The organism is Clostridium chromiireducens, from assembly GCF_003575225.1.
GTDB lineage: Bacteria > Bacillota > Clostridia > Clostridiales > Clostridiaceae > Clostridium > Clostridium chromiireducens.
Map to the genome: position 1 here is coordinate 57,672 of NZ_QXDJ01000008.1, position 43,799 is coordinate 101,470.

Here is a 43,799-nt window from a genome sequence, read left to right on the forward strand (position 1 = left end):
ATACTACTAAAATAGTTGGGGTGTATGAAGACTCACAGAACTTTGGTTTTGTTGTTTCTGAGGATCCTAGAATATCTAAAGATATATTTATTTCCAAAAAAGATAGAAATGGAGCTAAAGATGGCGATGTAGTTACTGTTAAGATAACCAAATGGCCAGAAGGAAATAGAAAGGCAGAAGGTGTTGTTACAGAAGTTTTAGGTAGAAAAGGTGATAGAGGAATTGACATCTTAATGATCATCAAAAAACTTGGACTTCCAGAAGAATTTAGTGAAAAAGTATTGAAGTTTGCTGAAGGTGTATCAGAAGAAATTGATGAGCAAGAATACAAAGGAAGACGAGATTTAAGAGATTTAAGAATGGTTACAATCGATGGAGAGGATGCAAAGGATTTAGATGACGCTGTTTCTATTGAAAAATTGGGTAATGGGAATTATAAATTAGGAGTTCACATTGCTGATGTAACTCATTATGTAAGAGAAAATAATCCTTTGGATAAAGAAGCATTAAAAAGAGCCACTTCAGTATATCTAATAGATAGAGTTGTACCAATGTTACCTAGAAAATTATCTAATGGAATATGCTCTTTAAATCCAAGAGTAGATAGATTAACCCTAACATGCTTCATGGAAATAGATCGAAAAGGAAATGTTGTAAATCATGAAATAGTAGAATCTGTAATAAAGACTGATGAAAGAATGACTTATACAGATGTTACAAAGATTTTAAGAGATCATGATGAAGAGTTGATTAAGAGATATGATTATCTTTATGAAGATTTTAAAATGATGGAAGAACTTTGTAATATCTTGAGAAAGAAGAGAACAAGAAGAGGAGCAATTGATTTCGAAATAGCTGAAGCTAAGATAACTTTAAACGAACTTGGGAAACCAATAGAAATCAAACCTTATGAACGTGAAATAGCTAATAGAATGATAGAGGAATTCATGTTAGCGGCTAATGAAACAGTAGCGGAGCATATGTTTGGAACTCACTTACCATTTGTATATAGAATACATGAGAGTCCAGATGAAGAAAAGTTAGCTAAGTTTAAGGAGTTTATTTATAATTTAGGGTATACTGTTCAATGGACAGAAGAAATACAGCCGAAAAGTTTTCAAGAGATATTGGATAAAGTTAAAGGGAAAAATGAGGAAACAGTTGTAAGTACTTTATTGTTACGTTCAATGATGCAGGCAAGGTATGCTCCGGAATGCAGTGGTCACTTTGGGCTTGCAGCACAGTATTATTGTCACTTTACTTCGCCAATAAGAAGATATCCGGATTTGCAGATTCATAGAATCATAAAAGAATATTTACACAAGGAAATAGATGCAAATAGAATAAATAGGTTGAAAAATATAGTAGGTTATGCATCAAAACAATCATCAGAAATGGAAAGAAAAGCACAAGATGCCGAAAGAGAAGTTGATGATCTTAAGAAAGCTGAATATATGCAAGAGAGGATTGGCCAAGAGTTTGAAGGAATTATATCTTCGGTTACATCTTTTGGAGTCTTCGTTGAACTTCCAAATACAGTTGAAGGCTTAGTTCATATTACTGATTTAGATGATGATTATTATATATTTAATGAATCAAATCTCAGCCTAATTGGTGAGAGAACCAAGAAGTTATATAAACTTGGTGATAAAGTTAAGGTGGAATGTGTTCATGTGGATATTACAAATAGAGAAGTATTCTTTAAAATTACACAAGAACCTAAAAGAGAGGAATCAGAAACATCTTTTGTACCAGAAGAAAACACTCAGGAAGTGAAAAAAGAATTACTTGAGGTATAAATAGACGTTATCTATACAGATGATTAATCAAGTGATACCATAATATATAATACTTACATTAAGGTATCACTATATTTAAGTATTGAAAATAAGTTGCTTTACAAAGATTGGTATAATATAATTTTAATAGAAATATAACCATAGCAGGTGATTATAATGGCAAGAAAAAGAAATGAAAATTCATTAGCGGAAAATAGAAAAGCAAGACATGATTATTTTGTAGAAGAAGCAATGGAGGCTGGATTAGTTCTAGTTGGAACTGAAGTAAAGTCAATAAGAAATGGGAGAGTCAATCTTAAGGATTGCTATGCCGATATATATAATGGTGAAATATTTATAAAAAATATGCATATTTCTCCTTATGAACAAGGAAATATATTTAACGTAGATCCATTAAGAGAAAGAAAGTTACTCCTTCACAGAGATCAAATAAGAAGACTTGATGGTTTAGTATCTCAAGACGGATATACGTTAGTACCACTATCATTATATCTAAAAGAGGGTAAAGTTAAGGTTGCACTTGGGGTATGCAGAGGTAAGAAGAATTATGATAAAAGAGACTCTATGCTAGAAAAAGCTCATAAGAGAGATATGGATAGGGCGATAAAAGAAAGAAGTAAATATTAATAAATTAAGCTACCAAAAATATAGATGAAATATTTTTGGTAGCTTTTTAATTAGTCTAAATTTAATAATATTATATAATTTATTTTTAATGAAAATTCAAATTTGATAAATAATAAACATATAGTATTACAAAATTCAATGGTATATAATTTGACTTCAGGTAATATATGTAAAATGAGTTGTAATTAGGGGAGGGTAATTGTTTTGAAAAAAATATTTAAAATTAAAAAGATTGTATCAATTTTGACAAGTTTATTTTTCACAATCACTTTATTTACAGGGGTCTCCGTAAAAGGTTATGCAACAGAAAATGATAAAACTTTTGATGTTGTTGAAATAACTGATTTTCATGGAGCATTAAATGACGCATCAGGAAAGCCTGTTGCAGGAGTCTTAGCAGATAGAATAAATAAAATAAAAACTTCTAATCCAGATAGAACTCTAATTTTAGGCGGTGGAGATTTATATCAGGGATCTGCAATTTCAAATATTATGAAAGGGGTTCCAGTTCAAGAAGTTATGTCAAAAATAGGTCTGGAAGTGACAACCCTTGGAAATCATGAATTTGATTGGGGACTAGATACACTTTTAAATGAAACTATGAAGGGAGCATCATACTCAATAATTTGTAGCAATCTTTATAGTAAGTCAACAGGAAAAAGGATATTTGATCCTTATAAAATCGTTACTAAGGATGGAATAAAGATTGCAGTAATAGGAGGAATAACTCCAGAAACATCAACAATTGTATCACCTAAGTATGTGAAAGATTATGAATTTAAAGATTTAGCAAATGAAGTTAATTCCATAGCAGGAGAATTGAAGCAGAATAATTCTGCAGACATAATATTAGCATTAATACATGAAGGAGATAACGGAGATAATGCAACTGGAGCTATATTTAACATAGCAGACAAACTTAAAAATATAGATGCGGTTTTTGGTGGCCACAGCCATACTAAAACTTCAGCAATTGCTAAAGTCACAAATATTCCAGTTTTTATTGGAAATTCTGCAGGTAAAGGATTTATAGATGCTAAGTTTAAGATAACTGGTGATAAAAAAGTGAAGTTTGATACGCCAACAATAGAATCTTCTTATATAGCATTGGATAATGATAAGGGATATAAAGCCGAAAATCCAGAAACAGATAGATATATTAATGAGATGGTGGATAATGCTAATAATGAAATAAAATCAACTACTAATGAGGTTATCGGGTACAATAATGAAAAAGAACTTACAAGAAAAATAAATATTTCTCCATATGGTTCATCGGTCTTGGGAAATTGGGCTACAGATGTCACAAGAAATGCAGTTAACGCAGATGTAGGAATTCAAAATAATGGAGGGCTAAGAATAGATATACCACAAGGTGATATGACAGTAGGTACTATGTGGCAATTTATGCCTTTTGATAACACCATTTACAAACTAAGTATGACAAAAGCTCAATTAAAAGAAGCTTTAGAACAAGGAGTTGCAGATAATAGCAAGGGAATGCAAGTATCAGGAATTAAGTTTACCTATAACTCAAATCTTCCATCTGGAGAAAGAATTAAGGATATAACAAGAGAAGATGGAAGCGCAATTAAGGATTCTGAAAACTTATCTGTAGCATTGCCGGACTTTGTTGCTCAGGGTGGAGATTCATTTACAGCATTTAAAAAATATGGTGGATTAAATGTAGCTAATGATACTCATATTTTAGTAAGAGATGCATTTATTGATTGGTGCAAAGATAATAAAGATAAGAATGGCAAAAATACAATTCCTAACAAGGAAATAGAAAGAATGATAAACTTATCGAGTTCAATAATATTATTAGCAACAACTGATGTACATGGAACAGTATTAGATTATGATTACGCAATGGGAAAGGCAACGGAGAAAGGTCAAGGGCTAGCAAGAGTCTCAACATATGTTAAAAATGTTAGACAAAATAATAAAAATGTTATGTTAATTGACAATGGAGATACTATTCAAGGAACGCCTTTATCGTATTATTATGATGTAATGGATAAAAATTTAGAGTATCCTATGGCGAAAGTAATGGGGGCTATGAAATATGATTCATGGACTTTAGGTAACCATGAATTTAATTATGGTTTAGAGGTATTAAATAGAGTTATTAAGGATTACCAAAGTGAAGGAATATCAGTCCTTGCTGCTAATGTATATAAAGGAGATAATTCAAATTTTGTTCAACCTTATATTATAAAAAGCTTCAATGTAAATGGTAAAGAAGTTAAGCTTGCAGTAATAGGTTTAGAAAATAAATGTGTACCAAGTTGGGAAGACAAATCGCACTATGAAGGGCTTGAGTTTAATGATCTTGTAGATGAAGCAAAAAAATGGGTTAAAGAGGTTAAGGCTAAAGGGGCAGATATTGTTGTAGTTTCAGCTCATAGTGGGGAAGAAACAGAAGCAGATGTTTTGCCAGAAAATCAGATTAACGAAATTGCAACGCAAGTAAGCGGAATTGATGCAATTGTTGCAGGTCATACTCATCTAAAAGTCAATGACTTAACTAAGAAAAATCCAGAAGGAAAAGTCGTGCCAATAGTGGAATCAACAAAAGGAGCAACAGGGATTGCTCAATTTGAAATGAATATTGATTCAAATGGAAAACTTTCAGGGATTTCAACTAAGAATGTTGTTATTGATAAGAATATAGGAGAGGATTCTGAGATAGTAACTCTAATTAAACCATATCAAGATGCAACTTTGAAGTATGTAGATACAAAAATAGGAACTTCAAGTGGAGAGTTCACTGGGCAAGGACAAACAAATCAGCCTACAGCAATTATGGAGCTAATTAATAAGGTTCAAAAAGAATCTGCTGGAACTAAGCTTTCAATTGCTGCACCTTTAAGTTCATCAGCATTCATACCAAAAGGCGATATTACAATAAAAGATATGATGGCGGTTTATACATTTGAGAATTTCTTATATGGTATAAAGATGAATGGTAAGCAGCTTAAAGATTGGATGGAGTATTCTGTTAGATATTATGCTCAAACTAATAGCAGTAATCATGTAGTTGCTAAGGACTCGGCATTAAACATTCCAGATTATAATTTAGATCAACTATATGGAGCAACCTATGATATAGATTTAACAGAGCCTTCATGTATAGTGGATAAAACAACTGGAAGAGTAATTTCTGGAAATAGAATAAAAAATTTAAAAGTAAATGATGTGGCAGTAAAAGATAGTGATGAATTTACTGTTGCCATAAACAATTATAGATATAATGGTGGCGGCGGTTTTATGAAAGCAGCTGGATTGAGTAATACTGATGCAAGTATTGTAAATTATGATTCGGGTAAAGTTCTTGGAGATGACGGTCAAGTGAGAAGCTTGATGACAAATTATATTAAAGAACATGGACAAATATCTCCACAATGCTCAAATAACTGGAATATTACAACAAATGGTTCTACTCAGAAAAAAGCAGCTTAATTATCTTATTGATAATAAAACTATAATATTATTTTAAAATTTATATGTAAATATTAAAAAGTTCTTGCAATATGTTAATCTACTATATATAATGATAGTAATCCGAGCATAATACTTTGGATTAAATGGATTCAATGGTTATTATTTAGAGATTGACAAATGAAAAAAAAATTTATATAATCATTTCAGTAACTAAATTAAATAATCTGATATCTTATCAAGAGTGGTGGAGGGACTGGCCCTGAGAAACCCGGCAACCTAAATATTGTATAAAAGTCGATATTTATATGGTGCTAATTCCAGCAGCATTAGCTGATAGATGAGAGGATAAATTTGAATGGTGTTTTATGCGCTAGAGATTTATTCTCTGGCGCTTTTGTTTTGAGGTATTAATTAAATAATCTGAAAAGTTACTTAAATTACTACCTTAGTTATCCGGAAACTAACAAAACAAAGTCAAAGGAGGAAAATGTGTTTTGATAGAAATTAGAAATGTAGTCAAGAATTTTGGGGAAACACAAGTTATAAAAGACGTATCAATAAGTATTAAAGAGGGCGAAATTTATGGAATAATAGGACATAGTGGGGCAGGAAAATCGACATTACTTAGATGCATAAATGGACTTGAAACTTATGATGGAGGATCAGTAAAAGTAATGGGGAAAGAGGTTTCTTCATTAGCAGGGACTAGCCTTAGAGAATTTAGAAAAGATTTGGGGATGATTTTTCAAAATTTCAACCTTATGCAAAGAAAGAATGTTTTTGATAATGTAGCACTTCCACTTGAAGTGTGGGGATATAGTAAAAATGAAATTCAAAACAAAGTACTAAGATTATTAGATTTAGTTGGATTAAAAGATAAAAAATTAAGCAAACCATCAGAACTTAGTGGTGGTCAGAAGCAAAGAGTAGCAATAGCAAGAGCATTAGCACTAGATCCTAAAGTATTGCTTTGTGATGAAGCAACGTCAGCATTAGATCCTAAAATTACAAAAGATATTTTAGCGTTACTTTCTAAAATTAATAAAGAATTGGGAATAACAATAGTAATAGTTACTCATCAAATGGAAGTAATAAAAGAAGTATGCGAAAAGGTTGCGTTAATTGATGGAGGAAAGATAGAGGCTGAAGGAAAATCAGAGGACCTGTTCTTAAAACCAGGAAAATCTTTAAGAAAATTCTTAGGTGAAGAAGATGAAAATGGAATATTGCCAGAAGATGGAGTTAATATTAAGTTGTTCTTCCCAAGTGATTCTTCTGAAAATGCTCTTATTACAAAAATGGCTAGGGATTTAGAAATAGATTTTTCTATAGTTTGGGGAAAACTTGAAAAATTTAGAAGTGAAATATTAGGTGGGCTTGTAATAAATATTAAAGAGGAAGATAAAGATAAGGTTATAAAATATCTTGAAAATAAAGATATTTTATTGGAGGTGATTGAATAATGAATGAGGTAATAGTAAAAGCTTTAATAGAGACATTAGAAATGGTTTTTGCGTCAACTATTGGTTCACTTATTTTAGGATTTATACCTGCAATAATATTAACAGTTACTGCGAAGGATGGATTAAAACCAAATAAAGTTATTTATACTATTCTAGATTTAATTATTAATGTATTAAGAAGTTTTCCGGTTATTATATTGATGGTAGCAATTATACCTTTAACTAGATTCATTGCTGGTAAATCTATAGGTACAGAAGCGGCGATAGTTCCACTTACAATTGCAGCAGCTCCTTTTGTAGCAAGAATTATAGAATCATCATTAAGAGAAGTTGATAAGGGAATAATTGAAGCGGCAAAATCTTTTGGAGCATCAAATACTCAGATTATATTTAAGGTTATGCTTAAAGAGGCCATTCCTTCAATAGCATCAGGGATCACGCTTACAATAATAAGTATTGTTGGATATTCTGCTATGGCAGGAACCATTGGAGGAGGAGGTCTTGGTCAAGTAGCTATAAGTTATGGATACCAAAGATTCCAAACAGATTATATGGTAGTAACATGTATTGTTTTAATTATAGTAGTACAAGGACTACAAGTTCTAGGAAATTATTTTTACAATAAATTATCAAAATAGGGGGAAAAAATATGAAAAAGAAATCAATTTTATCAGTAGTTTTAGCAGGAGTAGTAGCATTTGGATTAGTAGGATGTGGGGGCACAGCTACTTCAGGAAGTAAAGATTCAAAAAATGATAAGGTAATAAAAATTGGTGTAACACCAAAACCACATAAAGAAATAGTGGATATAGCTAAGCCGTTACTTGAAAAAGAAGGGTATACTGTAGAAATAACAGAATTTAATGATTATGTTCAACCAAATACTGCAGTATCTGAAGGATCATTAGATGCAAACTTCTTCCAACACATGCCTTATTTAAAAGAACAAAATGAATCAAAAGGCTTTAAGTTAGTATCTGTAGGTGCTGTACATTTAGAACCAATGGGATTATATTCTCATAAGGTTAAGAGTTTAGATGAACTTAAGAGCGGGGCAACAATTGCTGTTCCTAATGATCCATCAAATGAAGCTAGAGCACTAAAGTTATTAGCAGGAAAAGGATTAATAAAAATTAAAGATGGTGAATTAGTTACACCAAAGGATATCACAGAAAATCCTAAAAACTTAAAGTTCAATGAATTAGAAGCAGCAGCAGTTCCAAGAGCTATAGATGATGTTGATGCAGCTGTAATAAACGGAAATTATGCAATTGAAGCTAAATTCAATCCAGCAAATGATGCAATTATTATTGAAGATAAAAATTCAGAAGCTGCTAAGCCTTATGCAAACATAGTTGTTGTAAAAGAAGGTAACGAAAATCAAGAAAAAATTAAAGCTTTAGTAAAGGCAATGACTTCACCAGAAGTTAAGGCATTTATAGAAAAAGAATACAATGGATCAGTAATTCCAGTATTCTAAGATAGAATAGTAATAGCTACTTAAATTGCCTAGAGATATTCTATAAATAGAGAGAGCATACATGTTGTGTAGAATTAGGATAATTCCGAATATGCAAACATATATGCCTCTCTTTTTTAGTGTGATAATATTAATAATATCCTCAAAGCCTGCCTTTAATAATTGATTGGAATATTGTATACTTTTAAGTATGTTTAGGAAAAATTAACCTAAAATTAATAAAGAGATTATTAAAGGGGGATGATGTATGGATATATCGGGGGTTAAGGTTAAACTATTAGGGAGTGATATATTAAGTATCATAAATGAATTTATTAAGATTGAAGGCCTGAGTATAAAAAATGTATCTATAGATGATGGAATAATATTGGAAGGAAACTTAAAAAAGGGATTAAACATAGAATTTTTTGTTAAGATTCAATTAATAGAATGTATAAATAATAAAATCGTTGCTAGAATAGTTAAAGTGAAGATTCTAAACTTAGGTATGTTTAGGATATTAAGAAGTTTTGCATTAAATCAACTATCTAAAATGTTTAAAAAATATGGAATAAGCAATGATAAAGATAAAGTAATAATTGATATAAATACAATACTTAAGGATATATCCTTTGTTGATTTAAATATAAATGAAATATATATGAAAAAATCAGAAGTATGGGTAGAAGCTAGTAGCATTAGAATTTCATTAGCGGGAAATTTAATAAAGAGTATTGAAACGAAAGAAACTTTAGAAAATGAAGAAGAAAACCTATCAGAATTAGAAAGTGTTAATAAAGTGCATGATAATTATTCAGAGGGAAGAAAGATCTTAGAGAATAAGTTGCCGGAAAAATCTAAAAAGTATAAAGAGTATATTTTTATGTTACCTGATATAGCTTCTTTAGTTTATAGGTTACTTAAGGATAAAAGAGTACCTATAAAAACCAAACTGGTTATGTCAATAGCAATTACATATATTACAGTACCAATCAATATAATACCCAATAATATACCTTTTATAGGAGTAATTGATGATGTAGGAGTTGCATTTTTTGCAGTGAATAAAATTATTAAAGATGTTCCATTACCAATAATTGTGGAGAATTGGCAGGGAGAAAATGATTTACTTTTGGTATTAAAAAAAGGAATTGAGTATTTAATTAATTTCACAGGGGCAAAGAATGTTGAAAAGTTATATGGAGTGATAGAGGATTTATCGACTTTATAAAATAAGAGTTTATATTTTATAGAATAAAAAAGTGAAATGCAGTTAAAGGAGAAAGTATAAAATTTATGGCAAAGAAAATTTATGCAATACAATCGGGATTTGATTTTAATAATAATAGAAGTATAGAAAATATTATGGTAGATACATGGGCAGAGTGCTTGACTTATGTAAAAGGTGTTAAAGGTGCTAAATATAAGAGTTTTGAAAGTATAGATGAGGCTAAAGCTTACTTAAATGAGGGTAACAGAATGTTAAAGAAAAGTGATGAGAAATATCCTAAGGACTGTATTCATGCTTATGTTGATGGTAGTTATAATTCTTCTGATGGAAGATACTCTTATGGCGTAGTTTGTGTTAACAACAATGTGGTAGAGTATATAGAGAGTAATGCTGAGAAAAATTTATCAGGAGGAAGAGACATAAGACAAATAGCAGGTGAATTAAAGGGTGCTGTTAAAGCTGTTGAGTATGCTATAGAGAATGGACAAAAAAAGATTGTTGTATTTCATGATTATGAAGGCATAGCTCATCATGCAACTGGAGCATGGGGGAGAAAAGAAGAGTCATCTATTGAGTATTATAATAAGATGCAGGAGCTAATGAAATCTGGAATTGAAATTATTTTTGTAAAAGTTGACAGTCATACGGGGGATTTATTTAATGAGCTTGTAGATGAAAAATGTAAAGAATGTTTAGGAATAAATTCGGATAAAGTTATCGAAAAATGGTTAAGTAAAAATACAATAAGGGTTTCTAATAATGATGTGAAATCTAAAATTTTAAGTTTAGCACCTAATTTTGCTGAGAATATAATTTTAAGCGATGAAAATTCTGACGCTAGCATAAATAATACAGTAATTAAAGAACATGAACTTACTAATACTATTAAGTTTGAGGAGATTATAAGTTTATATAGAAGCAACTATAAAGAGGGCAAAAAAATTATCTCCAAATTATTAAGTAAAGAAAAAGAAGAGTTTATTTTATACTTGTTAGATAATATAAATTAGAATAAATAGAAAAAATTAACTTGGATAACTTTTTAATTAATACATAACCTATTTGTATAAAATTAAATAAATATTAAAGAGGTGTTATTGATTATGGAAAGATTTTCAAAGGGAATGGTAGCAGGAATTTTAGTAGGAGTAGCTGTTGAAATGGCTATGATGCCACACTATAACAGAAGGACTCAAAGAACAATGAAAAGAGCTGGAAGAAGAATGAAAGATGTGGCTGAGTCTACTTATCATGGAATTCAAGATTGGATGAGATAATGATTTGAGTCGCCTATAAAAATATCAACATAAATGATATTATTTTAAATAAAAAGGTATGAGTAAATTTCATGCCTTTTTATTTTTGTTTATTTTCTTTATAATTTTATCCATAAAAATGGATAATAAAATTAAATTATATAATATTTGGGGTAGATTTATATTTTTATGCAGTTTTTTATGAATTTATGTTATAATTAAGAAAATTATATTAAATGAATTAAATAATTTGTTGAATAGAAAAGGATTGAAAAGATGGAAATTCTATCATTAGGAGAAAAAATAAAAAGAAGAAGAAAGCAACTAAATATGACCTTAAAGGATTTGGCTAGAGACAGAATAACTCCGGGACAAATAAGTTTAGTTGAATCGGGACGTTCAAATCCATCAGTAGATTTGTTAGAATATTTAGCAGAGGCATTAAACACAACTGTCGAATATTTGATGGAATCAGAGGAAAGTCAAGCAGAAAAAATAAGTCTTTATTATGAGCAGGTAGGAGAATCGTGTATCTTTCAGGGAGATTATGAAAAAGGTCAAAGATATATAGATAATGCATTATATTATTGTGACAAATATAACCTAGAATATAGAAAAGCAATGATATATTTCATAACAGCGAAATCATATATGTATAAAAAAGATTTCCCTATGGCTCAAAAGTTTTTTTTATCAGCCAACGTAATCTTCGTAAAGAATACCAATCATGAACAAATAATAAAAACTTTTCTAAATTTAGCCAACATAGCTTTGGAATTGAAGGCGTATCATTCTTCAAGCAGCTACTTAAAACAAGCTGAAAAAGTTTATTTAGATAATAAAATTGTAGATGAATTTTTAATGGGTGAGATTCATTATAATATGGCTAGAACATATTATGATATTGAAGAATTGGATTTAGCACTACAGTACTCGTATTCAGCTAAAAAAAGATTTGAACAGATATACAATGATGAAGATTATGCGAAAAATCTATTCTCTCTTGCCGAAGATTTTAATAAAAAAGGTGATTTATTAAATGCTATAAAATACTCAAAGAAAACATTAGAAGTTTATAAAAAGATACAATATAACAGGAGCATAGTTAATATAGAGCATAATTTAGGTAAGTTATTCTATGAATTGGGGGATTTAGATGAATCACTCAAGCATTATGAGATATCTAAGAATGTTAGTGTACAAAATCGTGTTGGGTGTTTAAATGATATATTACTTGATATTTGTAAAAATTATTTAAAACTAAAAAATACTGAACAGTGTGGTAAAATACTAAAAAATATTGAAAATAGTATTGGCGAAAACGATATTGATAGAAGAATTGAATGTAAACTTATTAAATATACAATGTTTAATATTGATGATAAGTTAGAACAAGCCGAAAGTGTATTAATTGATACATATGTACTAGCCAAGAATAGTGGAAGACTAATAAAAGCAGCAGAATTAGCCATGAGGGTTGGAAAATATTTCATGGATAAAAAGGAAGAGGAAGAAGCTTCTTATTATTTGAATCAAGGAATAAAGTTATATAACAAGGCAGAAAATTTTAAAAACTAAAAAATGAGTAAATGGGTGATATATTTGGAAATACTGTCTATAGGTGAAAAGATAAAAAGGGCTAGAATATTCAAAGGCATTACATTAAAAGAACTATGTGAAAATAAAATATCAATAGCGAAGATGAGTTGCATAGAAAATGGAAAAATTAAAGCAGATAAAGAATTATTAAAATTTATATCAGAAAAGATTGAAATTGATTTAGACTATTTGGTAGAAGATGTTTACGAGCAGATATTGAATAATCTAAAGATGATTAAAAAAAATATTTCATGTGATAAAGAGTCTGAGAATAAGTTAAAAGATAATTTGAGTTACGCACTTAAGTATAAATACTATGATTTAGCTTTCGAATTGATACACATCTTATTTTCTTATTATGTGGAAGAGAATAAGGCTGAAAATATCCAATTGATAGTTTCTCAGTATTATGACCTCTACCAAAGAAATAATAATGAAGAAAATACAGTTATATATTTTAAAGATATGGCTAGGTATCTTTCTCAGAATGGAGAATACATAGAAGCTATTTCTTACTATAGTAAGTTAAGAGAAATGTTCCAACAAAAAAAGGATGGCTTTGATGGTATAGAATATTGTTTAGTAGGTTATAATGAGGCGTTATGTTATCAGAATATAAGAAAATCAGAAGAAGCTTATAGTATATTATCAGAAATCATAGGTTATGTTGAGAATCTTAAAACTGATGAAAGTAAAGGTAAAATATATCATATCTATGCAGCTGTATGTATTAAACTAAATAAGGATAGTGTTGATGAATATAAAAATAAAGCTTTTGAATATCAAAAGTATAATCCTATTTCGTTAGCGTTATCACATGGAAACTATGGAAAATATTATTTTGAAATAGGAGAGAAAGATAAAGCAATTGCAGAAATACAAGAAGGAATAAAAATATTTCCTACAGATAATATAGAAAAAAACGTAGAATTTTTAAATTATTGCACTAAAATACTTATCGATAATTTAGAATATGAAATATCTTATAAAATTACAGAGGAAGCATTAAATTTAGCAATTATTACAGATAATATAAAACTAATTGAAAAGTCATATTACTTAAAAGGAGTAATTCTCCAAAGAATGAATAGATATGCCGAAGCGGAGAAATATATGAATTTATCATTAGATTCTTTGTTCAAATTTGGAACGAGAGATGAAAGGAAAAATAGATATATAGATATGGGCAAGTTGTATTATGAGCTTGGATCTACAGCAGATTCATTAAAGTATTTTAATTTAGCTTTAGCTGTAGATAAGAAAATATAATATTTTTTGACATCCGAAGATAAAAAGGTAGGAGGACGCTTTATTATAAAGAATCCTCCTACCTTTTTGTTGTAAAATAGCTAATAAATTATATAGATACATGGTAACTATATATAAAACTTATTCAACTTTTAGGAAATAATCTAACAAATCTTCGATGTTAATTACACCCACAATTCTTTCGTCTTCAACCACAGGCATAGCAATGATATCATTTTCTCTCAAACGCTTTGAAACTGCAATTATCTCTTCATCAGGTTGCGCGAGTATTACTGATTTAGACATAACCCATTCAACAGGGCAACTAACATAGTGACCTGGATGTACCATAAATCTATATATGTCGGCTTTAACTACCATTCCGACAAGTTTCTCTTTGTTATCTACTACTGGCATACCATTAACATTTAGTTTGTCCATTAAATCTAAAGCTTGATTTATAGTATCGTTTACATTTATGGTATGAAAATTTGGTTTTATAATAGAACTTATTTTCATTATTATCACCTCTTTTAAAAATTTAGTATTCCTAAATCATTAATTAATATATGACTAGATATGTATGTAGATAATTATAATTTCATTGTACTACAAAACAATGAAATTTAAAATAAATCTTTATACTAATAAAATATATAAAAACCTTCAAACAAACTTTGACTTTCTTTGACCTATGTATTATTATATAAGTAAAGAGAAATTATTTAGGTAGAGAACAAAAAATATTAAAAATTAAAAAATTAATATAGAAATTTAGGAGGATTAAGTATGAATATTGATAAAATGACACTAAGAGTACAACAAGCATTAAATGATGCAAATGTTACAGCAGTTAAGTTCAATCACCAGCAAATAGATATAATCCATCTTTTTGCAGCGCTTATTCATCAAGAAGATGGGTTAGTACCTAATATTCTTACTAAGATGGGTATACAAGTAAAAAACTTAAAAGATGCTGTGAACAAAGAATTAGAGTCAATGCCAAAAGTTTTAGGTGAAGGTATTGGAAATGTATATATTACAAGAAAAGTAGAAGAAGTATTGATTAAAGCTGAGGAAATTTCAAAGCAATTTGAAGATTCGTATGTTAGTGTTGAACATTTAATGATTGCTATTATAGATGTAAATAATAATAATCAAGTTTCTAAGATATTGAAACAATACAATATAACTAGAGATACGTTTTTAAAAGTACTTTCTGAGATTAGGGGAAGTCAAAGAGTTGAAACTCAAGATCCGGAAGGAACATATGATGCCTTGGCTAAGTATGGAACTAATTTAGTTGAACTTGCTAAAAAGCATAAACTTGATCCTGTTATTGGAAGAGATGAAGAAATAAGAAGAACTATAAGAATTCTATCCAGAAGAACAAAGAATAATCCAGTATTAATAGGTGAACCAGGTGTTGGTAAGACAGCAATAATTGAAGGTTTAGCGGAGAGAATAGTTAGAGGAGATGTTCCGGAAGGGTTAAAAGATAAAATTATTTTTGCATTAGATATGGGATCATTAATTGCTGGAGCTAAGTATAGAGGTGAATTTGAAGAAAGGCTAAAAGCTGTGCTGAAAGAAGTTCAAAGCAGCGAGGGTAGAATATTATTATTCATAGATGAAATTCACACTATAGTTGGAGCGGGTAAAACTGATGGAGCAATGGATGCCGGAAATTTAATTAAGCCGCTATTAGCAAGAGGAGAACTACATTGTATCGGTGCTACAACATTTGATGAATATAGAAAATATATTGAAAAGGATAAAGCGTTAGAAAGAAGATTTCAGCCAGTAATTATAGATGAACCGACTGTTGATGACACTATAGCCATTTTAAGAGGGTTAAAAGAAAGATTTGAAATTCATCATGGTATTAGAATTCACGATTCAGCAATAGTAGCAGCAGCAAAGCTTTCTGATAGATACATTCAGGACAGATATATGCCTGACAAGGCAATTGATTTAATTGATGAAGCAGGTGCTATGATAAGATCAGAAATTGATTCTCTTCCAACTGAACTTGATGTTATAAGAAGAAAAATATTTAAATTAGAAATTGAAAAAGAAGCTTTATCAAAAGAAAAAGATGAAGGATCATTAAATAGACTAGAAGATGTTGAAAAAGAACTTGCAGAATTAAAAGAGAAGAATGATGAAATGACTGCAAAATATACAAAAGAAAAGGAACAGATTATTACAATAAAAACATTGAAAAGTGAGTTGGATGATGCTAGAGGAGAAATCGAGATCGCTCAAAGGAATTTTGACTATAATAGAGTCGCTGAAATTCAATATAGTAAAATTCCAGCATTAGAAGAGGAGATTAAGCAAAAGGAAATTGAGTTAAGAGATAATTATGAAGGTGCTTTGTTAAAAGAGGAAGTAACCGAACAAGAAGTATCTGCAGTACTTTCTAAATGGACAGGAATTCCAGTGACTAACTTACTTGAAGGTGAAAGAGAAAAACTATTAAGGTTAGAAGATGAAATGGCTGCTAGAGTAATAGGACAGGGCGAGGCTATTGAAGCTGTAACAAATGCTATACTTAGAGCAAGGGCAGGACTTAAAGATATCAATAGGCCAATCGGATCATTTATTTTCTTAGGACCTACAGGGGTCGGAAAGACAGAGCTCGCTAAGACACTAGCTAGAAATCTATTTGATTCAGAAGAAAATATAATTCGTATAGATATGTCAGAGTATATGGAGAAACATTCAGTATCTAGATTAGTTGGAGCGCCTCCAGGATATGTAGGATACGATGAAGGAGGACAATTAACAGAAGCAGTAAGGAGAAGCCCATATAGTGTAATTCTATTTGATGAAATTGAAAAGGCACATGAAGATGTCTTTAATATATTTTTGCAAATATTAGATGATGGTAGACTAACTGATAATAAGGGTAAAACGGTAGATTTTAAAAATACAATAATAATTATGACTTCAAACATTGGAAGCGAATATTTATTGGAAAATACTAATGAAGAGAATGTGGATGAAGGAATAAGGGGAAAAGTAATGAGTGTCTTAAAGTCAAGATTTAAACCAGAATTCCTAAATAGAGTTGATGACACTATAATGTTTAAACCATTATCTGAATCTGGGATTAAGAAGATAATAGATATATTCTTAAGAGAGGTAAGCTCAAGATTAAGAGATAAGAACATTGAAATAGAAGTTACCGATGAAGCAAAAACAATAATAGCAAGAGAAGGATATGATGTGGTTTATGGGGCAAGACCATTGAAGAGATATATTCAAAACACACTTGAAAATAGACTTGCTAGAATGATAATAAAGGGTGAGTTAAGTTATGGGTCTAAGGTTATGATTGATGGAAATGACGAAGAAATTACTATAGTGCCTGTTTTATCACCTCTTAAGCAATAACTTACTGTAGTAGTGAAGAAGTATGAGTTTCCTTTTGCATGTGCGTTAATATGTGGATAACACTAGAAAGGTAGTAGACTATTTTGTGCAGTGTTGCATATTCTATAGCAACCGAAACAACATAGTCCACTACCTTTCGGCAAGTTACCCCATAGCTATTTTATGGGAATTTGAACATCTGCGGTCATTCCTGATTTTAATTTACCATCTGAATCATTTATTGATACTTTTATCTTAGTGGCTATATGTTTACTATCAGCAGTTGATTGTTTATCTTTTGGTGTATATTCATGTTTTAATGCAATATAGTTTACTGAGCCGGTTTGATTTCCAGTTGAAGTTACAACATTTAGTGATTGGTTATAAGAGATCTTGTCCAAGTGTTCATCAGGGATATAGCAAAGTACGTACAATTCATTTGATATTGCTATATCAGCAATATCACTACCTACATTAACTACATCACCTAGGGAGAAATTTTTACTTATTACTATACCATCGTTTAATGCGACGATATTATAGTTGTTTAAATTGTTCTGAGCCTGATTTAATTGGGCAACAGCTTGGTCTAAATCAGCCTGTGCTGCATCTATAGCTTGTTTTGTAGAGCCATTTTTAAGTAAGTTCAATTGAGCATTGGCAGCATCATAATTTGCTTGAGCAATGTTGATAGATTCACTAGTGGATCCATCTTTTAAAAGCTTTAGCTGTTGCTGGGCGCTTTCGAGTTTATATTTGGCTGTAGAAAGCTGGTCTGAAGTAGTATCTAGTTTTAGCTTTGCGTCATCTAATGTATTTTTAGGAACTGCATCTTTATCATATAACTGAGAAGTGTTGTTATACTGATTTTTTATATAGTCATAATTTGCTTGAGCTGAATTTACAGAGGTTTCAGAAATTGATACCTCATCTTCAGCTTGTTTTATTTGCTCGCTTCTATTGCCAGCAGTTAAAAGATCTAATTGATACTTGGCAGCCCGAGCTTGTGCTTCGGCTTGCTCTATTTGTTCAGGACGAGTTCCTACTTTTAACTCATCAAGTTTCGCTTTTTTTATATTTACAATGGCTTGCGTTTGATCAACTGTATATTTTTGAGTAACATTATCTATTACAGCAATCACATCGCCTTTTTTCACAACTTCTCCTTGATTTTTTTTCATTTCTACGATTTTACCAGAGACTATACTAGTTGCAGGTACAATATTATTTTGAATATCTCCCTTTAAAGTTAAGGTATCAGAATTTAAAGAACAACCCGTAGTTAGAAATAAGACCGTTAAGCTACACATAAATAATTTTTTCATATGACCACCCTTTACTAATGAATTTATATTATTTTTTTATGTGAATTTATACTGAGCCTATAAGTTTTTGGTTTTATTATTTAGGCAAACTCCATTAATGATATACTGTATTAGATATTCCAATTCGTCATCATTATTTTTTAGTTCAGGGAGTGCGATATTGTGAAGAAAAATATATCCAAATATAGAAGTTGCTATTAGTCTAATAATTGAAATACTTGGTATATCTATAAGATCGCCTTGTTCTTTAAACTTATCAATAATTGATGTGCCTTTTTTGATTACAGGAAAGATTACAGTGCTTAGAATTTTACTTCTAAGCTCAGGATGAAACGGCACCTCTTGAATTATGACCTTTAATATTGGCCCAGTTTCATTAACAAATTTCAGTCTATTTAGCACTATTTTTCTTAAAAATCTCTCAAAAGTTTCATGCTCTTCGTTTAATATCTCGTTAAAATCATTAATAAAAATCTCAAATAAAGATGCTTTAGATAAGGCCGCTGGAATGGCAAATAAAAGATCTTTTTTAGTTTTGTAATACCTAAAAATAGTCCCTTCTGCGACTCCAGCTTTTTTAGCAATTTCACTAGTAGCTGTGGCTTCATATCCTTTTTCAGAAAAAAGTTCTATTGCAGCACTAAGTATATTTATTTGTTTTTCAGTCATATTATGTTCTACATTATTTAGGTTCATAAGTTCTTTTAAAGATTTTTTTTCCATCAATTTAGTTCCCCCTTAATTATGGTTATATTTTTCGATATTTTTTTAGAGCTAATATATTTAAAACCATAAAAAATATACAAATTAATAATAAAATTAAGACATCAAATGAAATATCACTCCAACCTTTTCCACGGATCATAATATTTCTAAGGGCATCAGCTGAATACCACAAAGGCATAAAGTGTCCAAAAGATTGCAGCCAAGTTGACATAGTGCTTAAATCAAAGAGGCCAGAAAAGAATACTTGTGGCACTACAATTATTGGTATAAACTGAATCATTTGAAGTTCATTATTGGCAAAAGCAGATATAAAAGTACCAATGCTAAGAGCTACCATTGCAGTTAATATGGTTACAAGGATTACTAGTGGAAAAGAGCCTATCATCATGATGTTAAGAACATTAATTGAGTACCAGGCGATAAGAGCAGATTGTATTATAGTAAAAACTCCAAATCCAAGAAGATAACCTAAAACAATTTCCCATCTGCGAAGTGGCGTCGATAGTATTCTTTCAAGTGTGCCAGAAGTACGCTCTCCAAGAAATGATACACCTGCCACTAGGAAGACGAAGAAGAATACAAAGAAACCAATTAGTATAGGTCCAAAATTATCAAAACTAGACATATTTTCATAACCATATAGATAGGTTATGTCTGGTTTGGCTGCAATTGATGCTAGCTGCTGAGTTGCATTTTGTACAAGTTTTATAACAGCTTGACTTTTGCTCGGGTCACTACCTTCTAAAGTTATTTTAGGGATTCCATTTTCAAAATTTATTATTGCATCAACTTCTGAAAGGCTAAGGGCATAATAGGCATCATTTTCTGTATATCGAATTATTTTAGCATCATTATCTTCTAATTTATTTACAATGCTAATAGGGGCATTTATTACTCCGATTTTAGGATGATAATTTGATCCATCAAATATAAACGACATTAAAGTCAAAACTAATATTGGCGCTAGAATCATCAATCCAATTGTACGTTTATCATGGGCAAGTTGAAGTAAGATTCTAATTACAATTGCTTTCACCCTCATTTTGATGCACCTCCATAATATAAAAATGCTTCTTCAATAGTACTTGAGTTAGAATTATGCTTGATTTCAGCAGGAGAGCCTACAGCGATTAGTTTACCATCACGAATCATTCCTAAGTTATTGCATTTTTCAACTTCATCCATTACATGAGTAGTGATAATAATAGTAGTACCACTATCTTTTAACTTGTATAGTTCCTCCCAGATAGACCTACGAAGAACGGGATCAATACCAACAGTAGGTTCATCTAATATTAAAATAGGCGGTTCGTGAACAAGCGCAATAGCAAGAGATAATCGACGTTTCATACCACCAGAATATTGTTTTACTTGTTTTTTTAGATGATCCGATAAATTAACAAGATTCATCACTTCAGAAATTCTTTGCTTTAGATCATTTCCTGAAAGTCCATACATTGAAGCAAAAAATTTAATATTTTCCTCAGCAGTAAGCTCCTCATATAATGCATCTGATTGAGCCATGTATCCAATTTTATTCATCAGTGATAACTTAGGCATTTTTTCGTTTAGTAAATAGACAGAACCACTAGTTGCAATATCTATCCCTGCAATCATCTTAACTAAGGTTGATTTTCCAGAACCTGATGGACCAAGTAAACCTAGAATTTGAGAATAGGGTATATCTAAGCTAATATCAAAAAGAACTTGTTTCTTCCCAAAAGATTTATTAACATTTTCGACTTTTATACAATAAGAATCAAGCATACCACTAACTTTATTTTGCATAATCAAATTCCTTTCTAAATATAATAAGTGAGTAATCACTCATTTTGATGATATAAAAAAAATACAAAGCCTTCAATTTGTATGATGATGTATTAATTATTAAGATATTTATATTATTATTATTATAATATTATATTTATATATATTCAATAAATGAATTTATATAACAGTAAATAATTAATATTGACAATATAAAAGAAGTGCATAAGCAAAGGCACTTCTTAAAAAGATAATCTATGTAGATTAATTAAACTTATATTATTATCTCTTATTTCTAATTTTTATCATTGTTATTATTATAGGGATTGAGATCACTGCACTAACTATGGCTTCAGGAATCCCATTTGTAACTCCAATGGTTGCTATCGCAATGCCAGCAGTTTGAGGATTAATTCCAAGAGTAGCTGAGTATCTCTCTAAGTAAAAGACATAAGTTAGTCCTAAAACCCCTATTGTGTTAATCAAGGTAGCACATATTGAAGCTATAGCAATACTTACACTTTGATTTTTAAACCTATTTCTGGTGATAATATACACATAATAGGCTACAATTCCAATTAAAATCCTAGGCACTAATGCAATTATCGGATTCCAAAATATAAATGATGTAGGACCAGGCGCTGTAAAATTTTGATACATTGAAAATAAACCAAAAACTAAGCCAACTAGTGTTCCTACGATAGGGCCCTCTACAATGGCACCTATTATTACAGGTATATGCATTATAGTAGCTCTTACAGGTGGAATAGGTATAAAACCAAGACCTGTTAGTCCTAAAAATATTGAAATTGCAGAAAGCATTCCAACCATTGTTATCTGCCTAACTGAAAATTTTGATTTAACATAATTTTGTTCCATAAAAATACCTCCGTTCTTATTCCTTAATATTATGGATATAATTCGGAAAAATCTATAAAATATATAATTTCCGTTCAGTTTCCAAAGAAATACCGACAAATAGTATTTTATCATTTTAGAAAAAATGTTCAACCTTATTTTCAATATTTTATAAATATATTTTTAGTTAATATTGATTAGTATCATTGAATATATCTTGTTTATCAGGCATTACGACTGCACATGCAATATATCCAATAATGCAGATATAAGAAAATTTTATTGTTAGTAATATAAATAATATTCTAATTAAGGTAACATCACCATTAATATAATCAGAGAATCCTGCTAATACACCAGAAATTTTCTTCCTAGAAACATCCTTATATAACTTCTTTTTTTCAATCATTATGATCACCATCCATAATTTTATTATGTGCTATTTTTAGATTGCTTCGAATAAACACTAGATTCTCAATATCTTATTAGTATTGTTAATATATATTATAAAGAAGAATTTATGGTTTGATAGTGGGTTCAGCGTATCTTTATATAAAAATAAGAAAATCATAAGATGTTAAGCTATAATTAACATGTTTTTGGTAAGTGTAGGCAATTATGAAATACTATTGATTATTTGATTCATCTGTTATATATTATATATAACAGATAGAACGAAAGGGGATTAAATAATGATCTTAAAGTTGGATTTTGACTCAGAAGTTCCGATTTATCTTCAGATAAAGAATCAAATCATAATTGGAATTGCTAATAAAGAATTATCGGAAGGAGATGAGCTGCCATCAGTTAGGGGTTTAGCAGAGGATATTGGAGTTAATATGCATACTGTAAATAAGAGTTATTCATTATTGAAAGATGAAGGATATATAAAAATTGATAGAAGAAAGGGAGCTGTTATATCATTAGACTTTACTTATAGTAAAGAAATATTTAAAGATAAATTAAATGAAGATATGGGAATTTATGTGGCGGAATGTATTAACAGAGGAATATCCCTTGATAAGATAAAAGAAAAAATTGAAAAAATATTTAACGATTATAGGAAGGGTGAATAGGTCATGAATGAACAAATAATATTATTATTTTTAGTACTAATAATTACAATGTTGATATTATGGCAAAGTTATAGAATTAATGATTTTAATGTAGAAGGATTGATTTTTGGAGTAAGAGTTCCTGAAAAGTATAGAAGAGAGAGCAGAGTTATAAGTATTATAAAGAATTATAATAAGAGAGTTCTAACATTAACAGCAATTTGTTTTATATTATTTATATGCGCATTTTATTTTATTCAAAAGGTATATATTATTATAGTTTATTCATATCTATTGGCATTCATAAATTTATATTCATGCTATTTAGCTAATAAGAAACTCAAGATTGTAAAAAAGAATATAGGTTGGGAGAAAAAATCAGAAAATAAAGTGTATGTACAAATTGGGAAAGGCAATACTAGTAGAAATCTTAATTTAATGTTATTTTATGTAGCGGTCGCAATATCTGTATTGGGGTTCTTAATAACAATATCAAGATTATCATCATTACCTAAAATGGTTCCAGTTCATTTTGGTATAAATGGTCCGGATAATTGGGTTGATTCAACAACATTTACTGGTAAACTTCAAGTTGTGATGCTGCCATTAGTATCAATGATATGTGTTTTTAGTATGTTCTTTTCTGCTAAAATTCAAGCCAAAAAAGATAATACTAGATTTAATGGGGGAACACTTAGTTCACTGATATTAAAAAAATCATTTTTAAATAAATCCATGACTCAAATGTTAGGTATTATATCTATCGGAGTCTCACTAATGATTTTGTATGGAGTATTACTTGTTGTAGGAATTATGAAATTTAATGATGTTTCAAATTTTATATTCATTGTTATAACAATAGGTGTAATATTCTTTCCTATGACTTATTTGATTTATAGTACTAAAAAGGCAAATCAGCTAAAATCAGATAGTATTTCTGATGAAAAAGAAATTTATAATGATGATGATATAAATTATATCGGGGGAATATTCTACCACAATCCTAATGATCCAGCTAATATAGTACCAAAAAGAATTGGGTACGGATTAGATTTTAATTACGCACACATACTAGGTAAGGCTGCTTTGTTGATTTTGGTAGCAGTATTGATAGGAATAATTATAATTATGGCTGTATTTAATATATAAATGATTTGAATTGATAAAAGTAAAGTGGTAATATGTAATTATTACTAATTTCAATAATAAAATAGAAGGCTAGGGGTGCCAATTATAATTGGCTGAGAGAAGCTTATTTGCTTTAACTCTTTTAACCTGACGTGGTTAATACCACCGTAGGGAAGCAGTAAATAAAATAAATTTATTTATTAGTCTGATTGGTAAATAAATGTATGAATTTTATGGGACTTACCTTATGGTAAGTCCTTTTTATTTATTTAAATTTTGAAGGGGGATATTAAATTGAGAGTTTTAGTAAATGAAAATGAAATGTTTGTAGATGATAAAATCACAGCTTTTGCAGTTAAAGAAAATGTAAAGAAAGATGCGGACATAATTATTTTGAATGGTTTTCCTATTAAAGAGGATTATGAATTAAAGGAAGGGGATAAAGTTACATTAATTAAACGTGGAGAAATTCCTAAGAAGGAAGAACTTGAGGCATTAATGGTAAGTAGGCACACCCCAAAAGTACATGAAAAAGTAAAAAAAGCAAGAGTAGCAATTGCTGGGCTAGGAGGGCTTGGATCAACAGTGGCGTTAGCACTAGGGAGAATTGGAGTTGGATATCTTAAAATAATTGATTTCGATGTAGTGGAACCAAGTAATTTAAATAGGCAGCAATATTTTATTAAGCATATTGGGATGAAAAAATGTGATGCATTAAAAGACATACTTTCAGAAATAAATCCGTTTATAGAAGTTGAGAATATTGATATTTGTATAAATGATAATAATATTAAGGGATTATTTGAAGATATGGATATTGTAATTGAAGCATTTGATGGGCCTGAAAATAAAGCAATGATAGTAAGGGAAGTTTTACTTCAAACTGAAAAACCAAAGATAATTTCTGCGTCAGGTATGGCTGGATATTATTCAAATAATCTAATAGTAAGTAAAAGAGTTAACTCTAGATTATATATGTGCGGAGATTTTGAGAATGCAGCTAAAATAAATGAAGGATTAATGGCTCCTAGAGTTGGGATAGCAGCTTGCCACGAGGCTAATATGGCACTAAGGCTGATTTTAGATGAGAATGATGTTTAATACAAAGCTAAAAGTAATCGCTTTTAGTAGAGCTTCTTTTAACGATGTATTTGTGAAAATATTTGCAGATACATCAACTTAAATATTTAGTAAATTTGAAAATACGGGGGAAAGTCTGTGATTTTAATGGGAATAACTAATAGAATTCTTTGCGGAGATTTCTATGAACAAATAAATAATATATCAAAATCATCATTAGACTATTTAGTTATCAGAGAAAAAGATCTTGATGAAGAAGGGCTTTTGAAGCTCTCTTTAACTATTAAAGATAAATTAAAAAATACAAATATAAAATTGATTATTAATTCGAACATTAATGTAGCGAGAAAAATTCAAGCAGATGGGGTTCAACTTTCGTTTAAAGATTTTATTAACATTAATGAAAAATTATACACAGAAAGCATTAACGGCGAAAATAGTTTGGTGGATAACTTTAAAGTTGATGGGAATAAATATAAGGTATATAAAATAATAGGCGTTTCAATACATAGTTATGAAGAAGGGATAAAAGCATATGAAATGGGTGCGGATTATGTTATCTATGGGCATGTATTTCAAACTGATTGTAAGAAGTTTCTTGAGCCTAGAGGTGTAAAAGAAATAGAACATCTATCAAAAAAAATATGTATTCCGATAATTGGAATAGGAGGTATTGGAGAAAATAATTATAAGGAAGTAATATGTGCTGGAGCGAAAGGAATTGCTTTAATGTCAAGCTTAATGAAGAGTGAAAATCCTAAGGAATTAATAAGTAATTTCCATAAATAATCATGTTATTTATATTTTATTTCATACTATAAACATTTGAACAAATTATTATGAATAAAGTACTTGTAAATCTTATGTGTTCATTATAAACTCTTTAAAGAAAGATATATTAAGCTGAAATATAGCGAATTTATAGCACTGAGAATAGATGCTATTGAGATAATAAGGAGAAATAGAATAATGAGTACAATTGCAGGAAAAGGTTGCCCTAGAATTATACCAGATGGGGAAAAAAAGACATTACAAGATATAGAACGAAGTATTGTTAAAACTTATAGAAAACATATTTGGACGAAATTCGTTAAGGCTATTAAGGAATATAATTTAATTGAAGAGGGAGATAAAATTGCCGTAGGTATATCAGGTGGAAAAGATAGTATTCTTATGGCGAAATTATTTCAAGAATTGCAGAAACATGGTCAAGTAAAATTTGATGTAGTCTTTTTAGCAATGGATCCCGGATATCATCCCGATATAAAAAGCTTGCTGATAGAAAACTGTGAGTATTTAAATATTCCAATTCATATGTATGATTCAGGTATTTTTGAAGTTGTTGACAAAATGGCTAAAGATTATCCTTGTTATTTGTGTGCAAGAATGAGAAGAGGTTCACTTTATGCTAAGGCTCAAGAGTTTGGTTGCAATAAGCTTGCCTTAGGACATCATTATAATGATGTAATTGAAACAACAATGTTAAATATACTATACGGAGGTAATTTTAAGACTATGTTACCTAAGTTAAAGTCAAAAAACTTTGAGAATCTTGAATTAATAAGACCGATGTACTACATTGAAGAAGATTATATAAAGAAATTTATTAACTATAGTGGAATATGGCCATTGAATTGTGCGTGTATGGTTGCGGCAGAAAAAATAGGAAATAAAAGATATGAAATTAAGGATTTGATTAAAGAATTAAAGAAAAATTTTAGTGGCGTAGAGAAATCTATATTTAAAGCTGCAGAAAATGTTAGCATGGATTCAATACTTGGATGGCAAAAGGGCGATACTAAATATTCTTTTTTAGATTTTTATGGTGAAGAATAATCACTCCTGCTCTAAAAGTATTTATAAACATGGAAATGTATGTTATATTATTATTAACTATATAGGTGAAAAGGAAGATGCGAGATGACAAGTGATTCAATAGGTAACATGGATCCTAATATACTATTAAGTATAATTAATATGAAATTAAGAGACCAATATAGTTCGTTAGATCTTCTTTGTGATGATATGAATTTAGCACGGGAAGATCTTGTAAATAGATTATGTAGTATTGGATATAATTATAATGAAGATATAAATCAATTTAAATAATTTATTATCTATGATATTTATTTAAAGAAGAAGGAGGAAATATGCCATGGACTTGAAAAAAACAGGAAAAGTTGTTACTTTTATGGCAGCAACAGCGGCGTTAATAGTATCATTAGTGAATGATAAAAAGAACAAGAACATAAATGAAGAAAAATAATTTAAATTAGATATTATGCGAAGGATTGTATTGATATGATTAGAGAGGAATTTAAATTAAATCTAAATCATGATGAAATAATTAATTCCACAGATATTAGTGGAATTGGCGTGATTTGGGACCCCTCGGAATTTAAGTTAATAGTTGATGATAAAATAATAAATATTATAGAAGAATATGATGTCACAAATTATAGTCTAAATCAATTTGTACGATTTGTGGAAAAGGAAGATAGGGAGAATATACTGAACTTTTTTGCTCAAAATCTTGAAAGAAGTTATGATGAGAGAGAGCAACTGCAGCAACGATTCAGGATAATAAGCGTAGATAATAAAATTATTGAGTGTATTCTTGCCGGCAAGGTGGTAAAAAACAATAATAAATATTATCTGATCGGTGGTAGTTACTGCTTAGGGGATTTGCATGGGGAGAATAATAAAAATTCTTGGATGAATAAATGGAAGGTATCAGCACTTAACAAAACAATTAATTCCATTATTCAATGTGATAGAATTACAGGATTGCCTAATAAATATTTCTTCAAAAATATAGTAGCTAATTCATTAAGAAATGTTGTTGAAAATAATACAAGAGCAGCCTTGATAATAATTGATTTAGATAATTTTAAGTATGTAAACGACTCCTTTGGCCATGATTTTGGAGATTTATTACTAAGGGAAGTTGGATATAGTCTAGTATCAGCAGTCACAGAAGATATATTAGTGTCGAGATATAGTGGTAATACTTTTTTACTATTTAAGCCTGATATTATAGATATTCAAGAGATAGTAGTTCTATGCAATAAAATAACAAAATCTTTTGAGGAACCGAATATAGTTGATGGAAAGAAAATATATTTAACAGCAAGTATTGGTGTTTCATTATCTCCGGATCATGGAATTGACTATAATACTCTATTAAAGAATGCAGATGCTGCAATGTATGAGGCTAAGAAAAATGGGAAGAATGAGTGCGATTTTTTTGATGATAGTCTTTCAGTTGAATTAAATAGAGTATATGGTTTGCAAAAAGGGTTAAGGACTGCTCTACAAAATAACGAATTTTATGTTATGTTTCAGCCTAAGGTATCGTTAGACGATTCTTTAGTTAATGGATTTGAAGCGCTGGCTAGATGGGAAAGTCACGAATTTGGATCGGTAAGTCCAGCTGAATTTATCCCGATTGCTGAAAGTTCCAAGATGATAGTTCCAATCGGCAGCTTTGTACTTGAAGAAGTATTTAAGAAAACAAAATGCCTTTTAAATGAAGGAAATGATAATTTTAAGATAGCAGTAAATTTATCAGAGATGCAGCTTAGAGAAGACGTTGTTTTATCGGATTTTAAAAGTTTAATAAAGAAATATAGAATACATCCTAAATATATTGAAGTCGAGATTACGGAAAGTATGCTTATGAAATCTTTTGATAGAAATGTTAAAATCCTGCAGGAAATTAAAAAATTAGGTGTAAGTATAGCATTAGACGATTTTGGAACGGGTTATTCTTCGCTAAATTATTTAACTAAACTACCGATTGATGTATTAAAGATAGATAGAAGTTTTGTAATTGATTTGATGAACAATCCTAAAAGTAAATGCATCGTAGAGAACATAATTAATTTATCCCATCAGTTAGGAATAGAGGTAGTAGCAGAAGGGGTAGAAGAGAAATCACAAGTTGAGTATTTGAAATCTATACTTTGTGATGTTGTACAAGGATATTATTTCAGTAAACCTAAGATGTTTGAAGCAATAAGAAATATAATTGGAAAAGAAATTTCGTAAAAATATTGACAAAATTAGTATAAGGGTATATTATAGAATCATAAATTAAATCCTATGAAAAGGGATAGTAATCATGAAACAAAGTTAAAGAGAGCTGAAGATGGTGAGATTTCAGTACGGCAGTTAGTGATGAATGGGCCTTTGAGGAGCGAGATGAAATCTTTTGAGAGTAGTTTAGTCGTAAGTCGCACGTTATAGCGAATAAGATATTTTTTGTATCTGAAATGAGAGGCATTTTATGCAATCTAGGTGGCAACGCGGATAATCTCCGTCCTATTAATTATAGGACGGAGTTTTTTTATATTTTTATATATTGGGGTGTGATAAGTATGTTGTGAAAGAAAGTGATTTCGACTTAAATATAGAGTATTAAGCAAGAATTAATAAGGGGGACTTTTATTATGAACACAAAAAAAATGGTAACAAATGCAATTCTAATAGCTATAGGAGCAATATTACATCAACTTACGCCTTTATTAGGGGTACCAATGCAACCGGATTTATCATTAGCAATTTTATTTATTATAATAGTATATAATAAGGATTATAAAACTACATTAGTATGTGGAATTATTGTAGGTGTTTTTGCAGCATTAACAACCAAAACTCCAGGTGGACAACTGCCTAACATTATTGATAAGTTCTTAACTTCTAATATAATGTTTTTAGTTCTAGTTCCATTAAGAGAAAGAATCAGTAAGCTGCTACAAATTAGCATACTATTACCATTTGGGACAGCACTTAGTGGGACAATCTTCTTAACAGCTTTAATGACTCTTGGTGGATTGCCAATCGATAAATTTAGCACATTATTTTATGCTGTAGTTCTTCCAACTGCAGGATTAAATGTAGTTATAGGTATTGTATTATTTAAAGTTGTTCAAAAAACTATTTCAGTTACTGGTGCTTATGCAGTAAATAGTTAAATAGAATATTAAACAGTAATAATTTAATAATAAATATATAAAAGGTAAATTGAGTTTTGTACGAACAAGTATTACTCAATTTACCTTTTATTATTATCTATTTTTTATTTAAACGCTAAAGATGAAATACAATAAGAATAATAATATGAAATATTAAATTATGTTTCTAATAGGCAATGTAACGAAATATTTTTGAAAATAATTGTTACTTTTTTATAAAATGATATTCTTCAGGAGTATTTTCATCTATTACTTTAAATTCATATCCATTATCTTTATAATATTTAATTATAGTTGGTAGAGCTTTTACAGAATTCTTGCTCATATATGCACAATGCATTAAAAGTACTACATGTTCCTTATCGGTTTTAGAATTTCGTATAAATCTGCTTGGATTTGCATTTGGATGCTCTCCATCACCACTATCCGTATTCCAATCATATATTTTTAGGTTGTTTTTATGAAGTAAATCAACCATAGATTGAGATAGTTTATAGCCATTGTTATTACATCCAAAAGGGAATCTAAGTATATTTGGCTTAATACCAACTATTGAGTTAATAGTTTCTTGAGTATCGAGCATTTCTTTTAAAAATGATTCATTAGAGCAGTAAAGAGAAGATTTCTTATGACTCATACTATGAAGTCCAAGGGAGTGACCTTCATTAAATATTCTTTTTACTAAGCTTTCTTGCCCCTTAATCTGACTTCCGATTAAGAAAAAGGTCGCGGGTACAGACTCGTTTTTTAATATATCTAAGACATCCTTAGTAACTTTTCCAGCAGGGCCATCATCAAAAGTTAGATACACTATTTTCTTTTCATCTGCGTGAGCATCAATTAACATCGTTTTTTCATAGCCCAATATACTAATTATGATTAAAACAATTGAAATTAATTTTTTGAATAATTTTAGATACATATAATCACCTTCATATATAGATTTTCTACAAAAGTATTATGTCCTAAAATTATAATTATATTTATATGACCAAGAAACAGTTAAGAGAGTAAGTTAAAAAGAGCAAAAAAATTAGTAAAAAAGAGCTTATAAAAGAAATGAAAAATCACCTTGAATATATGTATATCTTCTGATTGCAATATACTTATTCCGATGCTAGAATATGGTATAGTAATATTATATTGGTAAAATATAGACATAAAGAAAAGAGATGAATCAATAGTGAGGAATATAAATAATAAGTATCAAATTGAATATGAATTAAATATTGAAGAAAACTTTTCGAATTATTTAGTTTTTGATCTGGAAAAGAATGAAAGATATGCATTATGTATTTTAAAGAACGATTTTACATATGAAAAAACAAGAGAATATTTACTAAGTAAATTTAAAACTATTAAAAATCTTAATTTTAAGTATATTACTAATATTATTAGTATCGAAGTAATTTATAGCATGAATGGAATAAAATTGAATAGACCTCAATATGGATATTTGATGGAGTATACTGAGTCTAAGATAGATACGCAAGCTTATCTTAGAAAATGTACACCTCTGAAAAAACTTGACATATTTATGGAATTATGTGCAGCTATAAATACATTAAATATGCAAGGATATATCTTTGATGATATTACAATAAAAGATATAAGATTGATACCTACTTCGAGAAATAATGTCACAATAGAAATAAGGAATTTATTGCAGAACGAATTACGGAAGTTTAATTTATTAAACTCAACTATAAATTCACTACCTTACCAATATAGTATGGAAGCAAAAGATGAAGGAAATGCAAATAAAGATAATATAGGACAAGTCGTTAAGTTGTTTAACCATATTTTCAGAGAAGAAGAATTACAGTCGCAACTTATTGAATTAAATTATGTGAAAAAGATGTATAATCGAGTAAATTCTATAAATAAGTCATTTAACATTAAACATTTTATAAAAGATATAAACAAAAAAATGAAGAAAGAATATAAATTATTTTTTAATGATGCTTTAGTTAAAATCCAGGACAATTTAGATACAATTGGAATGGAAGAAGAGTTGAAAATAGTAGAGAAAAACTTTCAAAAAATATTAGAAAGCAAAGAAAAATATAAGATCATAGCTTTTAATGGTGAGGATGGTAGTGGTAAAAGTCGGTTATTGGAAGAAATTAGGTATAGGCTTTCTAATAAGTATTTCAAGGACATAATTTATATAAATGATCTTATAAACATTAACTTAGATAAAGAGGAAAAATATAATTATATAGTAAATTACATCCTTGATAAGGTAGATAAAACTTTAAAAGATAAATATGAAATTTATATAAAAAAATTTATATCTATATTAATTGAAAATAATCCGGTTTCTAGTGAAAGAAAACAAAATTATCAGTTAATTAATAGAATGGGAAGATTTGTTAGCGAATATACCATGACCAAACCATTCATTATAATAATTGATGATTTAGATGAAAGAAGTGAAGTTTTTAAACTATTTATTAGATATATCGCCTTCTTAAATAATAATCTAGAGAATACCATGATAATATTTTCTATGAATGAAAGTAGATGGGATGAAAAAAAATTAAGATTTATGAATGAACTTAAAGGTGATGAGCAATACGAAGAGTATAAAATAAACTATTTTAATCAATATAACACAACTAAAATGATTAAAAGCATGCTTAATACAAATTGCGAAATAGATAAACTATCAACAAAAATATATTCTGAGACTTTAGGAAATCCTCAATATATAAGTGATGTGATAAAGGAACTGCATGAGAATAAATCTTTATATTTTGATGGAGACAGCGGTAAGTGGAAAGCTGATATTAAATCAAAGGATATACTAATACCGAAAACCCTTGAGAATAAATTGGAAACAAGTATTTCCACATTAGAAGAAAAAGAAATAGAGGTTATTAAAAAATTATCAATATTTGAAAATCCATTATCTGAGAAAATTATTTTAGAGAACATTATAACAGAAGTAGATGATGTAATTGCATATAAAAAATTAAAATTAAATGGATTTCTTGCAGACAAAATAAGTGATCAAGGAATTCTTATTGGCTTTACTAATAACTTATTGAGAAATGTAGTATATCTAAAATTGAGTGAAGAAGAGAAAAAAAATTTACATTCCAATGCATCTATTTTTATGGAAGATATTTTGTTTGAAACAGATTATTATATAGAAGAATTTTTAATTCATCTTGAAAGAAGTAACAATTATGAAAAGGCAGCATTTTATACTTTAAAGTACGCGAAAGCTCAGGATTTATTAGGAGATATAACAAAGTCTATTTCATACTACAAAAAAGTTTTAAAATACCCAAATGTATTAAATAGAAGTGAAATAGCGATAAATATAGCAAAGCTTTATGAAAAGAATTCTAAGCACGAAAAAAGTTATGAATATTTTGAGAAGGCAAATCAATTTTCTATACAAGATGATGAAATGCAGACTGAAATATATACATTACTTGAATTAATAATTATTCAAATTAACAATATTAATGATATTAATACAGAAGTCGAATATTCATTAAATTGTGTCCGAAGGTTACTAGATAGAGATTTTTATCCAAAGGGTGAAGTATATTACTATTACGCACTAGCATTAAAAAATAGACTAGAATATAATCATAAATTAACTTTAAATTGTGCAGAAAAAGCATTAATAATATGTAAAGAAAATAATATTAAAGAGGATATTTATGGATGGGTGAACACTACCCTTGCAAGTGCATATATAAAAGAAGGGGACTATCAAGAATCTAAAAGTTTATGTTTGAATGCAGTTGAAATATTTATAAGTAATAATAATATTAATGGTGAGTTATATAGCAGGATATTATATGCGTCTATTTGCAAGGAGGAAGGAGAACGTAATGAGATAATTCTAGAACAATACTTAGATCTAGCTAAGCTTAGTAATAAATACAAGGTATATAAAAAAGAAATATTGAGCTTAATTTATATTGCCAATATATATAACCAAGAAAAAAAGTATTCTTTAGCAGAAGAGTATTTATTAAGGGCATTGGAAAGAGAGCAAGAGGAAGGTGTAGATCAATACTCATTTAGTATTTGTAGTGGATTATGTCTATTATATATAAATTTAGGAAGAATTAATTTAGCAGTAAAGTATTATTATTTAATGAAGCAAATGCAAAAGGGACTTAAATTGCTAGAAGAGGAAGTTATCAATACAAATTATATATATGCTTTGTATAACTTACTAGTCTGTAATTATGATTTGGCATATGATTATCTTAAAGGTATTTATGCATTAATATTTAATGCAAAGAACTTTAATTATAAAATTATAATTTGCAACTATTACGAATTAATGCTTCATAAATGCAAAAATGAAGATGCTATTAAAAATGTATACGGTAAACTGGATGAAAATATAAAAAAAATACTAAATCATGATGTCGAACTTGGGATTAAGATAAATGCAATTAGACGGATTTTACTATTAGGATATAAAAAATTTGCAGAAGAGTTATTCTTAAATCTAAATGAATATCCAAGAGACTATAATATGGAAGGTATATATATATACCTTGAATTAAATTTTAGAGGTAAGAATTACTATAATTTTTTAATAAATAAAGCATTAAGAATATGCGCGTTTATAAATAACCAAGAGACTAAAGCAGATATATATGCAATGATTGGAACCAAATATAGTGAACTTAATTGCGATGCCTTGGCAATGAATTATTATTATGAGTCTATTGCGTTGCATATAGATACAGTGAATTCATTACCGGAAAACGATAAACTTTTGTACTTAAATAATAGTAATTTTATAGAAACTCGTAAGTTATTTATAAAATGTCTAAATGATGATCTAGCAATTAATATGAAATTTAAATTAATTGAAAGTATAAAGAAATATGAAGAAATAGACATTTTACTGAAAGAATTAGATTTAACTAATATATTAGGAAATAAATCTATATTTAAATTAGCTCAGAATATATATGAAAAATGTTATTACAATGATTTAAGTGATATATATAAGGTCTTTGAAAGATTTTCTACTGATGTTATTAGTGATTTAGAAAATGTAATTAAATATATGGCAAGATTAACTTTAGCAGATAAAGCCATGATTGTAATAGAAAATAATGAGGGCGAAAATGATGTTATATGCACATATAGAATTAGTGATAAAAATGAAATAAATAGATATTTCTCTTTGAAGGTTGACTCTGATGAAGATGTGTTTGTTATCTCTAACAATGATACAAGGATTTATCAATTAGAAGATAACATATTAAAATATGGGATGAGATCTTGCATGTATATGAAAATAATAAACAGGGAGAGATATATAAATAGTACATCTGGAATCAATGCAAGATTAATTTTAATTACTAATAATGCAATGAATTATATAAATCAGCAATCAAGGAAGACAATAGAACAATTTAGACCGTTTCTAATATTTTTATTAGAGAAATATAATCTCACAATAAGTTCAACTTTGGATAAACTTACAGGGGTGTATAACAGAAAATATTTCGAAGAATCATTACTTTATATGTTAGATAGTGCAAGGTTAGAAAAAAGTGAATTTGCAGTAATGATGTTTGATATTGATGACTTTAAAGGAGTTAATGATAGATATGGACATCAGACAGGGGATGAAGTTCTAGTTAAATTGACAAAAGAGGTAAAGAAATGTATTGGGAAGAGAGATGTTGTAGGCAGATACGGAGGCGAAGAGTTTATTGTGCTTTTACCTGATTCAAACAAAGAAAAAGCCTTGAATATGGCTGAGAAAATCAGAAAAAATGTGCAAGAAGCAAAGATACTAGGTGATAAAAGAAATGTTACTATTAGTATGGGAATTGCATTGAGTGCAAATGAATCAGTGAACAGTGAAGAAATAATAGGGAGAGCGGACCAAGCTCTATATAAGGCTAAATACGAAGGGAAAAATAGATGTATTGTTTGGGAGAATGATTACGGAATAAGTAATTATACTAATAATGAGCTGACAGGAGTCCTATCAGGTAATGCTACAAGAGATTATAATTTAGCTGTAATTCTTAAGGAAGTTGCTAATATATCTAAGGTTAAAGCTGATAAGCAAGAAAAGATTTATCAATTTATTCTGGAAGTTATGAAGGTTATTGACTGTGAAACAGCTACGGTATTTATACTAAAAGATAAAAAAATAATCAATATATATAGCAAATTGAGAGCTAAAGACGGGCTGCATACAGGTGAAAAATTTAATTTTAAGTTAATTAATCAAATTATAGAAGAAGAAAAGGGGATGTACCTAATAGATTGGGAGAGTATGGATCATTATAATCAATATGGAATACCAGATTGGAAATCAGTTTGTATAACTCCAGTAATATGTAATGGTGAAGTTTTAGCGGTTTTCTATCTTTCTGTTTCAGTTAATAAAAAAGAATTTACATGCAATGATTACAACTTATTAAACTGTTTTGCTGATATAGGAATTCCAATCTTTTATTAAAATGCATTTTTAAGAGTAGGTAAATGTTAAGCACATAAAAAGTTCCTTAGCATATTATATAAAGAGAGTAATAGCGAAGAGGAGCTTTTTATGAGTGATATCCTTTCTAATGGCGACAATAAAAAAACGGAGAATATTAATGCTATAGTATCATCAGAGAATAATTATAATGAAGATTGCATGATAAAAACAGCAGAGTGTAAAGAAAATGAAGAAAAAGATCAAGAATATATATTAAATGCTAACTATAAAAAAATGGAGAATAAAGAACTTTGCGGTGGAGTAATTGAAGTTACATCAATTCTAGAATGTGAAGAGCATGAATATTTAAAAGGAGTAAAAATTAATCTATATAAGATAAATGGGTTATCTCCAATTCTTATTAGATCTATGACAACTGATGATAAAGGTAAAGCGGTTTTTTCGGGAATTGAGGACGGTTGTTATCGGATAATAGAAATTGTTGATAAGAAATATTTTGAAAAACCTAAATATATTAATTGGAATGAGATAATAATAGATAGTATTAATAAAAATCAGAAAATAGTAATAGTAAATAGAGTGAAAAAAATTATACCTTAAAATAAACATAAAACTCTTAGATGAGAATTGAGTTGATTTTAGTAATATATCTATAATTAATGCACAATGCATAATCTACAATTCATAACTATTATAACAGAAAGTTATGAGTAATAAATTTTGTGTTGTGTATTAAATTTTATAAGATACTAGATTTTTTTGCTTTATTTAAGCTATAATCATAATATTATTAAATAAAGTAGGTGTCGAAATGGAAAGTTATACATTAAAAATAAAGAAAATTGATGATAAAGCTATTTTGCCGAGTTACGCCCATGAAGGCGATGCGGGGCTAGATTTATATGCTGTAAAAGAATTAATTCTAAATCCGGGAGAAAGGGGATTAATACATACTGGAATACAAATAGAGCTGCCTAAAAACACAGAAGCTCAGATAAGACCAAGAAGCGGATTAGCATTAAAAAATGGTATAACTACATTGAACTCTCCGGGAACTATAGATGAAGGGTATAGAGGAGAAATAGGGGTTATAATAATTAATCATGGTAATGAAGTATTTAAAGTTGAGCAAGGAATGAAAATAGCTCAGATGGTCATAAAACCTGTATTTAAAGTTGACATAATAGAAACATATGAATTATCAGATACTGAAAGAAGCGAAAGGGGTTTTGGTTCATCAGGAACGAGATAATAATAATTTATGCAATGATTACAATGAGAAATTAAGGTATACTCAACCTAGTAATTGGATACGTGCTTGTGGAATAGAGGTTTAAAATAAGCCGGCTAGGTTCTTAAGCAGGGAATGAACGTCAGTCGAGTTTACTCTAATGATTATTCCATTTACTGCTTGTCACTATTTTTAGTGAAGCTAAAAAAAATGGTGTGACTACACATTAGGCATTTTTTTGCTTATTTTTATAGTACTATGAAACAAGCATGTATACAATTTAGGTTGATTATATTTAAATTTAAGTTTCATGTAGAAATCTATAATTTAAGATAAACATTAAATCTAGATGGATTATAATATCCATCTATAACTTCCCATTCACCAAAATCTTTTTTGTCATAAAGCAAGTGCTCTTTTCTATGTGATGTAACAGGCAAATCACCGATAAAAATTGCTTCTTTTGCAACTCTCTTTAATTCAGCAATTGCTTGTTTGGAATATTCATGATTGGGAAAGTAATGAAATGCTCCGAAACAAATTACTTTATCAAAAGTTTTATCCTTGAAAATTAAGTCATTTGCTTCTCCATGTAAAACAGAGTTATTAAGTAACTCAATATGTCTCTTAACCAGTGATGAAGAATAATCAACGCCAACATATTCTCCACATTTTATATATTGTGCTAATCCTCCAGCTCCACAAGCAACTTCCAAAATTTTATCAGTTTCTTTAATATCCATTTGTTCGACAATCTGTCTTGCTATTTCTTTTACATCAGCAGTAGTATCTTCATATCCGTCTAGTTCTTCTAAAGAATTAGTATTACCATTCCCTTTTCTTTCCCAAACTTCCTTCCAGTAAGACATATCTTCCATAATTCTCTTTCCTCCTAATAAATTTAGATTAAATAAAAATAACTTAGCAAGTTCATTAAATGAACAATATTATGTTAGCATCGTTCAATGTTCACTACAATAAGTTCATAAAAGAATTATTATTAATATTTATATTTAAAAGATACTTGATATAAATGATTATATTACCAAGTAATAAAATATTTGTAGAATTTAGTAGAAAAAGTGCTTGAATCAATAATCAATTTAAGATAAATTATAATTATAAATTGATTTGGAGGGATTTGGCATTGATTATTATAGATAGAATAACTTCCATATTACAATCATTACTATTTGCATACGCCCTTATATATTGTGTGGATAAAAAACTAGAAACCAACAAATTAAAATTGTTTTTTATGGTGTTAATGTTTACCATTATAGGGACAGCATTTTCCGGAACTTTTCTTGACAATCCTGCAATAATCGTTTTTTTAACCCATATATTAGCCCTAGGGCTAGTAGTACTAATGTATAGAAGGGATGTAAGAAATGCATTGATGGCATACACCATAGTGTATAATATAATAATAACCTACTCTATTGTATTTGGAAATGTGATTTTCGCATCTACAATAGAAATTTTACCACCTCAATACATGAATCAAGCGAGCATTTTTATAATGTATATTCCCGGATGGATATTAATATTTATATGCTTCAAATATTTTGAAAAGATTAATCGGGTATATAAAGTATTAGTAAATGAGGGGGGATTAATTTATTCTTTGATAATCAGTTTTGCTATGGATTTTATAGTAACTTTTTATTTGCTAACAATCGGAGCCAAAAGCCAGTTAATGAAAAATATTGTATATGTGATGTTTTTTGTGTTTTTTGTAGTTGTATTATTGTATTTTAGAAAAATACATAATAAATCGGAACAAATATTTAAGTTAAATGAAACTTTAGAATCTAAAAATAATGAGCTTAGAAAGATCAAACATGATTATGGAGCTCAAATTTCATATTTATATGGACTTTGTCTCATGGATAGGCATTTAGATTTGAAAAAAGCGTTAAAGGATATTATTAATGTTAACGAAGCTATAGCAACTGCAGTGGAAGTAAGCCCTAATGAAAACTCATTATTATCTATCGCATTAAAACCTGCCATAGAAGAAGGAATACATGTAATAGTAGAAGAAAAAGGTGATCTTAGCTTAGTAGCCATTAGCGAAATGGAACTTTATAGAATAGTATCTAATATAGTAAATAATGCAATAACAGCAATGAATGGACAAGGAATTATAATTGCAAAGAGTTATGAATGTCTTGAAAAATTCATTATAAAAATAGAAAATAACGGTCCAAAGATTGAAGAAAATATCTTGAAAGATATTTTTAAACAAGGTTATACATCGAAGAATAATAAAGATGGAAACCATGGATATGGACTAAGTATTGTGCAAGAATTAGTAAAGAAATATAGTGGGAAAATAGAAGTTAAAAGCACTGATATTGCAACCGAATTTAAAATAATTCTGCCAATCAAACGGACAACATAATCATAGATGCGATTATAACTTAATAATACGAGTTTTTAAATATCCCCCCTAAGAATGAATTCATAGGGGGGATATTTTCGTTGATTTTTGTTTAACTAAAATGATTTATATATCTACATTATTTGTAAAATTTTCAATATAAATGGGGAGAATATGTTGAAAAGGAATAAAAACTAGGATATAATATTATTATAGTTTGAAAAAAATTCAAAAGTGAGATAAATATGGTAAAAAGGATTTCTGAAAAAATTATTAATAGTATAGCAACAGATGATAACTATAGTAAAGATGAATTGGAAAGAATGCAATATGCCTTAGTAACCATTTCATTTGAGCTGATAAAAATGATTTCCTTAATAGTTATTTTTTCAATGCTTGGTTATTTTGAAAAAGTTATTATTATTGCTGGGATAATGTGTATAGTGAAACCATTCATTGGAGGATATCATGAGGAGACGCAAATCAAGTGTTTTATAGCCACAGTGCTATTAACAGCTGGAATCTTGATATTAAGTATGCAATGTAATCTTAGTTTTATAAGTAATTGCATCTTGATTTTTCTTAGTATATTTTGTATATGGAATCAAGCTCCAGTAATAAATTCCAAAATGCCAATTTCACGCCCTCAATTGATAAAAAAGAATAGAATTAGAGGTTTAAGTACATCAATATTGCTTGGATTAATATCTATAGGTATATATTACTATAGTAATAATTATTCAATAATAACTTGGACACTTCTATTTGATGCAGCACTAATGTTTAATAAGCGGGAAAGCTAGAAATAATTAATAATTTTAATAGGTAAATTAAAGGGAGATGATTTTTATGATAAAAAAATTAATAGGTGGGTTTTTAAAGAGAATTTCTAACTCAATGATTACGTTAGCGCCAGCATCATTTTGTGGACATGGTGTTGAAGAAATGCCTGAGTCAATGAAAAACTTAAGATAACTTAGTTTTTAAAAACGAGGAGGGCGCAAATTGGAATTAATTATTATAGATGTAGCGACATCTGTCCTGCAGTCAATCGCAATGGCGTGGACAATAGTATATTGTGTAGATAAGAATAAGAAATTAGATAAAGTAAAAATATTAATTATTTCATTACTATTTCTTGCAATTAGTCAATTTTACACGGGGACATTTGGAGATAACTTAGCATCAGCAGTTTTTATTCCTCATATGTTAGCACTATTTATAATATTTATATTCTACAGAAAGAATTTTTTTAGTGCAGTAACAGCATACACAATAATTTATGTTATTATTGGAATATATGCAATTATATTTGGAAACTTAATTTTTGAATATGTCATGAGGACGCTTCCATTACAATATATTAATTATGAAAAAATTTTAATAATGTATATTCCAGAATGGTTCATCTTATTTGCGTATTTCAAACATTTAGATAGAATAAGGAAAATATACAAATTCATTATCTATGAAAAGTTCGCTATGGTGTTTTTGGTTATGAGCTTGGTAATGGATTTTATTATAACATTTTATTTATTGGCATTAAGTGACAAAAGTCAGCTAATAAAAAATATCATATATATAGTGTTTTTTTTATTTTTTGTTGCAGTTTTACTTTATTTTTGGAAGGTTCATCAAAAATCACAACAGATATATAGATTAAATGAATCATTAGAATTAAAGAATAGTGAACTTAGAAAAATCAAACACGATTATGGAGCGCAAATATCTTATTTATATGGACTTTGTTTAATGGAACGGTTTGATGATTTAAAGAGATCACTCAAAGATATTATAAATAATAATGAATCGACACCAACAGCTGTGGAAGTAAGTAAAAGTGATAATTCAATGCTATCGTTGGTATTAAAACCAGCAATCGAGACAGGAATACATGTAATAATAGAAGAGAATTGTGATTTTTCATTAATAAATATGAGTGAGATGGAATTCTATAGAATAGTATCAAATATAGTAAATAATGCAATTAAAGCAATGAAGGGTGAAGGAATAATAATTGCAAAAAGCTATGAATACTTAGGAAATGCGGTAATAAAGATTGAAAATAATGGACCCCAAATTCCAGAATATCATTTAAAGGACATTTTTAAAGTGGGTTTCACAACTAAAGAAAATGATGATAAAAATCATGGGTTTGGATTAAGTATTGTAAAAGATTTAGTAGAGAGTCACAATGGAAAAGTGTACGTAAAAAGCACTGAAACATCAACTGAATTTAAAATAATACTTCCAATAGTCCAAAGTGCATAGATTGACATAAATATATTTAAAATAAATATTTTCAAACAATAGCTGAAGAAATCTAATATAAGTTTTAGTTATTCTGATTACTAAAACTTATATAATTCATAGAGAAAGATGATGGTAGGGAATGTTTGCAAACGCAAATATTTCTTGCCATTTATTTTTAAAAAAAATTATAAGTACATCAATATGAGAACGTTTTATTTGATAAATATGAGTTTTGAATATAGTAATACAGAAAAAGTATTTTAAAAATTCAGAATAATAGTGTAAACTATATAATAAAGTGATTAAACTTAACAATATAAAAAGGGGTGCTAAGGCATGTATAAAATAGTTAGTAAAAGGGAGCTTACAAATAATATATTTTTAATGGATATAGAAGCTCCAAGAGTGGCAAAGTCTGCAAAACCAGGGCAATTTATTATTATAAAGAATGACGAAAAGGGTGAAAGAATTCCTTTAACTATAGCGGATTATGATGCAGAAAAGGGAACAGTAACTATAGTTTTTCAAACTGTAGGAAAAGGAACTAAGCAGTTAGCTACGTTTAATGAAGGGGATTATGTAGCTGACTTTGTTGGACCATTAGGAGTACCAAGTGAATTTATACATGAGGATATAGAAGAATTAAAGAAGAAGAATTTAGTCTTTGTGGCAGGTGGAGTTGGTGCAGCACCAGTATACCCACAAGTGAAATGGATGCATGAACAAGGAATAGCTGTAGATGTTATTTTAGGAAGCAGAAACAAAGATTTATTAATATATGAAGAAGAATTAAAGAAAGTTTCAGGAAACCTTTATGTGACAACTGATGATGGCTCATATGGGTCTAAAGGGACAGGATCAGATATGCTTAAAGAATTAGTTAATAATCAAGGTAAAAAGTATGATCATGCAATTATCATTGGACCAATGATAATGATGAAATTTACTTCTATGTTAACTAAGGAATTAAATATTCCAACAACAGTAAGCTTAAATCCAATAATGGTTGATGGTACAGGCATGTGTGGCGCATGTAGAGTAACAGTTGGA

The 43,799-nt window shown here is 28.9% G+C and carries 37 protein-coding genes, 2 riboswitches and 1 other annotated feature (1 of these 40 only partly in view); of the genes, 28 read left to right on the top strand and 9 right to left on the bottom strand.

The features are described from left to right. From rnr to D2A34_RS23645, 11 genes are all read left to right on the top strand, one after another. On the top strand, positions 1 to 1,799 hold the 3' portion of the coding sequence (rnr, locus tag D2A34_RS23595; RefSeq protein ID WP_119368102.1) for a ribonuclease R. 409 nt of this gene lie to the left of the window's left edge; 1,799 of the gene's 2,208 nt are visible here — the last part of the coding sequence; its start codon lies beyond the left edge, outside the window; its stop codon occupies positions 1,797 to 1,799. A 156-nt stretch (positions 1,800 to 1,955) separates the two neighbouring features. Further along, on the top strand, positions 1,956 to 2,426 hold the full coding sequence (smpB, locus tag D2A34_RS23600; RefSeq protein WP_079439947.1) for an SsrA-binding protein SmpB: 471 nt from the start codon (positions 1,956 to 1,958) through the stop codon (positions 2,424 to 2,426). A gap of 204 nt (positions 2,427 to 2,630) precedes the next feature. Continuing rightward, positions 2,631 to 5,891, top strand: a complete 3,261-nt coding sequence (locus D2A34_RS23605) for a bifunctional metallophosphatase/5'-nucleotidase (RefSeq protein ID WP_119368103.1) — start codon at positions 2,631 to 2,633, stop codon at positions 5,889 to 5,891. Positions 5,892 to 6,102: 211 nt separating this feature from the next. Then, a riboswitch (SAM riboswitch) is annotated at positions 6,103 to 6,217 on the top strand. A gap of 150 nt (positions 6,218 to 6,367) precedes the next feature. Beyond that, positions 6,368 to 7,336 (top strand): methionine ABC transporter ATP-binding protein, encoded by a 969-nt coding sequence (locus tag D2A34_RS23610; RefSeq protein ID WP_079439945.1) that lies wholly within the window; start codon positions 6,368 to 6,370, stop codon positions 7,334 to 7,336. Continuing rightward, entirely contained in the window at positions 7,336 to 7,974 is a 639-nt protein-coding gene (locus D2A34_RS23615; protein ID WP_079439944.1) for a methionine ABC transporter permease, read from the top strand. The genes D2A34_RS23610 and D2A34_RS23615 overlap by 1 nt, the downstream gene beginning before the upstream one ends. Positions 7,975 to 7,985: 11 nt before the next feature. Further along, on the top strand, positions 7,986 to 8,816 hold the full coding sequence (locus D2A34_RS23620; protein ID WP_079439943.1) for a MetQ/NlpA family ABC transporter substrate-binding protein: 831 nt from the start codon (positions 7,986 to 7,988) through the stop codon (positions 8,814 to 8,816). 247 nt (positions 8,817 to 9,063) lie between these two features. Next, positions 9,064 to 10,026 (top strand): YkvA family protein, encoded by a 963-nt coding sequence (locus tag D2A34_RS23625; protein ID WP_079439942.1) that lies wholly within the window; start codon positions 9,064 to 9,066, stop codon positions 10,024 to 10,026. A 65-nt stretch (positions 10,027 to 10,091) separates the two neighbouring features. After that, positions 10,092 to 11,036 carry a ribonuclease H1 domain-containing protein gene (locus D2A34_RS23630; RefSeq protein WP_079439941.1) on the top strand — a complete coding sequence of 315 codons (945 nt, stop codon included), beginning with the start codon at positions 10,092 to 10,094 and terminating at the stop codon, positions 11,034 to 11,036. A 93-nt stretch (positions 11,037 to 11,129) separates the two neighbouring features. Continuing rightward, positions 11,130 to 11,303: a YtxH domain-containing protein gene (locus D2A34_RS23635; protein WP_119368104.1), complete on the top strand. Its 174-nt coding sequence runs from the start codon at positions 11,130 to 11,132 to the stop codon at positions 11,301 to 11,303. Between the two features lie 255 nt (positions 11,304 to 11,558). After that, positions 11,559 to 12,860 carry a helix-turn-helix transcriptional regulator gene (locus tag D2A34_RS23640; RefSeq protein ID WP_079439940.1) on the top strand — a complete coding sequence of 434 codons (1,302 nt, stop codon included), beginning with the start codon at positions 11,559 to 11,561 and terminating at the stop codon, positions 12,858 to 12,860. 24 nt (positions 12,861 to 12,884) lie between these two features. Continuing rightward, the gene (locus D2A34_RS23645) at positions 12,885 to 14,150 is read left to right on the top strand and encodes a helix-turn-helix transcriptional regulator (protein ID WP_079439939.1); all 1,266 of its coding nucleotides are present in this window, start codon (positions 12,885 to 12,887) and stop codon (positions 14,148 to 14,150) included. Between the two features lie 120 nt (positions 14,151 to 14,270). On the opposite strand, the gene D2A34_RS23650 is transcribed toward D2A34_RS23645, so the two are convergent. Next, positions 14,271 to 14,648, bottom strand: a complete 378-nt coding sequence (locus tag D2A34_RS23650) for a CBS domain-containing protein (RefSeq protein ID WP_079439938.1) — start codon at positions 14,646 to 14,648, stop codon at positions 14,271 to 14,273. 270 nt (positions 14,649 to 14,918) lie between these two features. Here D2A34_RS23650 and clpB point away from each other — a divergent pair, with 270 nt between their 5' ends. Further along, a complete protein-coding gene (clpB, locus tag D2A34_RS23655) occupies positions 14,919 to 17,531 on the top strand; it encodes an ATP-dependent chaperone ClpB (RefSeq protein WP_119368105.1) in 2,613 nt (870 codons plus the stop codon). Between the two features lie 155 nt (positions 17,532 to 17,686). On the opposite strand, the gene D2A34_RS23660 is transcribed toward clpB, so the two are convergent. The 6 genes from D2A34_RS23660 to D2A34_RS23685 all read right to left on the bottom strand — a co-directional run bounded on the left by D2A34_RS23660 (position 17,687) and on the right by D2A34_RS23685 (position 22,595). Beyond that, positions 17,687 to 18,835 carry an HlyD family secretion protein gene (locus tag D2A34_RS23660; RefSeq protein ID WP_079442386.1) on the bottom strand — a complete coding sequence of 383 codons (1,149 nt, stop codon included), beginning with the start codon at positions 18,833 to 18,835 and terminating at the stop codon, positions 17,687 to 17,689. Positions 18,836 to 18,892: 57 nt separating this feature from the next. Then, complete coding sequence (locus D2A34_RS23665) at positions 18,893 to 19,558, bottom strand: TetR/AcrR family transcriptional regulator (protein ID WP_242966193.1); 666 nt, start codon at positions 19,556 to 19,558, stop codon at positions 18,893 to 18,895. 25 nt (positions 19,559 to 19,583) lie between these two features. Further along, positions 19,584 to 20,603 (bottom strand): ABC transporter permease, encoded by a 1,020-nt coding sequence (locus tag D2A34_RS23670; RefSeq protein ID WP_079442384.1) that lies wholly within the window; start codon positions 20,601 to 20,603, stop codon positions 19,584 to 19,586. Beyond that, positions 20,600 to 21,349 (bottom strand): ABC transporter ATP-binding protein, encoded by a 750-nt coding sequence (locus D2A34_RS23675; RefSeq protein ID WP_243128389.1) that lies wholly within the window; start codon positions 21,347 to 21,349, stop codon positions 20,600 to 20,602. The genes D2A34_RS23670 and D2A34_RS23675 overlap by 4 nt, the downstream gene beginning before the upstream one ends. Before the next feature lie 261 nt (positions 21,350 to 21,610). Further along, positions 21,611 to 22,207, bottom strand: a complete 597-nt coding sequence (locus D2A34_RS23680) for an ECF transporter S component (protein WP_079441669.1) — start codon at positions 22,205 to 22,207, stop codon at positions 21,611 to 21,613. A 166-nt stretch (positions 22,208 to 22,373) separates the two neighbouring features. Next, the gene (locus D2A34_RS23685) at positions 22,374 to 22,595 is read right to left on the bottom strand and encodes a PspC domain-containing protein (protein ID WP_079441670.1); all 222 of its coding nucleotides are present in this window, start codon (positions 22,593 to 22,595) and stop codon (positions 22,374 to 22,376) included. A 283-nt stretch (positions 22,596 to 22,878) separates the two neighbouring features. On the opposite strand from D2A34_RS23685, the gene D2A34_RS23690 reads away from it, so the two are divergent. The 8 genes from D2A34_RS23690 to D2A34_RS23725 all read left to right on the top strand — a co-directional run bounded on the left by D2A34_RS23690 (position 22,879) and on the right by D2A34_RS23725 (position 30,425). Next, a complete protein-coding gene (locus D2A34_RS23690) occupies positions 22,879 to 23,262 on the top strand; it encodes a GntR family transcriptional regulator (protein ID WP_079441671.1) in 384 nt (127 codons plus the stop codon). A gap of 3 nt (positions 23,263 to 23,265) precedes the next feature. Further along, positions 23,266 to 24,390, top strand: a complete 1,125-nt coding sequence (locus tag D2A34_RS23695; RefSeq protein WP_079441672.1) for a DUF5808 domain-containing protein — start codon at positions 23,266 to 23,268, stop codon at positions 24,388 to 24,390. 61 nt (positions 24,391 to 24,451) lie between these two features. Then, a riboswitch (TPP riboswitch) is annotated at positions 24,452 to 24,560 on the top strand. A gap of 103 nt (positions 24,561 to 24,663) precedes the next feature. Then, entirely contained in the window at positions 24,664 to 25,470 is an 807-nt protein-coding gene (thiF, locus tag D2A34_RS23700) for a sulfur carrier protein ThiS adenylyltransferase ThiF (RefSeq protein WP_079441673.1), read from the top strand. Between the two features lie 126 nt (positions 25,471 to 25,596). Further along, entirely contained in the window at positions 25,597 to 26,238 is a 642-nt protein-coding gene (locus tag D2A34_RS23705; protein ID WP_242966162.1) for a thiamine phosphate synthase, read from the top strand. 180 nt (positions 26,239 to 26,418) lie between these two features. After that, the gene (locus tag D2A34_RS23710) at positions 26,419 to 27,285 is read left to right on the top strand and encodes a tRNA 2-thiocytidine biosynthesis TtcA family protein (protein WP_079441675.1); all 867 of its coding nucleotides are present in this window, start codon (positions 26,419 to 26,421) and stop codon (positions 27,283 to 27,285) included. Positions 27,286 to 27,369: 84 nt separating this feature from the next. Beyond that, positions 27,370 to 27,558, top strand: a complete 189-nt coding sequence (locus tag D2A34_RS23715) for a DUF4250 domain-containing protein (RefSeq protein ID WP_079441676.1) — start codon at positions 27,370 to 27,372, stop codon at positions 27,556 to 27,558. Between the two features lie 192 nt (positions 27,559 to 27,750). Further along, positions 27,751 to 29,499: a putative bifunctional diguanylate cyclase/phosphodiesterase gene (locus tag D2A34_RS23720; protein WP_079441677.1), complete on the top strand. Its 1,749-nt coding sequence runs from the start codon at positions 27,751 to 27,753 to the stop codon at positions 29,497 to 29,499. 45 nt (positions 29,500 to 29,544) lie between these two features. Further along, positions 29,545 to 29,778, top strand: a binding site (T-box leader). A gap of 122 nt (positions 29,779 to 29,900) precedes the next feature. Next, positions 29,901 to 30,425 carry a tryptophan transporter gene (locus D2A34_RS23725; RefSeq protein ID WP_079441678.1) on the top strand — a complete coding sequence of 175 codons (525 nt, stop codon included), beginning with the start codon at positions 29,901 to 29,903 and terminating at the stop codon, positions 30,423 to 30,425. Positions 30,426 to 30,630: 205 nt separating this feature from the next. On the opposite strand, the gene D2A34_RS23730 is transcribed toward D2A34_RS23725, so the two are convergent. Then, the gene (locus tag D2A34_RS23730; RefSeq protein ID WP_079441679.1) at positions 30,631 to 31,347 is read right to left on the bottom strand and encodes a polysaccharide deacetylase family protein; all 717 of its coding nucleotides are present in this window, start codon (positions 31,345 to 31,347) and stop codon (positions 30,631 to 30,633) included. 261 nt (positions 31,348 to 31,608) lie between these two features. Here D2A34_RS23730 and D2A34_RS23735 point away from each other — a divergent pair, with 261 nt between their 5' ends. The 3 genes from D2A34_RS23735 (at position 31,609) to dut (ending at position 38,131) form a co-directional block, all read left to right on the top strand. Further along, positions 31,609 to 36,897: a diguanylate cyclase gene (locus tag D2A34_RS23735; protein WP_182629456.1), complete on the top strand. Its 5,289-nt coding sequence runs from the start codon at positions 31,609 to 31,611 to the stop codon at positions 36,895 to 36,897. 90 nt (positions 36,898 to 36,987) lie between these two features. Next, a complete protein-coding gene (locus tag D2A34_RS23740) occupies positions 36,988 to 37,479 on the top strand; it encodes a prealbumin-like fold domain-containing protein (protein WP_169896856.1) in 492 nt (163 codons plus the stop codon). A 211-nt stretch (positions 37,480 to 37,690) separates the two neighbouring features. Further along, a complete protein-coding gene (gene dut, locus D2A34_RS23745; protein WP_079441680.1) occupies positions 37,691 to 38,131 on the top strand; it encodes a dUTP diphosphatase in 441 nt (146 codons plus the stop codon). Positions 38,132 to 38,430: 299 nt separating this feature from the next. Here dut and D2A34_RS23750 read toward each other — a convergent pair whose 3' ends face one another. Further along, on the bottom strand, positions 38,431 to 38,988 hold the full coding sequence (locus tag D2A34_RS23750; RefSeq protein ID WP_079441681.1) for a class I SAM-dependent methyltransferase: 558 nt from the start codon (positions 38,986 to 38,988) through the stop codon (positions 38,431 to 38,433). Between the two features lie 749 nt (positions 38,989 to 39,737). On the opposite strand from D2A34_RS23750, the gene D2A34_RS27355 reads away from it, so the two are divergent. The 5 genes from D2A34_RS27355 to D2A34_RS23770 all read left to right on the top strand — a co-directional run. Beyond that, entirely contained in the window at positions 39,738 to 40,517 is a 780-nt protein-coding gene (locus D2A34_RS27355; RefSeq protein ID WP_243128390.1) for a sensor histidine kinase, read from the top strand. 224 nt (positions 40,518 to 40,741) lie between these two features. Then, on the top strand, positions 40,742 to 41,299 hold the full coding sequence (locus tag D2A34_RS23760; protein ID WP_079441683.1) for an accessory gene regulator ArgB-like protein: 558 nt from the start codon (positions 40,742 to 40,744) through the stop codon (positions 41,297 to 41,299). Positions 41,300 to 41,345: 46 nt separating this feature from the next. Continuing rightward, positions 41,346 to 41,471 (top strand): cyclic lactone autoinducer peptide, encoded by a 126-nt coding sequence (locus tag D2A34_RS27080; protein WP_207652336.1) that lies wholly within the window; start codon positions 41,346 to 41,348, stop codon positions 41,469 to 41,471. Positions 41,472 to 41,501: 30 nt separating this feature from the next. Then, positions 41,502 to 42,767 carry a sensor histidine kinase gene (locus D2A34_RS23765; RefSeq protein ID WP_119368107.1) on the top strand — a complete coding sequence of 422 codons (1,266 nt, stop codon included), beginning with the start codon at positions 41,502 to 41,504 and terminating at the stop codon, positions 42,765 to 42,767. 318 nt (positions 42,768 to 43,085) lie between these two features. Further along, positions 43,086 to 43,799: sulfide/dihydroorotate dehydrogenase-like FAD/NAD-binding protein (locus D2A34_RS23770; RefSeq protein WP_147357756.1), on the top strand; the 714-nt coding region annotated here is incomplete at its 3' end.

Coding starts and splice junctions, on each gene's coding strand:
- D2A34_RS23650 (WP_079439938.1), bottom strand. CDS start 14,648: ATGAAAATAAGTTCTATTATAAAACCAAATTTTCATACCATAAATGTA.
- D2A34_RS23725 (WP_079441678.1), top strand. CDS start 29,901: ATGAACACAAAAAAAATGGTAACAAATGCAATTCTAATAGCTATAGGA.
- D2A34_RS27080 (WP_207652336.1), top strand. CDS start 41,346: ATGATAAAAAAATTAATAGGTGGGTTTTTAAAGAGAATTTCTAACTCA.
- D2A34_RS23730 (WP_079441679.1), bottom strand. CDS start 31,347: ATGTATCTAAAATTATTCAAAAAATTAATTTCAATTGTTTTAATCATA.
- D2A34_RS23710 (WP_079441675.1), top strand. CDS start 26,419: ATGAGTACAATTGCAGGAAAAGGTTGCCCTAGAATTATACCAGATGGG.
- D2A34_RS23670 (WP_079442384.1), bottom strand. CDS start 20,603: ATGAGGGTGAAAGCAATTGTAATTAGAATCTTACTTCAACTTGCCCAT.
- D2A34_RS23685 (WP_079441670.1), bottom strand. CDS start 22,595: ATGATTGAAAAAAAGAAGTTATATAAGGATGTTTCTAGGAAGAAAATT.
- dut (WP_079441680.1), top strand. CDS start 37,691: ATGGAAAGTTATACATTAAAAATAAAGAAAATTGATGATAAAGCTATT.
- D2A34_RS23720 (WP_079441677.1), top strand. CDS start 27,751: ATGATTAGAGAGGAATTTAAATTAAATCTAAATCATGATGAAATAATT.
- D2A34_RS23760 (WP_079441683.1), top strand. CDS start 40,742: ATGGTAAAAAGGATTTCTGAAAAAATTATTAATAGTATAGCAACAGAT.
- clpB (WP_119368105.1), top strand. CDS start 14,919: ATGAATATTGATAAAATGACACTAAGAGTACAACAAGCATTAAATGAT.
- D2A34_RS23615 (WP_079439944.1), top strand. CDS start 7,336: ATGAATGAGGTAATAGTAAAAGCTTTAATAGAGACATTAGAAATGGTT.
- D2A34_RS23625 (WP_079439942.1), top strand. CDS start 9,064: ATGGATATATCGGGGGTTAAGGTTAAACTATTAGGGAGTGATATATTA.
- D2A34_RS23640 (WP_079439940.1), top strand. CDS start 11,559: ATGGAAATTCTATCATTAGGAGAAAAAATAAAAAGAAGAAGAAAGCAA.
- D2A34_RS23660 (WP_079442386.1), bottom strand. CDS start 18,835: ATGAAAAAATTATTTATGTGTAGCTTAACGGTCTTATTTCTAACTACG.
- D2A34_RS23690 (WP_079441671.1), top strand. CDS start 22,879: ATGATCTTAAAGTTGGATTTTGACTCAGAAGTTCCGATTTATCTTCAG.
- D2A34_RS23695 (WP_079441672.1), top strand. CDS start 23,266: ATGAATGAACAAATAATATTATTATTTTTAGTACTAATAATTACAATG.
- D2A34_RS23665 (WP_242966193.1), bottom strand. CDS start 19,558: ATGGAAAAAAAATCTTTAAAAGAACTTATGAACCTAAATAATGTAGAA.
- D2A34_RS23705 (WP_242966162.1), top strand. CDS start 25,597: ATGGGAATAACTAATAGAATTCTTTGCGGAGATTTCTATGAACAAATA.
- D2A34_RS23750 (WP_079441681.1), bottom strand. CDS start 38,988: ATGGAAGATATGTCTTACTGGAAGGAAGTTTGGGAAAGAAAAGGGAAT.
- D2A34_RS23630 (WP_079439941.1), top strand. CDS start 10,092: ATGGCAAAGAAAATTTATGCAATACAATCGGGATTTGATTTTAATAAT.
- D2A34_RS23675 (WP_243128389.1), bottom strand. CDS start 21,349: ATGCAAAATAAAGTTAGTGGTATGCTTGATTCTTATTGTATAAAAGTC.
- D2A34_RS23715 (WP_079441676.1), top strand. CDS start 27,370: ATGACAAGTGATTCAATAGGTAACATGGATCCTAATATACTATTAAGT.
- smpB (WP_079439947.1), top strand. CDS start 1,956: ATGGCAAGAAAAAGAAATGAAAATTCATTAGCGGAAAATAGAAAAGCA.
- D2A34_RS23740 (WP_169896856.1), top strand. CDS start 36,988: ATGAGTGATATCCTTTCTAATGGCGACAATAAAAAAACGGAGAATATT.
- D2A34_RS23635 (WP_119368104.1), top strand. CDS start 11,130: ATGGAAAGATTTTCAAAGGGAATGGTAGCAGGAATTTTAGTAGGAGTA.
- D2A34_RS23680 (WP_079441669.1), bottom strand. CDS start 22,207: ATGGAACAAAATTATGTTAAATCAAAATTTTCAGTTAGGCAGATAACA.
- D2A34_RS23620 (WP_079439943.1), top strand. CDS start 7,986: ATGAAAAAGAAATCAATTTTATCAGTAGTTTTAGCAGGAGTAGTAGCA.